This window comes from Streptomyces sp. NPDC087440, assembly GCF_044744005.1.
Lineage (GTDB): Bacteria > Actinomycetota > Actinomycetes > Streptomycetales > Streptomycetaceae > Streptomyces.
In genome coordinates this window covers 1-55,125 of the sequence record NZ_JBIUXN010000036.1, presented here as the reverse complement: position 1 = coordinate 55,125, position 55,125 = coordinate 1, and the positions used below count along the sequence as shown (strand labels likewise).

At 72.5% G+C, this 55,125-nt stretch carries 54 protein-coding genes and 1 pseudogene (1 of these 55 only partly in view); 32 read left to right on the top strand and 23 right to left on the bottom strand.

Annotated elements, in window-relative coordinates; translation table 11 throughout:
- Positions 1-216 (top strand): annotated as a pseudogene (locus tag ACIO3O_RS41195) (hypothetical protein) (its annotated part extends 966 nt beyond the left edge of the window); the annotation flags it as partial.
- A gap of 733 nt (positions 217-949) precedes the next feature.
- On the opposite strand, the gene ACIO3O_RS41190 reads toward ACIO3O_RS41195, so the two are convergent.
- From ACIO3O_RS41190 to ACIO3O_RS41180, 3 genes are all read right to left on the bottom strand, one after another.
- Complete coding sequence (locus ACIO3O_RS41190; protein ID WP_401755645.1) at positions 950-1,897, bottom strand: 3-oxoacyl-ACP reductase; 948 nt, start codon at positions 1,895-1,897, stop codon at positions 950-952.
- Between the two features lie 29 nt (positions 1,898-1,926).
- On the bottom strand, positions 1,927-3,003 hold the full coding sequence (locus ACIO3O_RS41185) for a Zn-dependent alcohol dehydrogenase (RefSeq protein ID WP_401755642.1): 1,077 nt from the start codon (positions 3,001-3,003) through the stop codon (positions 1,927-1,929).
- Between the two features lie 64 nt (positions 3,004-3,067).
- The gene (locus ACIO3O_RS41180; RefSeq protein ID WP_401755639.1) at positions 3,068-3,922 is read right to left on the bottom strand and encodes a MaoC/PaaZ C-terminal domain-containing protein; all 855 of its coding nucleotides are present in this window, start codon (positions 3,920-3,922) and stop codon (positions 3,068-3,070) included.
- Between the two features lie 779 nt (positions 3,923-4,701).
- Here ACIO3O_RS41180 and ACIO3O_RS41175 point away from each other — a divergent pair.
- From ACIO3O_RS41175 to ACIO3O_RS41165, 3 genes are read left to right on the top strand one after another with little or no spacing between them, the layout of a single operon-like run.
- Entirely contained in the window at positions 4,702-5,655 is a 954-nt protein-coding gene (locus ACIO3O_RS41175) for an ATP-binding cassette domain-containing protein (protein ID WP_401755636.1), read from the top strand.
- On the top strand, positions 5,655-6,383 hold the full coding sequence (locus ACIO3O_RS41170) for an ABC transporter permease (RefSeq protein ID WP_401755634.1): 729 nt from the start codon (positions 5,655-5,657) through the stop codon (positions 6,381-6,383). Before ACIO3O_RS41175 ends, ACIO3O_RS41170 begins: the two co-directional genes overlap by 1 nt.
- Positions 6,384-6,418: 35 nt before the next feature.
- A complete protein-coding gene (locus ACIO3O_RS41165; RefSeq protein ID WP_401755631.1) occupies positions 6,419-7,621 on the top strand; it encodes a sensor histidine kinase in 1,203 nt (400 codons plus the stop codon).
- A gap of 35 nt (positions 7,622-7,656) precedes the next feature.
- Here the strand turns inward: ACIO3O_RS41165 and ACIO3O_RS41160 are convergent, their stop codons facing one another.
- A complete protein-coding gene (locus ACIO3O_RS41160; protein WP_401755628.1) occupies positions 7,657-8,295 on the bottom strand; it encodes a helix-turn-helix domain-containing protein in 639 nt (212 codons plus the stop codon).
- A gap of 112 nt (positions 8,296-8,407) precedes the next feature.
- Here ACIO3O_RS41160 and ACIO3O_RS41155 point away from each other — a divergent pair, with 112 nt between their 5' ends.
- Complete coding sequence (locus tag ACIO3O_RS41155) at positions 8,408-9,043, top strand: response regulator (protein WP_401755625.1); 636 nt, start codon at positions 8,408-8,410, stop codon at positions 9,041-9,043.
- Positions 9,044-9,114: 71 nt separating this feature from the next.
- Here the strand turns inward: ACIO3O_RS41155 and ACIO3O_RS41150 are convergent, their stop codons facing one another.
- The 3 genes from ACIO3O_RS41150 to ACIO3O_RS41140 all read right to left on the bottom strand — a co-directional run bounded on the left by ACIO3O_RS41150 (position 9,115) and on the right by ACIO3O_RS41140 (position 14,065).
- Positions 9,115-10,629: an MFS transporter gene (locus ACIO3O_RS41150; protein WP_401755622.1), complete on the bottom strand. Its 1,515-nt coding sequence runs from the start codon at positions 10,627-10,629 to the stop codon at positions 9,115-9,117.
- A gap of 62 nt (positions 10,630-10,691) precedes the next feature.
- Positions 10,692-11,879, bottom strand: a complete 1,188-nt coding sequence (locus ACIO3O_RS41145) for a lipid-transfer protein (protein ID WP_401755619.1) — start codon at positions 11,877-11,879, stop codon at positions 10,692-10,694.
- 35 nt (positions 11,880-11,914) lie between these two features.
- Complete coding sequence (locus tag ACIO3O_RS41140) at positions 11,915-14,065, bottom strand: acyl-CoA dehydrogenase (RefSeq protein ID WP_401755617.1); 2,151 nt, start codon at positions 14,063-14,065, stop codon at positions 11,915-11,917.
- Positions 14,066-14,325: 260 nt separating this feature from the next.
- Here ACIO3O_RS41140 and ACIO3O_RS41135 point away from each other — a divergent pair, with 260 nt between their 5' ends.
- Together ACIO3O_RS41135 and ACIO3O_RS41130 are read left to right on the top strand one after the other, a co-directional pair.
- Positions 14,326-14,751 carry a DUF4259 domain-containing protein gene (locus ACIO3O_RS41135; RefSeq protein WP_401755614.1) on the top strand — a complete coding sequence of 142 codons (426 nt, stop codon included), beginning with the start codon at positions 14,326-14,328 and terminating at the stop codon, positions 14,749-14,751.
- Between the two features lie 46 nt (positions 14,752-14,797).
- Positions 14,798-15,202: a hypothetical protein gene (locus ACIO3O_RS41130; protein ID WP_401755611.1), complete on the top strand. Its 405-nt coding sequence runs from the start codon at positions 14,798-14,800 to the stop codon at positions 15,200-15,202.
- Positions 15,203-15,602: 400 nt separating this feature from the next.
- Here the strand turns inward: ACIO3O_RS41130 and ACIO3O_RS41125 are convergent, their stop codons facing one another.
- The gene (locus ACIO3O_RS41125) at positions 15,603-15,737 is read right to left on the bottom strand and encodes a hypothetical protein (protein ID WP_401755609.1); all 135 of its coding nucleotides are present in this window, start codon (positions 15,735-15,737) and stop codon (positions 15,603-15,605) included.
- 154 nt (positions 15,738-15,891) lie between these two features.
- Complete coding sequence (locus ACIO3O_RS41120; protein ID WP_401755606.1) at positions 15,892-16,113, bottom strand: hypothetical protein; 222 nt, start codon at positions 16,111-16,113, stop codon at positions 15,892-15,894.
- Positions 16,114-16,270: 157 nt separating this feature from the next.
- Between ACIO3O_RS41120 and ACIO3O_RS41115 the strand changes: the two genes are divergently transcribed.
- The 5 genes from ACIO3O_RS41115 (at position 16,271) to ACIO3O_RS41095 (ending at position 21,000) form a co-directional block, all read left to right on the top strand.
- On the top strand, positions 16,271-17,167 hold the full coding sequence (locus tag ACIO3O_RS41115; protein WP_401755603.1) for a hypothetical protein: 897 nt from the start codon (positions 16,271-16,273) through the stop codon (positions 17,165-17,167).
- Positions 17,164-17,817, top strand: a complete 654-nt coding sequence (locus tag ACIO3O_RS41110) for a class I SAM-dependent methyltransferase (protein WP_401755600.1) — start codon at positions 17,164-17,166, stop codon at positions 17,815-17,817. Before ACIO3O_RS41115 ends, ACIO3O_RS41110 begins: the two co-directional genes overlap by 4 nt.
- Positions 17,818-17,839: 22 nt before the next feature.
- A complete protein-coding gene (locus ACIO3O_RS41105) occupies positions 17,840-18,829 on the top strand; it encodes an N-acetylmuramoyl-L-alanine amidase (protein ID WP_401755597.1) in 990 nt (329 codons plus the stop codon).
- Positions 18,830-19,026: 197 nt separating this feature from the next.
- On the top strand, positions 19,027-19,863 hold the full coding sequence (locus ACIO3O_RS41100; RefSeq protein ID WP_401755594.1) for a hypothetical protein: 837 nt from the start codon (positions 19,027-19,029) through the stop codon (positions 19,861-19,863).
- A gap of 132 nt (positions 19,864-19,995) precedes the next feature.
- A complete protein-coding gene (locus ACIO3O_RS41095) occupies positions 19,996-21,000 on the top strand; it encodes an LLM class F420-dependent oxidoreductase (protein WP_401755591.1) in 1,005 nt (334 codons plus the stop codon).
- A gap of 3 nt (positions 21,001-21,003) precedes the next feature.
- Here ACIO3O_RS41095 and ACIO3O_RS41090 read toward each other — a convergent pair whose 3' ends face one another.
- On the bottom strand, positions 21,004-21,645 hold the full coding sequence (locus tag ACIO3O_RS41090) for a hypothetical protein (RefSeq protein ID WP_401755589.1): 642 nt from the start codon (positions 21,643-21,645) through the stop codon (positions 21,004-21,006).
- A gap of 125 nt (positions 21,646-21,770) precedes the next feature.
- Between ACIO3O_RS41090 and ACIO3O_RS41085 the strand changes: the two genes are divergently transcribed.
- Positions 21,771-22,061, top strand: coding sequence for a hypothetical protein (locus tag ACIO3O_RS41085; RefSeq protein WP_189821918.1), 291 nt, complete (start codon positions 21,771-21,773; stop codon positions 22,059-22,061).
- A gap of 82 nt (positions 22,062-22,143) precedes the next feature.
- Here ACIO3O_RS41085 and ACIO3O_RS41080 read toward each other — a convergent pair whose 3' ends face one another.
- The 3 genes from ACIO3O_RS41080 to ACIO3O_RS41070 form a co-directional block, all read right to left on the bottom strand.
- On the bottom strand, positions 22,144-23,217 hold the full coding sequence (locus tag ACIO3O_RS41080) for a prenyltransferase (RefSeq protein WP_401755586.1): 1,074 nt from the start codon (positions 23,215-23,217) through the stop codon (positions 22,144-22,146).
- On the bottom strand, positions 23,214-23,966 hold the full coding sequence (locus tag ACIO3O_RS41075) for a class I SAM-dependent methyltransferase (protein ID WP_401755583.1): 753 nt from the start codon (positions 23,964-23,966) through the stop codon (positions 23,214-23,216). The genes ACIO3O_RS41080 and ACIO3O_RS41075 overlap by 4 nt, the downstream gene beginning before the upstream one ends.
- A gap of 79 nt (positions 23,967-24,045) precedes the next feature.
- Positions 24,046-25,371 (bottom strand): glycosyltransferase family 4 protein, encoded by a 1,326-nt coding sequence (locus ACIO3O_RS41070; RefSeq protein ID WP_401755580.1) that lies wholly within the window; start codon positions 25,369-25,371, stop codon positions 24,046-24,048.
- A gap of 202 nt (positions 25,372-25,573) precedes the next feature.
- On the opposite strand from ACIO3O_RS41070, the gene ACIO3O_RS41065 reads away from it, so the two are divergent.
- Positions 25,574-26,254, top strand: a complete 681-nt coding sequence (locus ACIO3O_RS41065; RefSeq protein WP_401755577.1) for a TetR family transcriptional regulator — start codon at positions 25,574-25,576, stop codon at positions 26,252-26,254.
- A 21-nt stretch (positions 26,255-26,275) separates the two neighbouring features.
- On the opposite strand, the gene ACIO3O_RS41060 is transcribed toward ACIO3O_RS41065, so the two are convergent.
- Positions 26,276-26,620 carry a hypothetical protein gene (locus ACIO3O_RS41060; protein WP_401755575.1) on the bottom strand — a complete coding sequence of 115 codons (345 nt, stop codon included), beginning with the start codon at positions 26,618-26,620 and terminating at the stop codon, positions 26,276-26,278.
- Positions 26,621-26,771: 151 nt separating this feature from the next.
- Between ACIO3O_RS41060 and ACIO3O_RS41055 the strand changes: the two genes are divergently transcribed.
- On the top strand, positions 26,772-27,527 hold the full coding sequence (locus ACIO3O_RS41055; protein ID WP_401755572.1) for a GntR family transcriptional regulator: 756 nt from the start codon (positions 26,772-26,774) through the stop codon (positions 27,525-27,527).
- Between the two features lie 23 nt (positions 27,528-27,550).
- Here the strand turns inward: ACIO3O_RS41055 and ACIO3O_RS41050 are convergent, their stop codons facing one another.
- Positions 27,551-28,639 carry an MBL fold metallo-hydrolase gene (locus ACIO3O_RS41050; protein WP_401755571.1) on the bottom strand — a complete coding sequence of 363 codons (1,089 nt, stop codon included), beginning with the start codon at positions 28,637-28,639 and terminating at the stop codon, positions 27,551-27,553.
- A 173-nt stretch (positions 28,640-28,812) separates the two neighbouring features.
- Here ACIO3O_RS41050 and ACIO3O_RS41045 point away from each other — a divergent pair, with 173 nt between their 5' ends.
- The 9 genes from ACIO3O_RS41045 (at position 28,813) to ACIO3O_RS41005 (ending at position 37,789) form a co-directional block, all read left to right on the top strand.
- Positions 28,813-29,427: a hypothetical protein gene (locus tag ACIO3O_RS41045; protein ID WP_401755570.1), complete on the top strand. Its 615-nt coding sequence runs from the start codon at positions 28,813-28,815 to the stop codon at positions 29,425-29,427.
- A gap of 83 nt (positions 29,428-29,510) precedes the next feature.
- Complete coding sequence (locus ACIO3O_RS41040; RefSeq protein ID WP_401755567.1) at positions 29,511-30,980, top strand: aldehyde dehydrogenase; 1,470 nt, start codon at positions 29,511-29,513, stop codon at positions 30,978-30,980.
- Positions 30,980-31,213, top strand: coding sequence for a ferredoxin (locus tag ACIO3O_RS41035; protein WP_401755564.1), 234 nt, complete (start codon positions 30,980-30,982; stop codon positions 31,211-31,213). The genes ACIO3O_RS41040 and ACIO3O_RS41035 overlap by 1 nt, the downstream gene beginning before the upstream one ends.
- Before the next feature lie 210 nt (positions 31,214-31,423).
- Positions 31,424-32,710, top strand: coding sequence for a prenyltransferase/squalene oxidase repeat-containing protein (locus ACIO3O_RS41030; protein WP_401755561.1), 1,287 nt, complete (start codon positions 31,424-31,426; stop codon positions 32,708-32,710).
- Positions 32,707-33,441 carry an SCO2322 family protein gene (locus ACIO3O_RS41025; protein WP_401755558.1) on the top strand — a complete coding sequence of 245 codons (735 nt, stop codon included), beginning with the start codon at positions 32,707-32,709 and terminating at the stop codon, positions 33,439-33,441. Before ACIO3O_RS41030 ends, ACIO3O_RS41025 begins: the two co-directional genes overlap by 4 nt.
- Positions 33,438-34,571 carry an energy-coupling factor transporter transmembrane component T gene (locus ACIO3O_RS41020; protein ID WP_401755555.1) on the top strand — a complete coding sequence of 378 codons (1,134 nt, stop codon included), beginning with the start codon at positions 33,438-33,440 and terminating at the stop codon, positions 34,569-34,571. The genes ACIO3O_RS41025 and ACIO3O_RS41020 overlap by 4 nt, the downstream gene beginning before the upstream one ends.
- A 1-nt stretch (position 34,572) precedes the next feature.
- Positions 34,573-36,186: an ABC transporter ATP-binding protein gene (locus ACIO3O_RS41015; RefSeq protein WP_401755552.1), complete on the top strand. Its 1,614-nt coding sequence runs from the start codon at positions 34,573-34,575 to the stop codon at positions 36,184-36,186.
- Entirely contained in the window at positions 36,183-37,034 is an 852-nt protein-coding gene (locus tag ACIO3O_RS41010) for an ECF transporter S component (RefSeq protein WP_401755549.1), read from the top strand. Before ACIO3O_RS41015 ends, ACIO3O_RS41010 begins: the two co-directional genes overlap by 4 nt.
- 347 nt (positions 37,035-37,381) lie before the next feature.
- Complete coding sequence (locus ACIO3O_RS41005) at positions 37,382-37,789, top strand: transglycosylase SLT domain-containing protein (protein WP_401755546.1); 408 nt, start codon at positions 37,382-37,384, stop codon at positions 37,787-37,789.
- A 10-nt stretch (positions 37,790-37,799) separates the two neighbouring features.
- On the opposite strand, the gene ACIO3O_RS41000 is transcribed toward ACIO3O_RS41005, so the two are convergent.
- Both ACIO3O_RS41000 and ACIO3O_RS40995 read right to left on the bottom strand, forming a co-directional pair.
- Entirely contained in the window at positions 37,800-39,017 is a 1,218-nt protein-coding gene (locus ACIO3O_RS41000) for an alpha/beta hydrolase family protein (RefSeq protein ID WP_401755543.1), read from the bottom strand.
- Between the two features lie 124 nt (positions 39,018-39,141).
- Positions 39,142-40,311, bottom strand: coding sequence for a steroid 3-ketoacyl-CoA thiolase (locus ACIO3O_RS40995; RefSeq protein ID WP_401755540.1), 1,170 nt, complete (start codon positions 40,309-40,311; stop codon positions 39,142-39,144).
- A 167-nt stretch (positions 40,312-40,478) separates the two neighbouring features.
- Here ACIO3O_RS40995 and ACIO3O_RS40990 point away from each other — a divergent pair, with 167 nt between their 5' ends.
- From ACIO3O_RS40990 to proP, 3 genes are all read left to right on the top strand, one after another.
- The gene (locus tag ACIO3O_RS40990) at positions 40,479-41,744 is read left to right on the top strand and encodes a cytochrome P450 (protein ID WP_401755537.1); all 1,266 of its coding nucleotides are present in this window, start codon (positions 40,479-40,481) and stop codon (positions 41,742-41,744) included.
- Positions 41,745-41,806: 62 nt separating this feature from the next.
- Positions 41,807-42,652 carry a pyridoxamine 5'-phosphate oxidase family protein gene (locus tag ACIO3O_RS40985; RefSeq protein WP_401755534.1) on the top strand — a complete coding sequence of 282 codons (846 nt, stop codon included), beginning with the start codon at positions 41,807-41,809 and terminating at the stop codon, positions 42,650-42,652.
- Between the two features lie 210 nt (positions 42,653-42,862).
- Positions 42,863-44,344, top strand: a complete 1,482-nt coding sequence (gene proP / locus ACIO3O_RS40980; RefSeq protein ID WP_401755531.1) for a glycine betaine/L-proline transporter ProP — start codon at positions 42,863-42,865, stop codon at positions 44,342-44,344.
- Positions 44,345-44,970: 626 nt separating this feature from the next.
- On the opposite strand, the gene ACIO3O_RS40975 is transcribed toward proP, so the two are convergent.
- From ACIO3O_RS40975 to ACIO3O_RS40965, 3 genes are read right to left on the bottom strand one after another with little or no spacing between them, the layout of a single operon-like run.
- Positions 44,971-45,231, bottom strand: coding sequence for a DUF2087 domain-containing protein (locus ACIO3O_RS40975; RefSeq protein WP_401755528.1), 261 nt, complete (start codon positions 45,229-45,231; stop codon positions 44,971-44,973).
- Positions 45,232-45,272: 41 nt separating this feature from the next.
- Positions 45,273-46,382 carry a serpin family protein gene (locus ACIO3O_RS40970; protein ID WP_401755526.1) on the bottom strand — a complete coding sequence of 370 codons (1,110 nt, stop codon included), beginning with the start codon at positions 46,380-46,382 and terminating at the stop codon, positions 45,273-45,275.
- Positions 46,379-47,155, bottom strand: a complete 777-nt coding sequence (locus ACIO3O_RS40965; RefSeq protein ID WP_401755523.1) for an alpha/beta fold hydrolase — start codon at positions 47,153-47,155, stop codon at positions 46,379-46,381. The genes ACIO3O_RS40970 and ACIO3O_RS40965 overlap by 4 nt, the downstream gene beginning before the upstream one ends.
- Positions 47,156-47,288: 133 nt before the next feature.
- On the opposite strand from ACIO3O_RS40965, the gene ACIO3O_RS40960 reads away from it, so the two are divergent.
- Complete coding sequence (locus ACIO3O_RS40960; RefSeq protein ID WP_401755520.1) at positions 47,289-48,185, top strand: hypothetical protein; 897 nt, start codon at positions 47,289-47,291, stop codon at positions 48,183-48,185.
- Between the two features lie 81 nt (positions 48,186-48,266).
- The gene (locus ACIO3O_RS40955) at positions 48,267-48,593 is read left to right on the top strand and encodes an antibiotic biosynthesis monooxygenase family protein (protein WP_401755517.1); all 327 of its coding nucleotides are present in this window, start codon (positions 48,267-48,269) and stop codon (positions 48,591-48,593) included.
- Positions 48,594-48,649: 56 nt separating this feature from the next.
- Here ACIO3O_RS40955 and ACIO3O_RS40950 read toward each other — a convergent pair whose 3' ends face one another.
- Complete coding sequence (locus tag ACIO3O_RS40950; RefSeq protein ID WP_401755515.1) at positions 48,650-49,387, bottom strand: hypothetical protein; 738 nt, start codon at positions 49,385-49,387, stop codon at positions 48,650-48,652.
- 1 nt (position 49,388) lies between these two features.
- Entirely contained in the window at positions 49,389-50,042 is a 654-nt protein-coding gene (locus tag ACIO3O_RS40945) for a hypothetical protein (protein ID WP_401755512.1), read from the bottom strand.
- Positions 50,043-50,156: 114 nt separating this feature from the next.
- Between ACIO3O_RS40945 and ACIO3O_RS40940 the strand changes: the two genes are divergently transcribed.
- Positions 50,157-50,645: a GNAT family N-acetyltransferase gene (locus ACIO3O_RS40940; RefSeq protein WP_401755510.1), complete on the top strand. Its 489-nt coding sequence runs from the start codon at positions 50,157-50,159 to the stop codon at positions 50,643-50,645.
- 52 nt (positions 50,646-50,697) lie between these two features.
- On the opposite strand, the gene ACIO3O_RS40935 is transcribed toward ACIO3O_RS40940, so the two are convergent.
- A complete protein-coding gene (locus ACIO3O_RS40935) occupies positions 50,698-52,773 on the bottom strand; it encodes an MDR family MFS transporter (protein ID WP_401755507.1) in 2,076 nt (691 codons plus the stop codon).
- Between the two features lie 531 nt (positions 52,774-53,304).
- Between ACIO3O_RS40935 and ACIO3O_RS40930 the strand changes: the two genes are divergently transcribed.
- Positions 53,305-54,087 carry a peptidoglycan-binding protein gene (locus tag ACIO3O_RS40930; protein WP_401755504.1) on the top strand — a complete coding sequence of 261 codons (783 nt, stop codon included), beginning with the start codon at positions 53,305-53,307 and terminating at the stop codon, positions 54,085-54,087.
- A gap of 206 nt (positions 54,088-54,293) precedes the next feature.
- Positions 54,294-54,956 carry an HAD-IA family hydrolase gene (locus tag ACIO3O_RS40925; protein ID WP_401755501.1) on the top strand — a complete coding sequence of 221 codons (663 nt, stop codon included), beginning with the start codon at positions 54,294-54,296 and terminating at the stop codon, positions 54,954-54,956.
- Positions 54,957-55,125 lie beyond the last annotated feature (169 nt).

The window sequence follows — 55,125 nt, the reverse complement described above, 5'->3', positions numbered from 1 at the left end:
ACCCGGGAGGGGGTGCTGCGGCTGCCGTTCGCGACGGGGGCGGTGCCGTGCGGGGTGGCGGAGGTGGGGGTGCCGGTGGAGGCTCCCGCGGACGCTTCGGCCGAGGCTTCGGCCGAGGGGGACTCCGCTGCGGCGGATGCCCCGCCGGGGGAGGCTCCGGCGGCGGCGCCGTGGCGGCCGGTGCCGTTGCAGCAGGCGTCGCTGACGGGGCGGATGCATCGGGTGGGGGTGCGGATGAAGCGGGAGGCGCCGGTGGAGGTGGCTGCTCCTTCTCCTCCCGAGGACGCCGTGCCGCCGTCGGTGCTGGGGCCGATCACGCAGGTGGTGCCTCCGCTGGGGGTGGCCGGTGGGGGGTCGGCGGCGGAGCCGGTGGATCCGCTGGCGGTGCGGGCGGCGGTGCCGGAGGCGGTGCATGCGGCGGCGCCGGCGATGGTGCGGGCTGCGACGCAGGTCAGGGTGCCGGTGGCGGTGGCCGCACCGCTGATCTCGGTGGCGAACGGGGGGCCGGTCAGCCCGGTGGGCGGGGTGGCGGGGGCGGAGGCGGGCTAGGCGCGCGGGCCGGGATCTGTGCCCTCGCCCGGCACCGGGGCTGTTTTCGCCCCAGCCCCACCCCTTCACCTAAAGCGCTCGCCGCGCGGCTTGCGGGTGGCTGGCGTTTCGCGCAGTTCCCCGCGCCCCTTAAAGGGGCGCGGGGCTGCGTCGATGTGCGGCTCCGCCGCGTGGGCGCGAGCAACCACGACGCACCCGCACGGAACCGTTCACAGCCCCGCAGGGTTACGGGAAGGGGCGGGGAGGGGAGTAATCCACCCCGGCACCGGGCGCCGACCCGACCCCGGCCCCCGCAGCGACCCACCGCGCACCGGGCGCCGACACCCCACCGGCCCCGCGCAGCAACCCCACCCCGCACCGGGCGCCGACACCCCACCGGCCCCGCGCAGCGACCCCGCCCTCACCCCCGCTTCAGGCCCAAGACCTCCCCCGCCCCGAACGTCTCCCCCTCCGGCCTCTCCGCGAAGTACCCCGACAGCGCCTCGTCCAGTTCCTCGTACGAGAACACCCCCTTCGCCGTGTCGAACTTCGCCGCCACCTTCGGCCGCTCCACCACCGCCACCATCCCCCCGTGCACCACGAGCACCTGCCCGTTCACCCGCCCCGCGGCAGGCGACGCCAGATAGCCGACCAGGGGGGCCACGTGCTCAGGGGCGAGGGAGTCCAGCCCGCCCTCGGTCGCCGCCTCGCCGAAGCCCGCGAACACGTCCTCCGTCATCCGCGTCCGGGCCCGCGGGCAGATCGCGTTCGCCGTCACCCCGTACTTCCGCAGCGCCAGCGCCGTCGACGTCGTCAGCCCGACCACGCCGCCCTTCGCCGCCGCGTAGTTCGGCTGGCCCGCCGACCCGGCGAGGAAGGCCTCCGACGAGGTGTTGACGATCCGCCCGTACACCGGTCCGCCCGCCGCCTTCGACCTCTCGCGCCAGTGGACGGACGCGAAGTGGGTGGTGTTGAAGTGGCCCTTGAGGTGGACCCGGATCACCGAGTCCCACTCCTCCTCGCTCATCGAGAAGATCATCCGGTCGCGGAGGATGCCCGCGTTGTTGACCAGGACGTCCAGCTTCCCGAACTCGCGCACCGCCAACTCCACCAGCCCTCGGGCCTGTTCGAAGTCGGCGACGTCGCCGAGGTGGGCGACGGCCGTGCCGCCCGCCGCCCGGATCTCCGCCACGACCTCCTCCGCAGGACCCGCGGACGCGGCGCCCGAGCCGTCCCTGCCCGGCTGGCCGAAGTCGTTGACGACGACGCTCGCGCCGAGGCGGGCGAGTTCGAGGGCCTCGGCGCGGCCGAGGCCCCGGCCCGCGCCGGTGACGATCGCGGACAGCCCTTCGAGGGGCAGAGCAGGCATGCCACAACTCCCTTGCTTGGAAAGGTGGTTCAGAGGGTGATGGAGGTGCGCAGGGCCGTTCCCGTCCGCATCTGGTCCAGCGCCTCGTTGATCTCGGCCAGCTGCACCCGGTGCGTGATCATGCTCTCCAGGTCGATGCGGCCCGCCCGCCACAGCGCGATGGCCCGCTCGTACGAACGCAGGACGTCCCCGCCTCCGTACATCGACGGCAGGATGCGCTTCTCGTCGAAGAACAGCTCGAACATGTTGACCTGGAAGAAGTCGTCCATCGCGCCCGCGCCCACGATGCAGAGGGTGCCGCCGCGCCGGGTCGTCTCGTACGCGGTGCGGGTGGTGGCGGACTTGCCGACGACCTCGAAGACGTAGTCGAAGCCCTCGCCGGAGGTGATGCGCTGTTTCGCGTCGGCGAACGCGTCCGGGGACACCGCCTCCGTCGCCCCGAACCGCAGCGCGGCCTCGCGACGCGATGCGACCGGGTCGACGGCGACGATCTGCGCCGCGCCCTGCACCCGGGCGCCCTGGATCGCGGAGATCCCCACGCCTCCGCAGCCGATCACGGCGACGGACGAACCCGCCTGCACCTGCGCCGTGTTGATGGCCGCACCGAGGCCGGTCGTGACGCCGCAGCCGATCAGGGCGGCGATCTCGAAGGGGACGTCGTCCGGGATCGGGACCGCGCAGCGGGCGTCGACCACGACCTCCTCCGTGAAGGTGCCGGTTCCGGCGAAGCCGAAGACGTCGCCGCCGGGGCGCTTGAAGTTGGGGGTGCCCGCGTTCATGAAACCGGCGAGGCAGAGGTGGGTCTGGCCGCGTTTGCAGGAGGGACAGGTGCCGCAGGCGGGGAGCCAGCAGACCAGGACCCGGTCGCCCGCGGTCAGGCCCTCGACGCCGTCGCCGACGGCCACGATCTCGCCCGCGCCCTCGTGGCCGGGGATGAACGGGGCGGGCTGCGGCAGCACGCCGTTCATCGCGGACACGTCGGAGTGGCACAGCCCGGTGGCCCGGACCCGGATCCTGACCTTGCCGGGGCCGAAGCCCACCGCTTCGACGTCGTCGAGGACGTCGAGCTTGTCCTGGCCTGTCTCGTGCAGTACGGCTGCGCGCATGGTGCGACTCCCGTGGGTGGGTGGTCAGTTCGATCCGTTCGGGTGGTCCGTTGCGGTGGTCCGTTCAGGAGTGTTCGACGAGGGTGTCGGCCAGGACGGGTGCGTCGTCGCGGTCCGCCGCCGTCACCGTCACCTGGGTGCGGCCGTCGCCGGTCCACATCCGGATGCGCAGGGTCTCGCCGGGGAAGACCACCCCGGCGAAGCGGGTGGCGTACGAGGCCACCCGGGTCACGTCACCGCCGAGGACCGTGTCCACGACGGCCTTCAGGGTCATGCCGTACGTGCACAGGCCGTGCAGGATCGGCCGGTCGAAGCCCGCCAGCTTCGCGAAGTCGGGGTCGGCGTGGAGGGGGTTCCAGTCGCCGGACAGGCGGTAGAGGAGGGCCTGGTCCTCGCGGATGGGGCGGGTGACGGTGAACTCGGGTTCGCGGTAGGGGACTTCGAGGCGGGCGGAGGGGCCCCGGTCGCCGCCGAAGCCGCCCTCGCCGCGGACGAAGATGGAGGAGTCGTTCGTCCACAGGGGGCCGTCGGCGTCGGAGGCCTCGGAGCGCAGGACGATGACCGCCGCCTTGCCCTTGTCGTACACCGCCTCGACGGTGGAGGTGAGCGTGGCGTCGCCCTCGGTGGGGATCGGGCGGTGGAGGGTGACGGTCTGACCGCCGTGCAGGACGGAGGCGAGGTCGACCTCGATGCCCGGGGCGGCGAGACCGCCCATCATCGCCATGCCCGCGCCCGCGACGGTGGCGAAGCTGGGGAGGACGTGGAGCTTGCTCTCCAGGGTGTAGCGGAGTTCGGCGGGGTCGGTGGCGGGGACGCCTGCGCCGAGGCCCAGGTGGTAGAGCTGGACGTCCTTGTGGCCCCAGAGGGCCTTTCCGGTCCGGGGGTCGGCGGCGAGGGCCTTCGCTGCGTCGATCGGCATGGGAGGCGGGGCTCCTTTGCGGGGCTTGGGGCTTGGGGCTCGGGGGCTCGGGGCTTGGGGCTCGGGGTGGGTTCCGGGAGGCCCCGACGTGGCCGTCCGCACCGTCGGACACGCCGGGGCCGTGCGGGGTCGGCCGGGTGGGTGCGCTCCACTTCTAGAACGCGTTCTAGGCCGATGGCCCCATGTATAACGCAGGGGGCGGCACTTGTGAACCCATGAAGTGACGTTCCGTCAGATTGGGGGTTGTGCGTGCCGGGTGGCTTGGGCTGCTGCGGTGGGGGCCTGTCCGTGCACGGTGGCTTGGGCTGCTGCGGTGGGGGCCTGTTTGTGCCGCACCCGGCACCCCCCTTGCCTGCGGCGCTTGCCCCAGCCCCGCCCCTTCACCTAAACCCGCGGGGCTGAGTGGTGGCCGTGCGGGGGTGGGGGTGGTCTCGGTTCCGTGCGGGTGCGTCGTGGCTGGTCGCGCAGTTCCCCGCGCCCCTGGATGGATGCCCTCCGGGCACCATCCCCCTCCCTTCCCCCGCCCCCTTGGGCGGCGGGGCCGCCCCCCGGGGGCGGGACGGGCGGGCAAGGGGGCGGCCCGCCCGACACCGGCCCACCCCCGTTCCGGCCCTCTCGCCGCCGGGCCGCCCCGACACCGCCCCCGGCCAAGCCACTCGCCGGACGCCCGTCCGCAGAACCCCCGGCCCACCCCCCACCGCCCCCCGTGACATTTGTCCCGCCCAAGTCCGTACAACCGGCGCTACAGCCCAATCCCCCACCCCCGTAGCGTCATCGGCATGAGGACAACCACCCTGAGCAGCCCCGCCGAACCAGGCCCGCCCGCCGTCCACTTCGGCTCCGTCACCAAAGCCTTCGGCGCCGTCCGGGCCGTCGACGGGCTCGATCTCGACCTCGCCCCCGGCCAGACCACCGCCCTCCTCGGCCGCAACGGCGCCGGCAAGTCCACCACCATCGGACTCCTCCTCGGGCTGGACCGGCCCGACGCGGGCGTCGTCCAGCTCTTCGGCGGGGACCCGGCGCAGGCCGTCCAGGCGGGACGGGTCGGCGCCATGCTGCAGGACGGGCGGCCCATTCCCCGGGTCACCGTGCGGGAGTTGGTCGGGTTCGTGGCGAAGACGTATCCCCGGTCGATGGGGGTCGACGAGGCCCTCGACCTCGCCGGAATGCGCGAGTTCGGCGCGCGTCGCGCCGACCGGCTGTCCGGGGGGCAGATCCAGCGGGTGCGGTTCGCGATCGCGCTGGTCGGCGACCCGGACCTGGTGGTGCTGGACGAGCCGACGGCCGCGCTCGACGTCGAGGCCCGGCGTGCGCTGTGGGACTCGATGCGGCGGTTCGCCGCGCGCGGCAAGACCGTGCTGTTCTCGACCCATTACCTCACCGAGGCCGACGAGAACGCCTCCCGCATCGTCGTCATCGACCGCGGCCGCATCGTCGCCGACGGCAGCGGGGACCAGTTGCGCCGCGCGGCGGGCGGGAATCTGGTGTCGTTCGACCTGGCGGGCCGGGCGAGCGAGGGGCTGTCCGTGCTGCCCGGCGTCACCGAGGTCGAGATCCGCGGGGACCGCGCCCGGCTCCGTACCGACGACTCGGACGCCACCGTCGTCGCGCTGGCGGAGATCGGCGCGATACGGGGGCTCGAAGTCGCCCCCGCCACCCTGGAGGACGCCTTCCTCCGGCTCACCGACCCCGAGACCCGCCCCGCCCGTACTGCATTCAAGGAGAGCGTCTGATGGCACTCGTACTCGACTATGTGGCGCTGGAGACCCGTCGCACGCTGCGCGACACCGGGTTCGTGATCTTCGGCATCGGGATGCCCGTGCTGATGTATCTGCTGTTCACCAACATCGGGGGTCAGGCCGACAGCGGGTGGAAGGCCGCCTCCATGATCGGCATGGCGGCGTACGGCGCGCTCGGTGCCGCGCTCTCCGCCGGTACGGGCGTCGCCGAGGACAAGGCCCTCGGCTGGCTGCGGCAGCTGCGGATCACGCCGATGACCCCGGCGCAGGTCGTCCTCGGGCGGGCGCTGACCGCCTCCGTCGTCGTCCTGCCCGCGATCCTCGCGGTCCTGGCGGTGGGCGCGGTGGTCAACGGGGTGAGCATGGCCGTGTGGCAGTGGGCGCTGGTCGTGCTGCTGCTGTGGTTCGGTTCGCTGCCCTTCACCCTGCTCGGGATCGGGAACGGGTACCGGCTGTCCGCGCAGAGCACCGGGGTGGTGAATGTGGGGTGCAATCTGGGGTTCTCGATTCTGGGCGGGTTGTGGTTCCCGATGCAGTTCTTCCCGGGGTGGTTGCAGGGGATCGGTACGTACACGCCGACGCGGGCGATCTCCCAGATCGGCACGTCCCTCGGGCGGGGCGAGGCGCCCGGTGTGCTCGCGGTCGTGGTGCTGCTCGGGTGGCTGGCGATCTTCGGCTCGTACGCTGTCGTCTCGTACCGGAAGGCCGCGCGCACCGCGTAGCGGGAGTCCGCAGAGTCCTTGAGGAGGGTACGACCGTGCCGCTGATCGACAAGAGCTGGAAGGCCGACTGGCCGGCCCGGCGCGCCGAGTGGCGGGCCGCGAAGAGGGCGAGCGGGCCGGAGCAGCTGGGGCCGCCCAACGGATTCGCCCTGCTGCCCTGGCTGCTGATGGGAATGGGCGCGTTCTCGCACCTCTTCCAGGGCAAGACCGACAACCCCTGGATCGGCGGCGCCTCCCTCCTGGCCTTCAACTCCCTGTACATCTACGTGTCGTTCCGGGCCTTCGACAAGCGGTCGCGGGAATCGCGCAGCACCCGGTACGCCCTGGCCGGACTCGGCTTGATCACCGGCTTCATGTCCGTCATGTACGGCGGGCCGTGGCTGCTGTTCTGGATGCTGCTGGGGCTGGCGACCGGGGCGGTGCTCCGGGGTCCGAGGGTCGGGCCGGTTCTGCTGGTGCTGGCCGTGTGCGCGGGCGCGATCGCCGCCTGGAAGGACGGTTGGAGCGCCGTCAACATCGCGTACGGCACGCTGATCTCCGGTCTCGTCACCTCCGCCATCCTCACTCTCTCCGAGACCGTCAAGGAACTCCGCTCCACCCGGCAGGAGTTGGCCCGTACCGCCGTCGAGAAGGAGCGGCTGCGCTTCTCCCGCGACCTGCACGACCTGCTCGGGCACACTCTGTCGGTGATCGTCGTGAAGTCCGAGGCGGCCCGGCGGCTCGCCCCCCGCGACATGGACGCCGCGCTCGCCCAGGTCTCCGACATCGAGTCCGTGGGCCGCCAGGCGCTCACCGAGATCCGCGAGGCCGTCACCGGCTACCGCGAGGGCAGCCTGACGACCGAACTGGACGGCGCGCGCTCGGCGTTGGCCGCCGCCGGGATCGAACCGGTGGTCCGGCAGTCGGGTCCGCCGTTGGAGCCGCAGGCCGAGGCGCTGCTGGGGTGGGTGGTGCGGGAGGCCGTCACCAATGTCGTACGGCACGGCCAGGGCGCGGCCCGCTGCACGATCGCGGTCGAGGGCACCGCGGAACGGGTCCGGCTGAAGGTCTCCGACGACGGGCGCGGGGCGGCCGGGGTGACGCCGGGCGGCAACGGCCTGAAGGGGCTCACGGAACGCCTCGCCACGGCGGGCGGGAGCCTCACGGCGGGGCCGGGCCCGCGCGGCGGCTTTGTGGTGCGGGCGGAACTGCCGGTGGAGGCACGGGAGTTGACCGCCTCGCCGGGGAGCCCGTCCTAGCGGGCCCTCAGCGGGGAGCCCGTCCTGGCGGGCCCTCACCGGGGAGCCCGTCCTGGCGGGCCCTCACCGGGGAGCCCGTCCTGGCGGGTCTCCTTCTCGCGGGGCTTCGCCCGTACGTGCATGCGCTCACCCTGGCGGCCGAACAGGCTGAGCACCTCGACGGACGCCTTGCCGGTACTGCCGAACCAGTGCGGCAGCCGGGTGTCGAACTCGGCCGCCTCGCCGGGCTCCAGCACCAGGTCCCGGTCGCCCAGGACGAGCCGCAGACGGCCGGAGAGGACGTACAGCCACTCGTACCCCTCGTGGGTGCGGGCCTCCGGGGTGCTGCGGGTGGTCGGCAGGATCATCTTGTACGCCTGGATGGGGCCGGTGCCGTGGGTCAGCGGCAGCACGGTCGAGCCGTACACCTGGCGCGGCTTGATGCGGACCCGGGGGTCCCCGACCTCGGGGGCGCCGACGAGGTCGTCCAGGGGGACCTGGTGGGCCTGCGAGATGGGCAGCAGCAGTTCCAGGCTCGGGCGGCGCTGACCGGACTCCAGGCGGGAGAGGGTGCTGGTCGAGATCCCGGTGGCCTCGGAGAGCGCGGCGAGGGTCATCCCGCGGGCCGTCCGCAGCCGGTGCAACCGGGGGCCGACCTCGGAAAGCGCCTGGGCGATGACGGGCGAGTGCTCCATCCCCCCATTCCACCCCGCCGCCCCACCCCCGGCAAACCCCCTTGCCGTTCCGGCAAGTCCCCCGGCCCCCTCGGGCGACGGGGCCGCGACGGGGTCGCTCTACCCTGTCCCCGTGACCGACACCCACCACCGCCCCGCAAAATCCATCCGCATCCTCCTCGCCGAAGACCAGGGCATGATGCGCGGCGCCCTCGCCCTCCTCCTCGGGCTGGAGGAGGACATGGAGGTCGTCGCCCAAGTGGCCACCGGCGACCGCATCGTCAGCACCGCCCTTGAGGCCCGCCCCGACGTCGCCCTCCTCGACATCGAGCTGCCCGGCATGAGCGGTCTCGACGCCGCCGCCCTCCTGCGCGAGGAGGTCCCGGACTGCCGGGTGCTGATCCTGACCACCTTCGGGCGGCCCGGTTATCTGCGCCGCGCGATGGAGGCGGGGGCCTGCGGGTTCCTGGTCAAGGACGGCCCCGTGGAGGAGCTGGCGGAGGCGATCCGCCGCATCCTCACCGGTGAGACGGTCATCGACCCGGCCCTCGCCGCGGCCGCCCTCAGCTCCGGGCCCAGCCCCCTCACCCCGCGTGAGCGCGACGTCCTCAACGCCGCCGTCGACGGCGCGACCGTCGCCGACATCGCCGCGAAGGTGCACCTGTCGGAGTCGACCGTACGGAACTACCTCTCCGCGGCCATCGGCAAGACCGGCACCCGCAACCGCATGGAGGCCGTCCGCGCCGCCCGGCAGCAGGGCTGGCTGTAGGGCACGGGGAGGTGCTCGGCACGAAGGCTCAGGCGCTCGGCACGAAGGCTCAGACGCTCACCCCAAAGGCTTCAGCCCGACTTCGCCGTACTCGCCGCCTCCTCCGCCACCGAGGACACCACCCGCTCCCCGGTCACCCTCTTCGGCCCCCTCGGCAGCCACACCAGCATCAGCACCACCCCCACCAGCAGCACCCCCGTCCCCGTCCGGAACGCCAGCGCGTACCCGGCGGTCAGCGCCTCGGGGCTCGTGCCGCCCCCGGTCCGCGACGCGGCGACCGTGGACAGGACCGCGAGGCCGAGCGCCCCGCCCATGGTCCGGGAGGTGTTGATCAGACCGGAGACCAGGCCCGCGTCCCCGGGCGCCGCGCCGGAGGTGGCCAGTGCGGCCAGCGGCGTGGAGGCCAGGCCCGCACCGAGCATCATCAGGATGCCGGGGCCGAGGATGGCCGTCGCGTACGAGCCGTGCGCGCCCATCGTCGACTGCCAGCCGAACCCGGTGGCGGCGATGAGCGTGCCGAGCGCCGCCAGGTTCCGCGCCCCGACGCGCGGCATCAGGCGCGGGGCCAGCTTGGAGCCGGTGACGATGGCCAGGGAGCTGGGGACCAGGGCGAGACCGGCCCCGAGCGGGGTGTAGCCCAGCACGTTCTGGGCGTACAGGGTCATGAAGAACCACATGCAGAACATGGCCGACCCGTTGACGAACATCGCCGCGTTCGCCGCCGACACCGACCGCACCCGGAACAGCTTCAGCGGCATCAGCGGGGCCTTCGCCCGCGCCTCCACCAGCAGGAACGCCCCGATCAGCAGCAGGCCCCCGGCCAGCGGGACCAGGGTGGCGGCGGCCGTCCAGCCCTCGGCCTCCGTCTGCACGATGCCGTACGCGAGGGTGGCGAGCCCCGCCGTGACCAGCACCGCTCCCGGCAGGTCGAGGCGGCGGCCGGCTCGCGAGTGGCTCTCGGTGAGCCAGAAGAAGGCCCCGACCAGGACGAGCGCGCCGATCGGCACGTTGATCAGCAGCACCCAGCGCCAGGAGAGGGAGTCCGTCAGCAGTCCGCCGACGAAGCCGCCCGCCGCGCCGCCGCCCGCGCCCACCGCCGACCAGGTGCCGATCGCCCGGGTGCGGGCCGCGCCCTCGGGCACCGCGGAGGTCAGGATGGTCAGCGTGGCCGGGGCCAGCACCGCGGCCCCCAGTCCCTGCACCGCCCGCGCGGCCAGCAGCTGCCAGCCCTCCTGGGCGAGCCCGCCCGCCAGCGAGGCGGCGGTGAACACCCCGAGCCCGATGAGGAAGGTCAGCTTCCGCCCGAAGATGTCGGCGGCCCGCCCGCCCAGCAGCATGAACCCGGCGAAGGCGATCGAGTACGCGTTGACGACCCACTGGAGGCCCCCGGCGGTCATGCCGAGGTCGGCGCGCATGGACGGCAGCGCCACGTTCACGACGGACACGTCGAGGACGACCAGGAACTGTCCGGCACAGGCCGCCAGCACGACCGCCCAGGTGCGGACGGGGCGCGGCGGGGTCTGGGGTATTCGGGGAGCTGCGGGGTCGGCGGACGCGCCGGAGGAACGGTGGACCATGCCTGTCATGGTCGCAGGTAGTACGTGCCCCGTACATCCGCGATCCGGAGCACGCCCGCCGACCGCAGGTCCTAGGACTTCCGGAGCAGGGTGACCACGGCCGCCCCGCCGAGCCCGATGTTGTGGGCGAGCCCCACCCGTGCGCCCTCCACCTGCCGCGCCCCCGCCTGCCCGCGAAGCTGCCAGGTCAGCTCGGCGGCCTGGGCGAGGCCGGTCGCGCCGAGCGGGTGGCCCTTGGAGATCAGCCCGCCGGACGGGTTCACCACCCAGCGCCCCCCGTACGTCGTCGCGCCGGACTCGACGAGCTTGCCGGAGGCTCCGTCGGGGCACATGCCCAGCGCTTCGTAGGTCAGCAGCTCGTTCACGGAGAAGCAGTCGTGCAGTTCGATCACGTCGACGTCCTCGATGCCGAGCCCTGCGCTCTCGTACGCCTGCTGGGCGGCGGCCCGAGACATGGGCTTGCCGACGACGTCGATGCAGGACCCCGAGGCGAAGGACTCCTCGGTGTCGGTGGTCATGGCCTGCCCGGCGATCTCGACGGCCTTGTCGTGCAGCCCGTGCTGGACGACGAAGCGTTCGGAGACGACGACGGCCGCCGCCGCCCCGTCCGACGTCGGGGAGCACTGGAGCTTGGTGAGCGGGCGGTGGATGGTCTTCGCAGCGAGGATCTCCTCGACGGTGTACGGGTCCTGGAACTGGGCGTACGGGTTGTTCACCGAGTGCCGGTGGTTCTTCGCCCCGACCGCCGCGAGCTGCGCCTCCGTGGTCCCGTACCGCTCCATGTGCTCGCGGGCGGCGTTGCCGAAGATCTGGGCGGTGGGCGGGGTCATCTCGAAGCCGTGCCGGGCGGCCATGACGCCGTAGTGGCGGGCGACGGGGGACATGCTGAAGTCCCCGCCGCCCTCGCTTCCCAGCGCGCCCCGCTTCATCTTCTCGAAGCCGAGTGCGAGCACGCAGTCCGCGAGGCCGCCCTCAACGAACTGCCTGGCCATCATCAGGGCGGTCGAGCCGGTGGCGCAGTTGTTGTTGACGTTGTAGACGGGGACGCCGGTCAACCCCAGCTCGTACGCCGCCCGTTGACCGGCCGTGGAGGCCTGGAAGCAGTACCCGACGGGGACCTGCTGCACCTGCCCGTACCCGACCCCGGCGTCCGCGAGCGCCGCCGTGCCCGCCTCCTTGGCCATGTCCCAGTACTGCCAGTCCTTCGACTCGGGCTTCTCGAACTTCGTCATTCCGACACCGACGATGTACGCCTTCATGGCTGTCCTCTTCCTCGTCTCGTTCCTCGTCGTTCCTAGTCCCGGGGCAGGCCGAGGATGCGCTCGGCGACGACGTTGAGCTGGACCTGGGTGGTGCCGCCCGCGATGGTCAGGCACCGCGACATCAGGAATCCGTGCACGGCCCGCTCCCCCGCGCCCTCCCGCAACGCCCCGCCGGGGCCGAGGAGTTCGAGGCCCAGCTCGGCGATCTTCTGCTGGTGCGGGGTCTGCACGAGCTTGCGCACGCTCGCCCCGGCTCCCGCCTCCAGCCCGTCGACCTGCTGGAGGGTGGTGCGCAGCCCGATGCAGGCGAGGGCGTGCGCCTCGGCGGCGAGGGCCCCGACGCGGGCCCGCAGCGCGCCGTCGAGGTCGGCGGCGCGGGCGATGAGGGCTTCGAGCCCGGTGTCAAAGGCGACCTGGTCGGCCATGTGGACGCGTTCGTTGCCGAGGGTGTTGCGGGCGACCTTCCAGCCGCCGGTCTCCTCCCCCACCAGGGCGTTCGCGGGGAGGATCACGTCGTCGAAGTACACCTCGTTGAAGAGGGAGTCCCCGGTGATCTCCTTCAGCGGGCGGATGTCGATCCCGTCGGTGTTCTTCATGTCGACCACGAAGTACCCGAGGCCCTGGTGCTTGGTCGGGGCGTCGGGGTCGGTCCGGGCGAGGAGAATCCCGTAGTCGGCCCACTGGGCGGCGGACGTCCACACCTTCTGCCCGTTGATCCGCCAGCCCGCCCCGTCCTCGGTGCGTTCGGCGCGGGTGCGGAGGGAGGCGAGGTCGGACCCGGCCTCGGGCTCGGAGAAGAGCTGACACCACATCAACTCACCGCGCAGTGTGGGCAGCACGAACCTCTCCTGCTGCTCGTCGGTCCCGTACGCGATGAGCGAGGGCACCACCCACGTCGAGATCCCGAGCCCACTGAGGGTGACCCCGGCGTCCTGCAACTCCCGCTGCACAACCAGCTGTTGGACCGGCCCCGCGCCGAGTCCGTACGGTGCGGGGAGGTGCGGGGCGGCGTACCCGGTCGGCGCCAGCGCCCGGCGGGCCGCACCCGGATCGAGCCCGCGCGCCCCCGCGATCACCTCCCTCGCCTGCTCCTTGTACGTCTCGGCCTCGTCCGGCAGCTCCATGCGCAGCTCGCGGCGGGCCCCGGCGGCGGCCAGGCGCACCGCCCGCAACCGGTGCCCGTCGCCCGCGCCGAGCAACTGCCGGGCCACCAGGGCGCGGCGCAGGTAGAGGTGCGCGTCGTGTTCCCAGGTGAAGCCGATGCCGCCGAGGATCTGGATGCAGTCCTTGGCGCAGGAGAAGGCGGCGTCGAGGGCGGTCGCCGCCGCCAGCGCGGCGGTGAGCCCCCGCACGTCCGCCGTCTCGTCCACGGCATTGGCCGCGTCCCACACCAGTGCCCGCGCCTGTTCGACCCGTACCAGCATGTCGGCGCACAGGTGCTTGACCGCCTGGAACTGCCCGATGGGCCGCCCGAACTGCTCGCGCACCTTGGCGTGGGCGGTGGCGGTGTCGAGGGCCCATCCGGCGGTGCCGCAGGCGTCGGCGGCGTACAGGACGGCGGCGAGGTCGCCCACCAGGGCGCTGGTCAGGCCGAGTTGACGGTCTGCCGGCACGAATGCGTTGCGCGCGAGGACTTCCCCGGTGGGGCGGGTCGGGTCGGCGGAGGCGTGGACGCGTATCTCCAGCTCCCCGCCATCGACGGCCAGCCACACGGTCCCGTGGGCGGCCTCGGCGGCGAGCAGCACGAGATCCGCTCCCGGCCCGGCCCCGAGGACGGGCGGCGCGGCCCCGTCCAGCAGGAACCCGCCCTCCACCGCGACGGCGGTGAGACTCCCGGGCCCGGTCGCGACGGCGGCCACGGGATGCCCGGCGGCGAGCTCCGCCCTCCCGCCCCTGACCAGCAGATCCGCCGCGAGCACGCTCGACAGGAACGGGCCGGGGAGCGCACCCCGCCCGGTCTCCTCCAGCACGACGGCGAGATCAAGAAGGCTCCCACCCCCACCGTCCGGCAGATGCACGTCGAGCAGCCCCATGGCGGCGGCCCCGTCCCAGTACGAGGGCCGCCCGCCACCCCCCTCCCCGTCGAGGATCTTCCGTACGTCCTGCGGCGACGCCACCCGTCCGACCCAGCCGCGTACCGCTTCGGCCAACTCGCGGTGCTCGCGCGTGATTCCGATGCCCATGGCGGTGCAGAGTAGAACACGTTCCATTCTGACGGAAGGTCAGACGAGGGGTCGGATGAGAGTCAGGGTCGGATGAAGTCGGGGCCGGATGGACGCCGGTGTTGTCCTGTGCGGGTAGACCGTGCACCCTCCCGGCCGAAGCCGTTGGTGACGTTGCGCCGGACTGCGTGACCGTGCATCAGGACCATCCGCCCGGAGTGCGGCCGATGTCAGTGGCACCTGTCACGATGCCCGGACCTCGTCACGATCAGGAGAGACACATGGGCACCTGGGACATCGGCCCCTTCGACAACGACACCGCGGCAGACTGGTGCGGCGACCTCGACGACGCCTCCCCCGAAGCGCGCCAGGGCTTGGTTCGAGACACACTCGCCCGAGCAGCCGACACCACCGACTACCTCGACGCGGACTTCGCCGACGAAGCCATCGCCGCAGCCGCCCTGGTCGCCGCGCAATGCCCTGGCGGCGAGCCCGCCCACCCCCACTACGGACCGGACGAGCCCCTCCCCGACCTCACCGGTCTACGCGCTCTCGCCCTCCGGGCCCTCGATCGCGTGATGACCGAGCCGTCCGAACTCCTGGAACTCTGGGCCGAAGCGGGCGGCGGCCCCTGGCAGGCAACCGTCAACCGGATCCGCGGCACACTCTCACCCCGGCCACCAGCAGAACAACTCCGCCCGAGCTGACTCGCGGCCGCCGTTCAACTGTCCGTTCCCCACCTGGAAGGTCCACATGAGCTGGGACGTTCTTCTCCTCCGCCTGCCCGACGGCATCGCCTCAGTGCAGGACATACCCGATGACTGCGCCCCGCCGCCACTCGGCCGACAGCAAGAAGTCCTCGCGGCCGTGAGGCGGGCCACCCCCGAAGCCGACCTCTCGGACCCCACCTGGGGCGAACTCCTCGGCCCCACCTGGTCCATCGAACTCAACATCGGCGAGGAGGACCCCGTGGACTCGATCATGCTCCACATCCGCGGCTCCGGCGACGACGTGCTCACGCCCGTCTTCCGCCTCGCAGGCGCCCTCGGATGCAGGGTGCTGGACTGCTCCACAGGAGACCTGATCACTCCACAGGAACTCTCGGGATGGCACGCCTTCCAGGAGCTCCGCGACCGCGCGATCGACCCGTCTCACTGACCTGCGGCGCCCCTGGCTGCGGCCCGAAGATGCAAAGTCAACCTGCACAGTTGCGGGCCCGCCAGACCGACTCTTCCTTGTCCCGCAGCTCAACGTCCGGTCACGATGCACCAGCCAACGCGACCGGGCAGCCGGACCGGACGGGCGTCGCGCCGCATGAGGGCCATGGACGCGGCGAGGCCCCGCGCCCCCTGTCGTACGGGGAACGCAGAGCCGCCCGAAGCGGGGCCGAAGCCCGGGCACGTCCACCAGGCCGTCGCCGGGCTCACTCCCCACTCCGTCTCCGGCGCCACGCCGCCCACCCGAGCAGGATGACGCCGGCGAAGAAGAGCGTCGCGGCGAGCGACTTCCCTGCCCTCCCCTCGGCCCACGAGTTCCCCGTCCACCGGCCCACCGCTTCTCACTTGCCCCGCCCCCGCAGCCAGCTGATCGCGAAGAACACGAGCACGACGGCCACCACCACCGCGAAGACCGTCCCGAGCCACGGCGGCCCGTCCGGTCCGCCTCCGGGAGCCGCCCATGGCGTTGCACGCATCTCACCGTCACCCCTTCCCCAGTACACCGTCAGCGCCGCTTCCTGGCCTGGAACCACCAGACCGCCCCCAGCGCCAGAAAGAAGAACACGCCCAGCACGACGTCCCACGCCACGCTGCCCGTACTGCCCCCACCGGCCGCCACGACCACCGCCCTCAACCCCGCCCCGGCGGCATCAGCGCGATCCAGATTCCGCCCGCGCACAGGAGCGCTCCGCTGCCGACGAGAAGGGCCACGTAGAAGCGCTGTTTGGCGCGGCTCGTCTCCTCGTTGCGCCACTTCCGGGCCATCCTGACTTCCGCTCGCGTGATGCGCGTCGAGAACAGCACGAACCCCGCCCCCATCACCGCGAAGAACACCCCCAGCCCCACCCTCATGAGCTCCTCCTCCCGGACACCGTGCCCTTCCCGTGCCCCCGCCTCCCCCCTTGAATCCCGCCCCCGAAAACCCCGAGCACACGCACCCCACCCCCTCCTACCGTGAGGGCCTCCCGGTGGCGCAACGCCCGCCCCAGGCCTCGGAGAGGTTCCGACGATGGACGCCCGCCCCCTACCACCCCGCCTCACCCACGCCCTCGATCAACTCGCCCTCGTCTTCCGGGGGATGACCGCCCCGGACCACGCCGACCAGTGCACCTGCCACTGGGGCAGCGAGGAGGAGCTGGCCCTCCTCAAGGTGCCCGACGTCGAACTCGATCCGGATCTCCTGCGCCGCACCTGGCAGACCGTGGGCTGGCTCGACGCCCACGACGGCGTGCTGCGCCGGATACTCCCCCAGCTCTGCCGCGCCCTCGCCGAGGGCACCGTCGAGACCTTCCTCGACTCGTACGACGAGGTCGGCCGCTGCTTCGCCGTCAGCACCTGGCAGCAGTGGCCCGCCGCGCAGCGCGACGCGATACGGGAGTTCCTGCATGCCTGGTGGGAGCAGGCCCTCACCGCCCCCGAAACCGACTCCGAAACCGACTCCGAAGCCGCCCACGGGCCCCCCGCCCACGCGGTCCTGGTCGGGTGCGTCGAGGCCACCGGCACCCTCACCCCCTGGCTCGCGGCCTGGGAGGACCGCGACGACGACATCTCCGCGCGGCACCTCGCCCGCGCCGTCGAGCACTGGGCGTACGACCTCCTCTGCGACGTCCTGCCCTGGCCCACCTGGGCCGAGGACGAGGAGGCGGAAGCGCTACGGGCCGAGTTGACCGGCTGGCTCCTGCGCTGCGCACCCCCGCGCCTGCGCCGCGTCCACGCACCGGACACGTTGCTGCACCAGGTCCGGCTCATGGGGCTCACCGGCCTCGCCCGCTGGGAGGACCCGCACTGGCCGTACACCCCGAGCCCGGACCCGTCCCAGGGGCCGCTCCCCGCACGCCCGGGCCCGTACGGCACCATGACCCCCAGTCCCACCGACCCAGCAGCCCGCCCCGCAGGAGAGCCATGACCGTCGCCGTCACCCCCCAGCCCGACACCCTCGCCGCCTTCGAGGCGGCCAAGGGGTTCATGCCGGTCGGGGAAGGGCTCGCCCTGTACGCGGCGGCGGCCGAGGCGGCGCACCGGCTGAGGCTGCCGCTCCTCGAAGTCGGGACGTACTGCGGGCGCTCGACCCTCCTCCTCGCCGACGCCGCCCGCGAGGCCGGTGTCACGGCCGTCACCGTCGACCACCACCGGGGCAGCGAGGAGCAGCAGCCGGGGTGGGAGTACCACGACCCGACGGTCGTCGACCCGGAGGTGGGTGTGATGGACACGCTGCCCACCTTCCGCCGCACCCTCCACAAGGCGGGGCTGGAGGAGCATGTCGTCGCGCTCGTCGGGAAGTCCCCCCGGGCCGCCCGGCTCTGGGGCACCCCGCTCTCCCTGGTCTTCATCGACGGCGGGCACACCGACGAGCACGCAGGCGGCGACTACGAGGGGTGGGCCCCGCACGTCGCGCCTGAGGGGCTGCTCGTCATCCACGACGTCTTCCCGGACCCGGCCGACGGCGGCCAGGCCCCGTACCGCGTGCACCAGCGGGCCCTCGCGTCCGGTGCGTTCACCGAGGTCTCGGTGACCGACTCCCTGCGCGTCCTGCGGCGTACCGGCACGGGGATCTGAGCCTCCCGCATAGCATCGCCCTGTGTCGTACGACGGTCAGTTCCCCCACGCAGACCCGCCCGAGCCCGAATACCGGGAGCCCCCGCGCCGAGGGCGCGGCACCGCGCTCATCGTGGCCGCCGCCCTCGTGCCCACCGCGCTGGCGGGGTGGCTCGTCTGGCAGGCCATGAGCGGCCCCGGGGACGAGCCGCCCCCGAAGGTGCTTCCCCTGCCGAGCCAGAGCACCCAGAGCACGGCGGCCCCGGAGGAGCCGAGCAGCCCCACGCCGCCCTCCCCCACCTCCCCCGCGGCCCCGGCGAAGACCACCGCGCCCGCCCCCGACCCCAAACCCGGCACCGGTCCCCTCGCCGGTCGTACCGTCGTCGTCGACCCCGGACACAACCCCGGGAATTTCCGGCACACCCGCGAAATCAATCGCCAGGTGAACATCGGAACGAACAGCAAGGAATGCGACACCACGGGTACGGCGAGCAATGCCGGATACACCGAGGCGGAATTCACACTCGATGTTTCGCGCCGTCTGAAAACACTTCTCGAAAAGCAGGGCGCAACCGTAAAATTCACCCAGAACGCCGACCGTCCGTACGGTCCCTGCGTGGACGAGCGCGCCCGCATCGGCAACACCGCGAAGGCCGACGCCGTGCTGTCCATCCACGCGGACGGGTCCTCGTCCGGTAACCGCGGCTTCCATGTGATCCTGCCCGCACGGGTGAAATCCGGGGCCGCGGACACCTCCGCGATCGTCGGCCCCTCGCGCACGCTCGGCGAGGCCATCGTCGGCAACTTCGTCCGGGAGACCGGCGACGCACCCGCCAACTACCTTGACGCACCGAACGGGTTGGTGGTCCGCCGGGACCTCGGCGGGCTCAACCTGTCGACCGTGCCGAAGGTCTTCATCGAGTGCGGGAACATGCGCGACCGCAAGGACATCGCCCTGATGACCGATCCCGCCTGGCGGCAGAAGGCCGCCCGGGGCATGGCCGAGGGCATCAGCGCCTTCCTGCGGGGGTAGGGCTCCGCAGCGCGCCGGTGCAGGTTACCGACCGGCAACGAAGGGGACCACCCCATCGGCCGGACGCTACATTCATCCGTACGATGGGGAACCGCCTGCGAGCCGCCCCGAGCCGCTCAGGGCCGCACACACGCTGCACACACCGAGAGACCCCGCCCCGATAAGCCCCGAAGAAGACGACTGACAAAGGACTTTAAGTGAACATCCGCTCTCTCACACGAGGCGATGGGGTGGTGATCGCAGCAGCGGTGGTGCTGTTCATCGCCTCGTTCCTCAACCAGTACTCCGTCGAGACCCGATGCGTCGGCACCTACTGCCCGCCGTCCGTCAGCGTCAACGCCTGGGAACTGCTCGCCACGCTGATGAGCATCTACATCGCGGGCATCATCGCCGCGGCGCTGATCGTCGTCGCCCGCGGCCTGCCGGGGCAGCGCAAGGTCGCCGGGATCGAGCTCGGCCAGTTCGGCGTCGCGCTGGCGATCTTCGCGGCGTGGACGGCGTTCTGGACGATCGTCGACGGCGGCCGCAGCGGTGCGGGCATGATCATCGGCCTGATCGGCGCCCTGGTGCTGGCGGCGGGCGCGGTCGCCTCCCCGCTGGTCCCGGCGCTCAAGGCCCCCCTGATGAACGCCCCAAAGCCGGCCGTCGCGGGCCAGCCGTACGGCGCGCAGCCGGGTGCCGGCTACGGCTACCCGGGCGGTCAGCAGCAGTCGTACGGCGGCCAGCCCGCCACCGGCGGCTACGGCTACCCGGCCGGCGCCCAGGACCCGCAGGCCGCCGCCGCGCAGCCGCAGCCCTCGCAGGGCGGGCAGGCTCCGGCCGCCGCGGACGCGTCGGGCTTCGCGCCGTTCTGGTTCGCGGTTCCGGTGGCTCGCCCGCTGTACCCGGAGGACGGCTCGCCGACGCCGATCGCGGAACTGGCGCCCGGCACCTGGTACTTGGCCGTGGACCAGCGCGGTCCCGGTCTGGTCGCCCAGACCCAGGACGGCCGTCGCGGCCTGCTCCAGGACACCACGGGCATCCAGCGCGGCTGACGCCCCGCGCCCCCTTCAGTGGCCCCCGTCTCGACACCGAGGCGGGGGCCACTGCCTTGTCCGGGCCCGCCCCGCGACCGTAGAGTCTGCGCATCTGACTGAGTGTCAGTTACGTCAACGGGAGGTCCCGCCATGCGACTTGGCCTTGCGCTCGGCTACTGGGGGCGCGGCCCCGACCCCGGCCACCTCGCCCTCGTACAGGAGGCGGAGCGGCTCGGATACGACTCGGTGTGGACCTCCGAGGCCTGGGGCTCGGACGCCTTCACCCCGCTGACCTGGTACGCGGCGCACACCTCCCGCATCCGGCTGGGCACCGCGATCGTGCAGATGGCGGCCCGCACCCCGACCGCGACGGCGATGCACGCACTCACCCTGGACCACCTCTCCGGCGGCCGGATGATGCTCGGCCTCGGCCTCTCCGGCCCCCAGGTGGTGGAGGGCTGGTACGGCCGCCCCTTCCCCCGCAGCCCCCTCACGGCCACCCGCGAGTACGTCGACGTGGTCCGCCAGGTGCTGCGCCGCGAGGCCCCGGTGGAACTTGCCGGGCGTTTCCACGCCCACCCCTACCGGGGCCCGGACGCCACCGGCATCGGCAAGCCGCTGAAGCCGATCGTGCACCCGCTGCGCGCCGACCTGCCGATCCTGCTCGGCGCGGAGGGCCCCAAGAACATCGAGCAGACCACCCGCATCGCGGACGGCTGGCTGCCGCTGTACTGGTCGCCGATGCGCCCCGACGTCTACCGACTGCCGCGCCTGGCCGGGGACTTCATGGTCGCCCCGATGGCCCGCGCCCACGTCTGCGACGACGTCGCCGAGGGCCTGCTGCCGGTGAAGGCGATGCTCGGCTTCTACATCGGCGGCATGGGCCACGCCGCGAAGAACTTCCACGCCGACCTGATGGCCCGCATGGGGTACGCGGAGGAGGCCCGCCGCATCCAGGAACTCTTCCTCGCGGGCCGCAAGGAGGAAGCGGTGCTGGCCGTCCCGGACGCCTTCGCCGACGAGATCTCGCTGATCGGCCCGCGCGCCAGGATCGCGGAGCGCCTGGAGCTGTGGCGCAAGGGCCCGGTGACAGACCTGCTGGTCACGTCCCCGGACCCGCACACGCTGAGGGTGCTGGCGGAGCTGAACGGCTGAGGGCTAGCGGGCGGGCAGTTCCTCGGGCCGACCGGGAAGCTGCCCCGGAAGGTGCGCCGGGGCGCCGCCCTTGGCCAGTTCACCGGCCGAGGGCACCTTGTCCGTGACCTCCGCGCCCGCGCTCTTGCCCGCGTCCTTCACGCCACCGATGACCTTCTCGAAGAGCCCGATCTCGCCCGCCCCGACGCTGCCCGCCGCCAGCTTGGAGCCGAGGCCCTTGAGGGACTCGATGCCGTCGGAGAGCGGGGCGACCGCCTTGGACAGCAGCGGGTCGCCCTTCGCGTTGTTCACCGCCGCCTTCAGCCTGTTGTACGTGAAGGCTCCCGCGAGCCCCGCCTTGACCAGCGCGAACTTCCGTCCGTCCGCGCCGCTCTGGAACTTGCCCGCCTTGAAGGGCTTCACGATCCACTGGTACGCGGCCCCGGCGGCCAGCGACGCGTTCGCCACGAACCGGGTCTTGGACAGCTTCTGCTTCTCGAACTCGGTGGTCGGCGAAGCGGTGGCGTTGGCGGTCGACGTCGCGTTCGCCGCACTGCCGTTGTCCTTGTCGTTGCAGGCCGCCAACGGCATGACCAGGGCGCAGGTCAGCGGCACCGCGACGAGCGCACGGCGGACAGGAGTGGCGGTGAGGACGTTACGGGGCACGGCGGGCCTCCCGGGGCCTGGTACGACGACAGCACTTCCCCGCAGCGTCACCCGCCCCCCGTGCGCCCACCACCAGGACAGGGCCATCCGGGTTTGACACGTTCCTTATAGGCAACATGTTCGGCATGCCGACACGCACGCGCACCGGAAATCCAGCCGCGACGCTCATAGCCGTCGTCGCGGACATCGCCGCCCTGATCCTGGGCCTGTGGATTCTGTTCTACCTACTGGACGCCAACCAGGGGAACGCGCTGGTCGGCTTCATCAAGGACGCCGCGCACTTCCTGGCGGGCTGGTCCTACGACCTGTTCACGTTCGACGAGGAGTGGGCGCGTGTGGTGGCGGGCTACGGTCTGCCCGCCGTCGTCTACCTCTTCGTGGGCCACGCGATCGCGGGCGCGGTACGCCGCAGCTGAGCCGCTGACGTAGCGCCGCCCGGGGGTCGCCGTACGGGCTGCCCCCGGGGACCGTACAGGCGCACCCGGGGACCGTACGGGCTCAGCAGCAGTCCGGGTCCAGGCCCAGCGGCAGCCGTTCGCCGCCGAAGACCGCGCAGGTGGCCTCGTCGCCGCCGAGCGCGGCCACGGCGAGCAGCAGGGAGCCCGCCGTCCACGTGGTGAGCTCGCGGGGCCAGACCGCCTTGTCCTCGAAGACGTATCCCGTCCAGTACAGGCCGCTGCCGTCGTCGGCGCGCAGGTGCTGGACGGACTGGAGGATCTCCAGCGCCCGGTCCGACTCCCCCATCGCCCACAGGGCCAGGGCGAGTTCGCAGCTCTCGCCGCCGGTCACCCACGGGTTGGGCAGCACGCAGCGCACGCCGAGGCCCGGTACGACGAAGTCGTCCCACTGCGCCTCGATGCGCTCCTTGGCGGCGGGGCCGGTGAGGGCTCCGGCGAGGACCGGGTAGTACCAGTCCATCGAGTAGCGGTTCTTGTCGAGGAAGCGTTCGGGGTGGCTCTGGATGGCGTGCCGCAGCGCGCCGAGCGCCAACTCCCAGTCGGGCTGGGGCTCTTCGCGCTGTTCGGCGAGGGCGAGCGCGCAGCGCAGTGCCTGGTGGATGGACGAACTCCCGGTCAGGAGTGCGTCGTTGACCGCCGTCCCGTCCTCCTCGCGCTTCCAGCCGATCTCGCCGCCGGGCTGCTGGAGGGCGAGGACGAACTCGATCGCCGCGTAGACGGCCGGCCACATCCGGTCGGCAAAGGCGTCGTCGCCGGTGGCGAGGTAGTGGTGCCAGACGCCGACCGCGATGTACGCGCAGAAGTTGGTCTCGCGGGAGCGGTCGGTGACCTGCGTGGGGTCGCCGTCGTGGTACGCCGCGTACCAGGAGCCGTCCGGGTTCTGGTGGCGGGCCAGCCATGCGTACGCGCGGGCCGCCGCCTCGTGCTCGCCCGCCGCGTCGAGCGCCATGGCGGCCTCGGTGTGGTCCCACGGGTCGAGGTGGTGGCCGCGGAACCACGGTATGGCGCCGTCCTCGCGCTGCGCGGCGAGTATTCCGGCGACCGTCTCGGCGACCTGAGGGGCCGTCAGGACGCCGTCCAGGACGAGGTGTTCGGTGTACCCGGGGCTCGTCACTTGGTGTCCGTACCGGCTGCGGCGGCGTTCGCGGGCAGGTGCGGCTTGGTGGCGTAGGCGACGAAGCTCTTGCCGATGACCGGGTTGAGGGCCTGCTCCGCGACCTTCGTGAGCAGCGGCTTCTTCATGATGTCCCAGACCAGGAGCTTGTGGTACGCCTTGACCGGCAGCGCCTTGTCGTTGTCGACGCCGAAGGCGCACTTGAGCCACCAGTAGGGCGAGTGCAGGGCGTGCGCGTGGTGCTGCCCGTACGGCTTGAGCCCGGCCTCCCGCATCTTGCCGAGCAGCTCGTCGGCCTTGTAGATGCGGATGTGCCCGCCCTCGACCTCGTGGTACGCGTCGGAGAGCGCCCAGCAGACCTTCTCAGGACCGTAGCGCGGCACGGTAACGGCGATGCGCCCGCCGGGCTTGAGCACGCGCACCATCTCGGCGAGCACACCCTTGTCGTCCGGGATGTGCTCCATGACCTCGGAGATGATCACGACGTCGAAGGAGGCGTCCGGGAAGGGCAGGTTGAGCGCGTCGCCCTCCATGGCGGTGGCGGTCGCGCCCTCCGGCGCCTCCCCCGCCTCCTTCATGGCGGCGAACCACTTGGCGACCTCGCGGATTTCCTCGCCGTTCTGGTCGAGGGCCACCACCTGGGCGCCGCGCCGGTAGCACTCGAAGGCGTGCCGCCCGGCGCCGCAGCCCAGGTCGAGGACGCGGTCGCCCGGGGCGAGCGGGAAGCGGGAGAAGTCCACGGTCAGCACGGGTGCTCAGCTTTCGTCCGGCGGCAGGTAGAACGGTCTTGCATACGTCAAGTGGCTTGCGGGGCCCATGCGTTGAGGCCTACGACGTGGGCGTGCGGGCCTGGGCGGCGATGGCGGCGCGGTAGCGCTCGGCGGTGCCGATGGCGGCCTGGGTCCAGGTGAACTTCTCCAGCACGCGGGCGCGCCCGGCGGCCCCGAGCCGGATGCGGAGGTCGTCGTCCCCGAGCAGCCGGGACAGCTGCCCGGCGAGGGCGTCCGGGTCGCCCGGCGGCACGGCGAGGCAGGTCTCCCCGTCGGGCCCGGCGACCTCGGGGATGGCCCCGCCGGTGGTGGCGACGAGGGGGGTCCCGGTGGCCATGGCCTCGGCCGCCGGAAGCGAGAACCCTTCGTACAGCGAGGGAACGCAGGCCACCTGCGCACTCCGTACGAGATCGACCAGCTCCGCGTCGCTGATCCCCTTGACGAACTCGACGGCGCTCCCGAGCCCGTACCGCTCGATGGCCTGGGCGACGGGACCGTCCTCGGCCCGCTTGCCGACGACGACGAGGTGGGCGTCGGGCCGCTCCGAGCGCAGCTTCGCGAGCGCTTCCACCAGATACACGAGCCCCTTGAGCGGGACGTCCGCGCTGGACGTGGTCACGATCCGCCCGGGAACCTCCGGGACGGTCGCGTCCGGCGACCACAGCTCGGTGTCGGCCCCGATGTGCACCACGTGGATACGGTCGCGGCGCACCCCGAGGTGCTCCACGATCTCCGCCTGCGAGGACCCGGAGACGGTCAGCACGGACGGCAGCCGCCGGGCGACCCGCTTCTGCATCCGGGTGAACCCGTACCAGCGCCGCACCGACGCCCGCTTCAGCCGGCTCTCGGCGGCATCCAGATCAAGCTGCCGGTCCACGGTGATCGGGTGGTGAATCGTCGTCACGAGCGGCGCACCGAGGTCGCCGAGCAGCCCGTACCCGAGCGTCTGATTGTCGTGCACCACATCGAACTCCCCCTTCCTGCCCGCCAGATGACGCTTGGCACGCAGCGAGAAGGTGAGCGGCTCGGGGAATCCCCCGGTGCGCATGGTGGCGAACTCGACCGCGTCCACCCAGTCCCGGAACTCGTCCCGCTTGGGCGTCCGGAAGGGGTCAGGGCTGCGGTACAGATCGAGACTCGGCAGCTCCGTCAGCGGCACGCCGCCGTCGAGCACCGGATACGGCTGGGCCCCCAGCACTTCCACGGTGTGCCCGAGCCGCGCCAGCTCGCGCGACAGGTGGCGCACGTACACGCCCTGACCGCCGCAGAACGGGTTCCCCTTGTACGAGAGCAGAGCGATCCGCAGCGGCCGGTCACCCCCGGCGCTCACGGCACTGGTGTCGACCCCGGCACGGGGGCCCGCCTGCACAGCCTCAGCGGTCACTCTCGGCCCCCTTCTTGACGCACTTCCGCCGGAGCGTAGCCGCTGGCGCTAATCTAGAACAAGTTCCAGTGTTGATCGAACACGGAGCTTTGAATCTACCGGCAGGACGGAGCGGCGTAAGGTCCGGATCAGGTGATTCGCGCCACGACGCGCAGCACGGCACAGCACGGGCACTGGGTACGACACGGGGACACGGGGTCAGATGAAAGCGGAAGCCAGAGCAACGACCGCAGCGGGAACCGGTTCCCGCACCGGCACCACCCGGGGCGCGGCCCCGGGCACCCCTCCCCTCACGGAGCGCCAGGAGGCCCGGCGGCGCCGCATCCTGCACGCGAGCGCGCAGCTGGCGAGCCGGGGCGGTTTCGACGCGGTCCAGATGCGCGAGGTCGCCGAAGCCGCCGAAGTGGCCCTGGGCACCCTCTACCGCTACTTCCCCTCCAAGATCCACCTCCTGGTCGCCACGATGCAGGACCAGCTGGACCACCTCCACACCACCCTCCGCAAGCGCCCCCCGGCGACGTCCTCCCCCTCCGAACGCGTCGCCGAGACCCTGATGCGCGCCTTCCGCGCCCTGCAACGCGAGCCGAACCTCGCCGACGCGATGGTCCGCGCCCTGACCTTCGCCGACCGCTCGGTCAGCCCGGAGGTCGACACGGTCTCGCGCCAGACCACGGCGATCATCCTCGACGCAATGGGCCTGAACGCGCCCACGGACCGCCCCACCCCCGAACAACTCTCCGCGGTCCGCGTGATCGAACACACCTGGCACTCGGCCCTGATCACGTGGCTCTCGGGCCGGGCCTCGATCGCCCAGGTCAAGATCGACATCGAAACGGTCTGCCGCCTGATCGACCTGACGTCGGAGGACCCGAAGACCCCCTGACGCCCTGGGCCGGAGGTGCGCTCACTGCCGGGGCTCCGCCCCACCCGGCGGCAACGCCAGCCCGCCCCCTCCCTCGTCCCCCGCACCAGCACCGAGCCGCCGCCCCCTGCTCTCCGCCACCCGCAGCGCGTCCGACAGGCACTCCGCCAGCCGCGTCGCCGTGAACCGAAGCACCTCGGCCGGTACGGACGCCCCTCCCAGCACGTCCCGCGCATGCCCCAACACCTCACCCCCGGTGTCGAGTTGGAGCGCCTCCATCCGATCCGCGAGGCGGGCGACGTAGCCCGTGCCATCGGTACTGAGATAGCAGGGTCGCCCGTCGGGCGTGGACCAGGGCAGGAGGCGGAGGGGGTGCGTGTCTTCCACGGTGGGGACGTCCTTCCCGTCGAACTTTCTCTATACAACCCCTATTGAAGGGGGCTTTCTCTATACATCGCAATCGAACACGGGAATTCGATACGGACAGCCCCGTCACGCCACGACCTAATGTGGCCGCAGGACGACAGAGGGGGCAGGTGTGCCACGGCAGAGCAAGGGGACACAGCTCAAGTACCAGCGGATCGCCGACGCCTTGAAGGCGGACGTGGAGTCAGGCCGCTACGGTCCGGGCGACCGCTTGCCCGGCGAGAACGAGCTGATGGAACAGCACGGCGTGGCACGCATGACGGCACGGCACGCACTCGGGGTGCTGCGCAGCGAGGGCATCGTGGAGGCACGCAAAGGGGCCGGGGTCTTCGTCCGGAGCTTCCGCCCGTTGCGCCGCAGCGGAATCCGCCGCCTGGCGGGGGAACAGTGGGCGGCGGGACGGTCGGTGTGGTCGGCCGACCTCGGCGATCAGCGCGTGCTGACGGTTGACCGGGTGGTGGTCGAGGAGGCCCCGGCGAGCGCCCGGGTCGCCGGACTGCTGGGCGTCCCCGCCGGGCAACCGGTCTGGGAACGCCGCCGAAGGTACGTACTGGACGGAAAGCCCGTCTTGCTCGCCGGGTCCCGCTTCCCGGCGGAACTCGTGCGGGACACGGCCGTCGTCCGCCCCGACCCGGGTCCGGGCGGCGTGTACGCCCGACTGGGCGAACTCGGCCACGCCCCGACCCGTTTCCGCGAGGAGATCACGGCCCGCACCCCCACCGCCGCCGAGGCCGCCGAACTGAGCCGCCCCAGCACCGTCATCCTCATCACCCGCACCGCCTTCACCGCCACCGGCACCGTCGTCGAGGTCAACGACATGGTGCTGGACGCGGCCTCGTACATCCTGGAGTACGAGTTCGACGCCTGAGGCAGGCATCAGCAGCGCTCGCCTCACACCGCCACATACGTCACCGGATCCGTGCCCTGCACCGGCTCCGCGTGGCCCAGTTTGACCAGGCGGCGCAGGTGCGCCTCCGCCTCCGAGACGGCGATGTTGCGGGAGCCGTAGGGGATCTGGGCCCAGGGGCGGTTCCACTCCATGCGTTCGGCCAGTTGCCAGGGGGTGAGGGGGGTGGCCAGGAGCGTGCGGAGGTCGGTGAGGCGGGCTTCGTGGTGGGCGAGGAGTTCGGTGACGCGGGCGGCCGGGGTGGTGAAGGCGTGCTGGTGGGCGGGGAGGACCTCGGCGGCGTCCAGGGTCGCGATGCGTTCGAGGGAGGAGAGGTAGTCGCCGAGGGGATCGGTGGGGGTCGTGTCGTCGGGGTCTTCGTAGAGGCCGATGTGCGGGGAGATGCCGGGGAGCAGGTGGTCGCCCGAGAAGAGGCGGCCCCGGCCGGGGAGGTTGGCCGGGTGGGTCTCCTCCAGGTGGAGGCAGACGTGGCCCGGGGTGTGGCCGGGGGTCCAGATCGCGCGCAGGGTGCGGCCGGGGAGGGGGAGCAGGTCGCCGGGGGTGATCTCGCGGTCGGGGAGGGCGGCGTCGAGGCCGGGCAGCGTGCGCATGCGGCCCGCGTCGCGGGCGGCGAGGAGCGGGGCGAGGTGGTCGGGCGGGGCGCCGGCGGAGGCGAGTTTGGCAGTCAAGTAGTCGAGCCAGACGCCCGGTTCGGCGCTGCGGGTGCGGCGGACGACCTCCGCGTCGGCGGCGTGCATCGCGATCCACGCGCCGGACGCCTCCCGGACCTGGCCGGAGAGCCCGTGGTGGTCGGGGTGGTGGTGGGTGATGAGGACGCCGTGGATGTCCTCGATGCGTACGTCGAGGGAGGCGAGGCCCGTGGTGAGGGCCTCCCAGGAGGCGGGGTCGTCCCAGCCGGTGTCGATCAGGACCGGGCCCCGGTCGGTGTCCAGGAGGTGGACGAGGGTGTGGCCCAGGGGGTTGTCGGGGATCGGGACCTTGATGCTCCAGACACCGCCGCCGTGGTCGATGGTGGCGGGCGTGGCCGCGCCGTCGTCCCTGCCCTCGTCCGGGCCGGATGCGTGCTCTGTCATGGCTCCCCCAACTGTCCTGTGCGGTGCGGGACGTGCCTCGGCGTCACTATAACTAGAACCAGTTCCAGTGGGGGGTGAGGGTTCAACCCTGAGGCGGGCAGGGGGCGTTGTGGGGGTCGGGCCCTGGTTCTCCCCGATGGGCCGGGTGACCGTACACCGACAGGATTCGGGGCATGACGAACACGACGCACCACACCTCCCCCTCCCCCACTCCCCTCACCAGGGCCGCCCTCGTCGCCGGGCCCGTCGCCCTCGGCGCGTACGGCGTCATCCGGCTGCTCAGCGAGCGCGGCACCCCGAGCGCGGGGTGGACGGCCGGGCATCTGGCCATGCTGGTGGGGGTGTTGCTCTTTGTGCCCGTGATGGTGTGGCTGCGGGGGCTGGCTCCGGAGGGGCGGCGGCTTCCGGCCGCGATCGCCCTCGGGGTCGGGCTGGTGGGGGCGTTCGTCACCGCCGTGCAGGCGGTCATCGACCTCGTGGCCGGGCTCGTGGCGGACGACCGGGCCGGGATGGTCGAGATCTTCCAGCAGGTGAAGGCGGTGCCGGGGGTCGAGCCCGTCGTGTACGGGGTGGTGCCGCCACTGTTCTTCGTGGGGGTCATCGCGCTGGCCGCCCTCACCTCGCTGCCCGCCCGGACGCGCGTGGTCATGGCCGGTGCGCTCACCCTCGGCACCGTCCTGATGGCCCTCGACCTCAACTTCCTCGCCCTGGGCGGCCTGTGCTTCCTCCTCGCCCTCGCCCCGCTCGCCCCGGGCAGCCGGGTCGCACCCCTTCCCCGTACGAACTAGAACTGGTATCAGTTCGGGGAAGAAAGCTGACAGTGCGTCAGTGACATGGCGCGCGCCGGGCCCAACTCGCGGGAGGCAGCAGCATGACCGAACTCGTGGAACACCAACAGCTCTTCATCGCAGGGCAGTTGACCGACCCCCACGGCGACGACGTCATCGAAGTGGTCTCCCCGCACACCGAGCAGGTGATCGGCCGCGTCCCGCACGCCGACCGCACCGACGTGGACCGCGCGGTCGCCGCCGCCCGCAAGGCCTTCGACACCGGCGAGTGGCCCCGGACGTCCCTGGAAGAGCGGATCGCGGTCGTCACCCGCATCAAGGACGCCATCGCGGTACGGCACGAGGAGATCGCCCGCGTCATCTCCACCGAGAACGGCACCCCGTACACCGCGAGCGTGATGATGCAGGCCCTCGCCGCGATGATGGTGTGGGACGCGGCGATCAAGGTCGCCCAGGAGGTGCCGTTCGAGACGGGACGGACGGGCGTGCTGGGGAATCTCCTCATACGCCGCGAGCCCGTCGGCGTCGTCGCGGCGGTCGTGCCGTGGAACGTCCCGCAGTTCACGGCCGCCGCCAAGCTGGCCCCCGCGCTGCTCGCCGGGTGCACGGTCGTCCTGAAGGTGTCGCCGGAGACCCCCCTCGACTCGTACCTCCTGGCGGAGATCTGCACGGAGGCCGGACTGCCCGAGGGTGTGCTGTCGATCATCCCGGCGGACCGCGAGGTCAGCGAGTACCTGGTCGGGCACCCGGACGTCGACAAGGTGTCCTTCACCGGCTCGGTCGCGGCGGGCAAGCGCGTGATGGAGGTCGCCTCCCGCAACCTCACCCGGGTGACGCTCGAACTGGGCGGCAAGTCGGCCGCCGTGATCCTCGAAGACGCCGACCTCGCCACGACGGTCGCGGGCCTCGCCCCCTTCTCCTGGATGCTCAACGGGCAGGCGTGCGTGGCCCAGACCCGCATCCTGGCCCCCGCCTCCCGCTACGACGAGTTCGCCGAGGCCTTCGCGGCGGCGGCGAACGCCCTCAAGGTCGGCGACCCGATGGACCCCGCCACCGAGGTCGGCCCGCTCGTCGCCCGCCGCCAGCAGCAGCGCTCCCTGGACTACATCCGCATCGGCCAGGAGGAGGGCGCGAAGATCCTCGCGGGCGGCGGCCGCCCCGCCTCCCAGGAGCACGGCTGGTACGTCGAGCCGACCCTCTTCGGCTCGGTCGACAACTCGATGCGGATCGCCCGCGAGGAGATCTTCGGACCCGTCATCTGCCTCCTCCCCTACGAGGACGAGGCGGACGCGGTACGCATCGCCAACGACTCCGAGTACGGGCTGAGCGGCAGCGTCTGGACGGCGGACGTCGAGCGCGGCATCGAGGTCGCGCGGTCGGTGCGCACCGGAACGTACTCCGTGAACACCTTCAGCATGGACATGATGGGCCCGTTCGGCGGCTACAAGAACTCCGGCCTGGGCCGGGAGTTCGGCCCCGAGGGCTACGGCGAGTACCTGGAGCACAAGATGATCCACCTCCCGCAGGGTTTCGAGAGCGGGGCGGGCGCCTGATGGGCGACCGCTGGCAGGTGGAGGTGGACCGGGGGGTGTGCATCGGCTCCGGCCTGTGCGTGAACACGGCCCCGTCCGCCTTCCGCCTGGACACGGCCCGCCAGTCCCACCCGGTCGCCTCCGCCGTGGACGCCGACGAGGACGTCCTGGCGGCGGCGGAGGGCTGCCCGGTGGAGGCCATCGCCATCGCCCTGCGGGACTCGGGGGAGCCGGTGTTCCCCCCGGAGGACTAGCGCCCCGTCAGGGGCGCGGGGAACTGCGCGAGCAACCACGACGGATCTGCACGGAACCGTGCACTTGCCCCGCGGGTTGAGGTGAAGGGGCGGGGCTGGGGACCCCCTGCCCGGGCCGGAAGGGGCCGCACATCGGATACCGGCCGGCCCCACCCGCCCCCACCCCCTCGCCCCGCGCCGCGCCCAGTACCCGCCGGTAGAATGCCCCGCATGATCCCCCTTCACCTGCGTCGTGGCGCAGCCGCGCTCGCCGTCAGTGCCGTGATCGGCGCGGTGACCGCCCCTGCCGCCCTCGCCGCGCCGAACGCCCCGGTCGCCCCGACCCCGTCGTCGCCCCCCACCGTTCCCTCCGGGCTGTACGGCACGGGCGACCCCACGTACGACGGTGTCTTCCGGCAGTCACTGGCGCTCACCGCGCAGCGCGAGAACGGGGTGCAGCCCGCCGCCAAGGCCGTCGACTGGCTCGTCGGGCAGCAGTGCGGCGACGGCGGCTTCGCGTCGTTCCGCGCCGAGACCGGCAAGGACAAGGACTGCGACGCGAAGCTCGTGCGGGACACCAACGCGACCGCCACCGCCCTCCAGGCGCTGAAGGCCGTCGGCGGGCAGGACGCTGCCGTGAAGAAGGCCGTGGGATGGCTGAAGTCGGTGCAGAACGCCGACGGCGGCTGGCCGTACAACCCCGGGATGCCGAGCGACGCCAACTCCACCGCCCTCGTCACCGGTGCGCTCGTCGACGCCGGGGAGAAGCAGGACGCGCTGAAGGGGAAGGACGGCAAGACGCCGTTCCAGACGCTGCTGGGCTTCCAGGTCACCTGTGACGGGAAGACCGAGAACCAGGGCTCCTTCGCCTTCCAGCCCGACAAGGCCGGAAAGCTCTACCCCAGCGCCGACGCCACCGCCGCCGTGGTGACCGCCCTCGCCGGGCGGGGCGGGCCGGTCATCGACGTACCGAAGGAGAAGGACAAGCCGGTCGAGGCCGCGCCGGGCTGCAAGGAGGGGATGGCCGACCCGCAGGCCGGTGCCGCCGGTGGGTCCGACTACCTCGCCCGGTCGCTGGACAAGAACGGCGGGTACCTGAAGTCCGCCATGCCCGGCGCCGAGGCCAAGCCCGACTTCGGCAACACCGCCGACGCCGTGGTGGCGCTGGCCGCCGACGGGCACCAGGCCGCAGCCAAGAAGTCCGTCGACTGGCTCGCCAAGAACTCCGCCGACTGGGCGAAGCAGAACGGCCCGGCCGCCTACGCCCAGCTCCTCTTCGCCGCCCACGCCACCGGCATGGACCCGCAGAACTTCGGCGGCGCCGACCTCGTCAAGCAGCTGAACGCGACCGGGCCCGCCCCCGAGACGAAGAAGGACGCCGCCGACGCCGCGAAGAAGAGCGACGACGACGGCGGGTCCTCCACGACGACCTGGCTGATCGTCGGTGTCGCGTTCGTCGCCAGCATGGGCGCGGGCTTCCTGATCAGCGGGCGCAACAAGAACAAGCAGAACCTGTGAGCCGCCGGTCCCGGTCCGCGCGCACCGCCCGGCACACCGCCCGGCGCTCCGCCCTGCTGGCGGTCGTCGTCGCCGTGCTCGGGGTGTTCGCCGCCCCGGCCGCGCAGGCCGCCGACGGCACCGGGTACCGGTACTGGTCGTTCTGGGAGCGCGACGGCGCGCAGTGGGTGTACGCCCAGCAGGGTTCCGCCACCACGCACCCGGCCGACGGGGCGGTCCAGGGATTCCGCTTCTCCGTGAGCCAGGACTCCCAGAACGCCGCCAAGCCGCGCGGCGACGCCGACTTCCGGGCCGCCTGCGCCGCCACCCCGGCCAAGGAGGGCAGCAAGCGGATCGCCCTCGTCCTGGACTTCGGGACGCCCCAGGACGCGCCGAAGGGCGAGACGCCACCCGCGACCAGGACCGTATGCGCGCAGGTGGCGGCCGATGCGACCACCGCGGACGCGCTGGCGGAGGTCGCCAAGCCGCTGCGGTACAACAGCGCCGCGCTGCTGTGCGCCATCGGCGGGTACCCGAAGACCGGGTGCGCCGACCAGGTGTCGGGTTCGGGCGAGCAGACCACGGCTCCCGCTCCCGCCGCCTCGGATTCCGTTTCCGAGCAGGAGGCGGGCGGCGGCTCCGAGCAGGAAGCGGGCGGCGGCGGTCCGTCCGCCGGGCTGGTCGTCGGGGCCGTCGCCGTCCTGCTGCTCGGCGGGGCCGCCGTGTGGCAGGCCCGCCGCCGCCGGGGATGAGCACGATCGCAGGCAGCAGGTCCCTGCGCGCCCCCGCCGCCGGCCGCAGCAACGCCCTGCACGCCGGGGCCTGGTGGCTGTGGGCCCTCGGGCTCGCCGCCGCCGCGTCCCGCACCACCAATCCGCTGCTGCTCGGGCTGCTGGTGGGGGTCGCCGGGTACGTCGTCGCCGCGCGCCGCACCGATGCGCCGTGGGCGCGGTCGTACGGGGCGTTCGTGAAGCTGGGGCTCGCGGTGCTGGTGATCCGGCTGGTGTTCTCGGTGTTCCTGGGCTCGCCGATCCCGGGGCAGCACGTGCTGTTCACCCTGCCGGAGGTGCCGCTTCCGGACTGGGCGAAGGGGGTGCGCCTGGGCGGGAAGGTCACCGCCGAGCAGCTCGTCTTCGCGCTGTACGACGGGCTGAAGCTGGCCACGCTGCTGATCTGCGTGGGCGCGGCGAACGCCCTCGCCAACCCGGCCCGCCTGCTGAAGTCCCTGCCGGGCGCGCTCTACGAGGCGGGGGTGGCCGTCGTCGTCGCGATGACCTTCGCACCGAACATGGTCTCCGACGTCGTCCGTCTGCGGACCGCCCGACGGCTGCGCGGCCGTCCCACGGGCGGGGTGAAGGCGATCGTGCAGATCGGGCTGCCCGTGCTGGAGGGCGCGCTGGAGCGGTCCGTCGCGCTGGCCGCCTCGATGGACGCGCGGGGGTACGGACGCACCGCCCAAGTCCCCGCACCGGTAAGGCATGTGACCACTGCCCTCACCCTCGGCGGCCTGCTCGGCGTGTGCGCCGGAACGTACGGACTGCTCGCGGCCGAGGGCGCCGGATACGGGCTGCCGGTGCTGGCGATCGGTCTCGCCGCCGCGATGGCCGGGCTGCGGCTCGGCGGGCGGCGCAGTGTCCGCACCCGCTACCGCCCCGACCGGTGGGGCGTCCGCGCCTGGCTGGTCGCCGGATCGGGCGCGGCGGTCGCGGGGCTGATGATCTGGGCCGGTTCGTACGATGCCCAGGCCCTGCACCCGGGAGTGCTGCCGCTGGTGGCCCCGCAGTTCCCGGTCTGGCCCGCCCTGTCGATCCTGATCGGCCTGCTGCCCGCGTTCGTGGCCCCCGTACCCGCCCCGCCGTCGCACCCCCGCAAGGAAGCGTGAAGTGATCCGGTTCGAGAACGTCTCCGTCCGGTACGACGAGGCCCAGACACCCACCCTGGACGGCATCGACCTGACCGTCCCCGAGGGCGAGCTGGTCCTCCTCGTCGGGCCGTCCGGTGTCGGCAAGTCGACCCTGCTGGGGGCCGTGTCCGGGCTCGTCCCGCACTTCACCGGCGGCACCCTGACCGGCCGGGTCACCGTCGACGGCCGCGACACCCGCACGCACAAGCCGCGCGAGCTGGCCGACGTGGTCGGCACGGTCGGGCAGGACCCGCTGTCGCACTTCGTGACCGACACCGTCGAGGACGAACTCGCGTACGGGATGGAGTCGCTCGGCGTGGCCCCCGACGTCATGCGGCGGCGCGTCGAGGAGACCCTCGACCTGCTGGGCCTGGCCGATCTGCGGGACCGGGCGATCTCCACCCTGTCCGGCGGGCAGCAGCAGCGGGTGGCGATCGGGTCCGTGCTCACCACGCACCCGAAGGTGCTCGTGCTGGACGAGCCGACGTCCGCACTGGACCCGGCCGCAGCCGAGGAGGTCCTGGCCGTGCTCCAGCGGCTGGTGCACGACCTGGGGACGACCGTGCTGATGGCCGAACACCGGCTGGAGCGGGTCGTGCAGTACGCGGACCAGGTGCTGCTGCTGCCCGGTCCCGGGCAGGCCCCGGTACTGGGCGAGCCCGCCGACGTGATGGCGGAGTCGCCCGTGCACCCGCCGGTGGTGGGCCTCGGGCGGCTGGCCGGGTGGTCACCGCTGCCGTTGTCGGTGCGGGACGCGCGCCGCCGGGCCGCGGGGCTGCGGGTCGAGCTGGCGGACCGTACGCCGGAAGAACCGGCAGCGCCTGCGGCCGCCGCGCCCGTCGCCGAGGCCGAGCACCTCTCGCTGCGCCGGGGGCGCGTCGAGGCGCTGCGGGACGTGTCCCTGACGGTGCGGCCCGGCGAGACGGTCGCGCTGATGGGCCGCAACGGCGCCGGAAAGTCGACACTGCTGAACGCCCTGGTCGGCATGCACACCCCCTCCGGCGGCCGGGTCACCGTCGGCGGGAAGACCCCGGCGAAGACCTCCCCGCGCGAGATGGTGCGGCGCGTGGGACTCGTACCACAGGAACCGAGGGACCTGCTGTACGCCGACACGGTCGCCGCCGAGTGCGCGGCCGCCGACCACGACGCGGGCGCCGAGCCCGGGACCTGCCGGGCGCTGGTGAGCGCGCTGCTGCCCGGGGTGCCGGACGACACCCACCCCCGGGACCTGTCGGAGGGGCAGCGGCTCGCGCTGGCGCTGGCGCTCGTCCTGACCGGCAGGCCGCCGCTGCTGCTGCTCGACGAGCCGACGCGCGGGCTGGACTACGCGGCCAAGGCCCGGCTCGTGGGGATTCTGCGGGACCTGGCGGCCGACGGGCACGCGCTGGTGCTGGCCACGCACGACGTGGAGCTGGCCGCCGAGCTGGCGCACCGGGTGGTGATCCTCGCCGACGGAGAGGTGGTGGCGGACGGGCCGACGCCCGAGGTCGTCGTGTCCTCGCCGTCCTTCGCACCGCAGGTGGCGAAGATCCTGGCCCCGCAGAAGTGGCTGACCGTGGCACAGGTGCGGGACGCGCTGGAGTCCGTACGGTGAGCGCCGCACCCTCTGCTGCGATCCCCGGCGCGCGTCCGGTGCGCCTGGGGCCGAAGTCCGTGGTCGCGCTGATCCTGGTCAGCCTGGTGGGGGTGATCGCCTTCGGGTGGCCGCTGCTCGCCGACTCGGCGGCCGGGCTCGCGCACTCCAAGGACGCGCCCTGGCTGTTCGCGGCGCTGCTGCCGCTGCTGGTCGGGGTGGTGGTGGCGACGATCTCCGACTCCGGGATGGACGCGAAGGCCGTCGCGATGCTCGGGGTGCTGGCCGCCGTCGGGGCGGCGCTGCGGCCGCTGGGGGCGGGGACGGCGGGCCTGGAGCCGATGTTCTTCCTGATGGTGCTGAGCGGGCGGGTGCTCGGTCCCGGCTTCGGGTTCGTGCTCGGCTCGGTGACGATCTTCGCGTCGGCGCTGCTCACGGGCGGGGTCGGGCCGTGGATGCCGTTCCAGATGCTGGCGATGGGCTGGTTCACGATGGGCGCGGGGCTGCTGCCGGGGTGGCGGCGGCTGCGCGGGGCGGGCGAGGTGGTGATGCTCGCGGCGTACGGGGCGGTGGCCGCCTTCTTCTACGGCACGGTGATGAACCTCCAGGGGTGGACGTACATCGGCGGGCTCTCCACCGGTGTCTCCTTCGTGCCGGGCGATCCCGTGCACGAGAACCTGGTGCGCTTCCTCGCGTACTGCCTGGCCACCTCGGTCGGCTGGGACCTGGGGCGGGCGGTGCTGACCGTGGTGCTGACCCTGGTGGTGGGGCCGACGCTGCTGAAGGCGCTGCGCCGGGCGACGCGGCGGGCGGCGTTCGAGGCGCCGGTCGCGTTCGAGGACGTACGAGAAGACCGCTCCACGCCGTGACGAGGTGGCGACCCTGGGTCTGCTCCGGGGTCCTTCCGGTGTGAAGCGGCCCATAGGACTTTGGTCCTCCACTATCGGGACTCGTAGTCCTCGCGGGGTGCTCACCGACCCCTGCACGCCTGCGCTGAGCTGGTCATTCCTCGCCGGAGCGGAGGGGGGCAGTTCTGCCCGACGCACCGCTTCCACTAGTACCCGGGGTGTTTGCCAGCCCCGTCGGCGGCTGCTTCATTGGTGGAGCCGCAGGACGCCGGACGGCTTCAGCACCACCGCCGCCGGTCCCGGCGCCCCCGTTTCGGACCTTCGGGTCCTTGAGCGCGGCCCCCTGTTCCCGATCGTTAGGTCCCTTCGTGTCGTTCGCCTTCATCAGCCGCTTCTCCGCCCGCCAGAAGTCCGCCGTCGTCGGCGCCACCGCCCTGCTGGGCGCTGCGGGCGCGGTCCTCGGCTCGGCTTCCGGAGCAGCGGCTGCGCCGTCGTCCGCCCAGGACACGGCCCGGCAGATGATGCCCGCCAACCAGTTCCAGTGCTTCAGCAACATCGTGGCCCACGAGTCCGGCTGGAACCACCACGCGACCAACACCTCCTCCGGCGCCTACGGCCTGGTCCAGGCGCTGCCCGCGTCGAAGATGTCCTCCGCGGGCGCGGACTGGAAGGAAAACCCGAAGACCCAGATCAAGTGGGGTCTCGACTACATGAACTCCCGTTACGGCAGCCCGTGCGGCGCCTGGAACTTCTGGCAGCAGAACCACTGGTACTGAGCCCCCGGCTCTAGTCCAGCGTGTTGAACCACCGCGCGATCTGCGGCGCGGACTTCTTGAAGGCCCCGAAGTGGTCGACCTCCCCCTGGTCGAGCACCGGGGCCTTCAGGCCGTTCGCGGCCAGGTCGGCGGCGCACGTGCGGGCGTTGCCGATGGGTACGTCGGTGTCGCCGGAGGACGTGTAGAGCCGGGTGGGGACGCGGGGCTTCCAGTCGCAGGTGCCGTCGTTGCCCTTGATCACCTGGAGGAGCTTCCCGCTGGGGTGGCGCATCTTCTCGTAGAACGCGGGGGTGAGGAGCTCCTTGACGCTGCCCGGGAGGGCCTTGGCGACGTCCTCCTCGGTGTGCTGCGAGTCGAAGAGACCGTCGACGACCTGGGCGTACGGCTGGCGGAAGACCTCGGCGGGGTCCTGGTAGAGGTGGTGGATCTTGTTCTGTGCGGTGAGGAAGTACGAGGTGTAGAAGAGGCCGCTCATGGGGTTGACCCGGCCGTCGTACAGGGCGGGGATCTCGGTGCCGGACAGGTCGTAGGGGCCCGCGACGGGGGCCAGCGCCTTGAGGTCGCCGGTCTTCGAGAGCTCGCGGCCGACCGCCATGGCGACCTGGCCGCCCTGGGAGAACCCGGTCGCGTACACCCCGCGTGCGAGCTGCTTGCCGAGACGTCCGGCGGCCTGGCGGGAGGCGGCGATCATGTCGACGGTCGCGGTGACGGCGGACTTCGTGTCCATGTACGGGTGGCTGCCGGGCCCCTTGCCGAGGCCCAGGTAGTCGGGGGCGGCGACGGCCCGGCCCGTACTGGCGTAGAAGTACGGCGAGAGCTTGCCGAAGTCCTCGGCGACGGACGGCGCGTAGTCGCGGTGGACCATGGTGCCGTGGGTGTCGGAGACGAGGGAGAGCCTCTTGCCGGTGTTCTTGGGGAGGACGAGGAGGCCACTGGCCGTGGTGGGGGCGCCCTGCGGGGTGACCGTGCGGTAGATCAGGCGGTACGCGGTGATGCCGTGCCGGACCGGCTCGGCGACGAGCCCGCCCTGGGTGACGAAGGCCCGCACCTGGTCACGGGTGAGGTCGGCGACGGGGGTGACGGAGATCAGGGTGCCCCGGGCGGTGTGCGGGGCCTGCTGGGCCTGCTCGGCCGGGGCGGGGGCGGTGACCGCGAGGGCCGGGGCGGCGGTGAGGCCGATGAGGGCGGCGACGGTGAGGGCGGCTGCGACGGTGCGTGTCTGCTTCATGGCTCGACGGTAGGTTCGCGGGGCATGGTCCCACCATGCGACTGACCCCCCGTCCCCGGGGTGTACTTGACGACACCTCGGGGTGGGGGGAACTGCCGTGTGGGCCGGTGGACATGACGTGGCGTCACAGTCGCTGGATGATCGTCCCAGTGGCCAGCGCGCCGCCCGCGCACATCGTGATGAGGGCGAACTCCTTGTCCCGGCGCTCCAGTTCGTGCAGGGCGGTGGTGATCAGGCGGGCCCCGGTGGCGCCGACGGGGTGACCCAGCGCGATGGCCCCGCCGTTGACGTTGACCTTCTCCAGGTCCTGCTCGAAGACCTGGCCCCAGCTCAACACCACCGAGGCGAAGGCCTCGTTGATCTCGACCAGGTCGATGTCCCTGAGTGACATACCGGCCTTGCCGAGGACCGCGCGGGTCGCATCGATGGGGCCGTCGAGGTGGTAGTGCGGGTCGGAGCCGACCAGCGCCTGGGCGACGATACGGGCGCGGGCCTTCAGCTTGAGGGCGCGGGCCATCCGCTTGGACGCCCACATGACCGCGCAGGCGCCGTCGGATATCTGGGAGGAGTTCCCGGCGGTGTGCACGGCGGTCGGCATCACGGGCTTGAGGCGGGACAGGGCCTCCATGGAGGTGTCGCGCAGGCCCTCGTCGCGGTCCACGAGCCGCCACATGCCCTGCCCGGCGGCCTGCTCCTCCTCGTTCGTCGGCACCTGTACGGCGAAGGTCTCCCGCTTGAAGCGCTCCTCCGCCCAGGCGGTGGCGGCCCGCTCCTGGGAGAGCAGGCCCAGGGAGTCGACGCGCTCGCGGGTCAGGCCCCGGTTGCGGGCGATCCGCTCGGCGGCCTCGAACTGGTTGGGCAGGTCCACGTTCCACTCGTCGGGGAAGGGCTTGCCGGGGCCGTGCTTGGAGCCGCTGCCGAGGGGGACGCGGCTCATGGCCTCGACGCCGCAGCCGATGCCGATGTCGATGACTCCGGCGGCGATCATGTTGGCGACCATGTGGTTGGCCTGCTGGGAGGAGCCGCACTGGCAGTCGACGGTGGTCGCGGCCGTCTCGTACGGCAGCCCCATGGCGAGCCAGGCGTTGCGCGCAGGGTTCATGGACTGCTCGCCCGCGTGGGTGACGGTGCCGCCGACGACCTGCTCGACGCAGTCGGCGTGGATGCCGGTGCGGGCCAGGAGCTCGCGGTAGGTCTCGCCCAGGAGGTAGGCGGGGTGCAGATTGGCGAGCGCTCCCCCGCGTTTGCCGATGGGGGTGCGTACGGCTTCGACGATGACGGGTTCCGCGGCCATGAGCTCGTCCTCTTCTCACCAGAATTAGTACGCGTTCTAGTTCTGGGGCAAGTCTCATGAACAACGACCCGACTGCGCAAGGGTCTTGCCACTTGTAGAACTCGTTACTACCTTGCGGGCAACTTCTGATGGGCCGTCAGGTGCGTGTGAGCGAGAGGGAGTTGCCGATGACTTGCCCCGTACTTCCCGGAGGGTCCGACCTGCCCGAAGGGTTCGACTTCACCGATCCCGACGTCCTCCAGTCCGGTGTGCCGCTCCCCGAGTTCGCGGCGATGCGCCGGACCTCGCCCGTGTGGTGGTGCGCGCAGCGGCACGGCATCTCGGGGTTCGACGACGCGGGGTACTGGGCGGTGACGCGGCACGAGGACGTCAAGTACGTCTCCACGCATCCCGAGCTGTTCTCCTCCAACACCAACACCGCCGTGGTCCGCTTCAACGAGCACATCCCGCGGGACGCGATCGAGGCCCAGAAGCTGATCATGCTGAACATGGACCCGCCGGAGCACACCCGGGTCCGGCAGATCGTCCAGCGCGGCTTCACCCCGCGCGCCATCCGCTCGCTGGAGAACACCCTCCGGGACCGCGCGCTGAAGATCGTCGAGGCGGCGGTGGCGCAGGCGCAGAAGGGCGACGGCACCTTCGACTTCGTCACGGACGTCGCCGTGGAGCTCCCCCTCCAGGCGATCGCCGAACTGATCGGCGTACCCCAGGAGGACCGCAGCAGGATCTTCGACTGGTCGAACAAGATGGTGGCGTACGACGACCCCGAGTACGCGATCACCGAGGAGGTCGGCGCGGACTCGGCGATGGAGCTGATCTCGTACGCGATGAACCTGGCGGTGGCGCGCAAGGAGTGCCCGGCGAAGGACATCGTCTCGCAGCTGGTCGCGGCGGAGGACGAGGGCAACCTCGCCTCGGACGAGTTCGGCTTCTTCGTGATCCTGCTGGCCGTGGCGGGCAACGAGACCACCCGCAACGCGATCAGCCACGGGATGCACGCCTTCCTCACCCACCCCGAACAGTGGGAGCTGTACAAGCGGGAGCGCCCGAAGACGGCCGCCGAGGAGATCGTGCGCTGGGCGACGCCGGTGGTGTCCTTCCAGCGGACGGCCACCCAGGACCTGGAGTTGGGCGGGCAGCGGATCAAGAAGGGCGACCGGGTCGGCATCTTCTACTCCTCCGCCAACCACGACCCGGAGGTCTTCGAGAACCCCGGCGACTTCGACATCACCCGCGACCCCAACCCCCACCTGGGTTTCGGCGGCGGCGGCCCGCACTTCTGCCTCGGCAAGTCCCTCGCCGTGATGGAGATCGACCTGATCTTCAACGCCCTCGCGGACGCGCTGCCCGACCTGCGGCTGGCGGGCGACCCGAGGCGGCTGCGCTCGGCGTGGATCAACGGGATCAAGGAGCTGCGGGTCGTGGCCTCTTGAAGTCGCTCGTTCCCACTGATTCAGTCGGAGTGATCGTCTGCTTCGACTGAATCAGTGGGGACATGGGCACCGAAGAACAGAATCAGCACTCCGGCGGCGAGCTGGAAGAACAGAGTCAGCACTCAGACGGTGATCTGGAAGAACAGAGTCGGCACCCTGACGGCAAGCTGACGGTCACCGAGCGCACCCGGCACCCTGGCGGCGAGCTGAGGGTCACCGACCGCACCCGGCACCGCCGCCTGCGCGAGCAGGGCAGCACCTCCGTCGCCGACCTCGACGCGGTCCTGCGCGCCGGCTTCGTCTGCCACCTCGCCGTGGTCGTCGACGGCGCCCCGATGGCGGTGCCCACGGTGTACGGGGTCGACGTCGCGGCCCGCACCCTCTACGTGCACGGCTCGGTGGCCGGCCGGAGCCTGGTCCGGGCCCCGGACGCCACCGTCTGCGTCACCGTCACGCACGTCGACGGCCTCGTCCTGGCCCGCTCCGTCTTCGAGCACGGGCTGAACTACCGCTCCGCGATGGTCTACGGCACCCCGCGCCTGATCACCCACCGCTCGGACCCCGAGGCCCTCCTGCACGGGCTGCGCGTGCTCTCCGAGCAGAGCGCCCCCGGCCAGTGGGACTACGCCCGCCGCCCCAGCCCCAAGGAACTCGCGGCCACCTGCCTGCTCGCCCTCCCGCTGGACGAGGCGTCGGTCAAGGTCGCCGCCGGGCCCCCGGAGGACGGCGACGGGCCGGACGCGGAACTCGGCCTGTGGGCCGGGGTGATCCCGATGCGGACCGCGTACGGCACCCCGGAACCGGACCCCGCGCTGCCCGGTGACGTACCCCTGCCAGGGCACATCGAGGCGATGAGTTCCGTTCATTCCGCGCATTCCCTGCGACTTACGTCACATCACGCCAACTGACTCAGAACCCATGAAAGGGGCGTTTAACCAGGTGAGAGCGGGTACAAGCGGCCTCGGGTGATCAACTCTGCACTAAGTGCAAAGGGCAACTAAACGTTTATGGTCTGGTTTGGGTCGCCTCGCACCATGAGGCGGCCCCTGTCCATTCCCACGTCACTTGTCCGGGAATGCGGCTGCTTCCGTCCCCAGAGAGAGCAGGCGAGCGAGCACGTGTCGACGTCCGTCCCCGTCGCACCCCGGTCCGGGGCCCCGTCCCAGGGCAAGGCCTCCGAGACTCCCGTCACCGTCACCGACCCGGCGCAGGTGAAGCGGGCCGTGAAGGCCGCCGCCCTCGGCAACGCCATGGAGTGGTTCGACTTCGGCGTCTACAGCTACATCGCGGTGACCCTCGGCAAGGTCTTCTTCCCGAGCGACAACCCCACCGCGCAGACGCTGTCGACCTTCGGCGCGTTCGCCGCGGCCTTCCTGGTCCGGCCCATCGGCGGCATGGTCTTCGGGCCGCTCGGCGACCGCATCGGCCGCCAGAAGATCCTCGCCATCACCATGATCATGATGGCGACGGCGACCTTCTGCATCGGTCTGATCCCGTCCTTCGCGACGATCGGCATGTGGGCGCCCGCGCTGCTCTTCCTGGCCCGTCTGGTGCAGGGCTTCTCGACCGGCGGCGAGTACGGCGGCGCGTCCACCTTCATCGCCGAGTACTCCCCCGACAAGAAGCGCGGCTTCCTCGGCAGCTGGCTGGAGTTCGGCACGCTGGTGGGCTACATCTGCGGCGCCGGTCTGGTCACCCTCATGACCGCCCTGCTCTCCACCCCGGACCTGGAGTCCTGGGGCTGGCGCATCCCGTTCCTGGTCGCGGGCCCGATGGGCATCATCGGCCTGTACCTGCGGATGAAGCTGGAGGAGACCCCGGCCTTCGCCGCGCAGGCTGCCGAGGACAAGAAGCTGGCCAAGCAGGCCGCGAAGCTGGCGACGCGGGAGAAGAAGGCGGCGCCCAAGCCCGCGAAGCCGTCGCTGAAGGAGACCGTCGTCGGCCAGTGGCGGACGATGCTGCTCTGCATCGGCCTGGTGCTCGTCTTCAACGTCACCAACTACATGCTGCTCTCCTACATGCCGACGTACCTCACCGAGCAGCTCAAGTACGACCCCACGCACGGTCTGCTGGTCATCCTGTGCGTGATGGCGTTCATGATGTGCGTCCAGCCGTTCGCGGGTCTGCTCAGCGACCGCTTCGGCCGCCGCCCGATCATCGCCATCGGCTGCGCGGGCTTCCTGGTGCTGTCCGTCCCGGCGCTGCTGCTGATCCGCCAGGGCAGCCTGCTGGCGATCATCCCCGGTCTGCTGGTGCTCGGCCTGCTCCAGGTCTGCTTCACCGCCGCGATGCCGTCGACGCTGCCGGCCCTCTTCCCGACGAAGACCCGGTACGGGTCGCTGTCGATCGGCTTCAACGTCTCGGTGTCGCTGTTCGGCGGGACGACCCCGCTGTTCGTGGCCGCGCTGATCGGGTGGACCGGGAACCTGATGATGCCCGCGTACTACATGATGGCGGCGGCCGTCATCGGCGGCATCGCGGTGTTCTTCATGTCCGAGAGCGCGCGACGCCCGCTTCCGGGATCGCCGCCCGCCGTGGAGACCGAGGAGGAGGCGGAACAGCTCCGCGCCGCCGCCTCCGCCGCCGCCACATCCGCCTGACCCTCCGGCTTCCGCTTCCGCGCGAGGTCCATGGGTACGGCTGTGGCCCCCACCGTCCGCTCGGTGGGGGCCACAGCCGTACCCCTTTGCCACCCCGCCCCCTTGGGCTGCGGGGCCACCCTCCCCGCCTCTTCCCCCTAGCCCCCGTGAACGGCGGAGCCGCCCTTCCCCCCGCTTCCCCCCTAGCCCCCTTGGGCGGCGGGGCCACCCTCCCCGCCTCTTCCCCCTAGCCGCCTTGGGCGGCGGGGCCGCCCCCCGGGGGCGGGACGGGCGGGCAAGGGGGCGGCCCCTCCCGCTCCCGGCCCACCCGGGTGCCGCCCCTTGGCCCAGCACCTGTGCCGGACGCGCGTCACCGCAGGGGCCCCGGGGTCGCCTCCCGGTGCCGGGCATGCGCAGCCCCGCCCCGCCGGGGCAAGGGGTCCCCAGCCCCGCCCCTTCACCTAAACCCGCGGGGCCATTGCACGGTTCCGTGCGGGTGAGTGGGTGGCTGGTCGCGCAGTTCCCCGCGCCCCTGACGGGGCGCCCAGCGCGGCGGAGCCGCACGTGCAACACAGCCCCGCGCCCCTGAAGGGGCGCGTCTGAGCGGTAGGTCGAGTGCAGCCCCGCGGCCCTGAAGGGGCGCCCGCTCAGCGCTGCACGCGCTGGTACGTGCTGCCGTCCTTCGTCCGGGTCAGGAAGCCGCCCTCCACCAAGTACCGGCGCAGCGCCGAGCAGTCCTCGTGGACGGTCCGGATCGTGTCGTTGACCTCGCGTTCCGAGTACGCGCGCCCCTCCTCGAAGAGCGTCCGCGTCAGATGCGCGAGCAACTCCTCCCGCCGCCCCGGCTTGCGCGGCACGGAGGTGAGTCGCCCGTCCCTGAAGAACGCCTCAACACCTTGACCAGCCACGTGTCCACTCCTGCCGTACGACATCCGAAGAAGCCCCCGTTCTATCCCTTCGGCACCCCCTCCTGCCACGCAATAAACAGCGGCAGCGCCCCGGCCCCGTCCAGCACCACCACCCCGAAGGGCCGGTCGAACCGGACGACCTCCACGCGTCGCGGGGACGGCGGCGGCGCCCCCGCGGGCGCCATCAGCACCGCGCTGACGGCCGCCGCCTCCACCCCCTCCTCGGACACCTTCAGCACCGACTCCTGCACCACCCGCGACACGGCGAGCGGTTCCGGGGACATGGCCGAGAAGTCGGCGTCGTCGCTCGTGGCCCGGTGCACCCCGAGCACCGCCAGCCGCTCGGTGACCTCGTCGGTCGTCCGCAGCTCCATGCGGGGCAGCGCGATGCTGACGGCGTCCGCGTCGAACGGGACGCGCGCCTGCTGCCCGGCCCAGCCGGCGGGCAGCACGTCCCGGGGCCCGGCCCCCTCCTCCCCGAGCAGGAACCGCACCCGCACCGGGGCCCCGCACCGCTCGGCCCGGGTGCGCAGTTCGACCACCCGGGTCCCGCCGACCGTCCAGACGTCGGCCAGGGACACCTGCTGGTGCATGGTCATCACCCGGTGCCGTGTCCCGGCCGCGTCCGTGAAGTCGCGGTCGTCGGTGTCCGACTCCTCGAAGGGGTACCGCCACGGGGCCTTCAGGGCGAGGGCGTTGACGACGGCGAGCAGGATGTCCTCCCCGATCCGCACCGGCAGCTTCTCGACGAGTCCCCCGGTCGCCTCCCGCACCCACGCGTCGATCGCCACCGGGTCGAGGTGCCCCAGCGCCACCCCGGGCATCGCCTCCTGGAACGCCCGGTACACCGGCACCCGGCTCCAGACGCAGGTGGCCACCCCGAGGGCGTCCGTCCCGCCCAGCGTCCGGGACACCGCCTCGACCGCCTCGGCGGCCTCCTTCCCCGACACCCCGAGCAGCGCCCCGAGTTCCTCGGCCGTCTCCCCCCGCGCCCCGGCGGCGACCGCCCCCAGCGCCAGCCACAGCCCGACGGGCGACCGTACGAAGTCCCCGTCGCCGAAGCCGCCGCCGGGCCCGCCCGCGACCACCTCCAGCCAGCGCGCCGCGAAGCGCCCGACGTCCGTGCTCAGGGCCGTACCGCTGCCGGTCATCGGGCCTCCCCCGCCAGCACGGCTGCGGTCGCCCGCGCGAAGCCGTCCACGTTGTCGGTCATGACGTTGTGCCCGCAGTCCGGCACGGCGACGACCGCGACCCCGGCCGCCGTCAGCCCCGCCCCGCCCCGGAAGTGCGGGTCGCCCTCCGGCAGCAGGTAGCCGCGCGGGATCTTCAGGCCGAGCAGCAGGTCCCGCATGACGGGGTCGCTCCCCCGCGTCAGCCCCACCGCGCTGCGGTACACCGCCCGCGCCCCGCCGGTCTTCATCGTCGACCACCAGGTCTCCCCGGCGATCTCCCGCATGGCGTCCCACCCCGTGGCGAGGAACTCCTCCTCGCTGCCCCACCCGGCGATGCCCCCGCTGCCCGGAGCCCCCTTCGCCGGGGTGATCGCGTCCAGGTTGGCGTCCACCAGCACCAGCTTCGCCACCAGTTCCGGCCACCGCTCGGCCAGCACCAGCGCCACCGACCCGCCCATGCTGTGCGCGACGACCTCGGCCCCCGACACCCCGGCCGCCCCCAACAGCGCCGCCAGCGCCCCCGCGTGGGCCTCCAGGCTGTAGTCGAAGTCGTCCGGCCGGTCACTCACCCCGAACCCCAGCAGGTCCACCAGCAGCGAGCGCCGCCCGGCCAGCGCGGGGTGCGAGGCCGCCTCGACGAACATCCCCGAGACACCGCCCAGCCCGTGCACGTACACCCGGCACGGCTCCTCGCCCGGCAGCTCCACCCATCGCATCCGGGCCCCGCCGGACGTCACGACCGCTTCCCGCACACTCCCCACCCCCGTAAAGACCACTTGCCCCGACGGTAGCGCCCGCCACTGACAACGCCCCGGGGAACCCGATCCGCCCGCCCGGCGTCCCAGCCCACACCGCACGACCCTGCATCGAGCCCCGGAGGCTGCCATGCGTACGTCGAGCACCCCGAGATCACGTCAACTGTCCCTGCTCTGCGGCCTGTTGATCCTCGCCCTCACCGCGTGCGGCGTCGACGGAACCGAAGCCGAGGGGCGCGAAGAGCGCGGGACCCGGATGCGGGAGGTCGCCGACGCCTGGCAGGGGGCGAAGGCCCTGGAGACCTGGCACCGGGGTTTCTATCCGCTGCACCCGCTCACCACCGAACTCCCCGAGGGCGCCTTCCGTTCCGGGACGGACAAGGACGCCCACCTCTCCGGCCGCTACGTCGCCACCGTCCCCCTGCCCACCCGCCTTCCCCGCACCGAAGTGCGCTGGCCGGACGGCACCACCGGGCACGTCAGCACGCTCACCGCCCGGCAGACGCTGGACCTGCTCGGCGAGAAGGCCGAGCAGGTCCCGCCCGCGGAGGGCACCCTGCGGGTGACGGGCGTCCGGCTCGCCGCGTCGAAGGTCGCCACCAGCCGGGGCACCGCCCGCGTACCGGCCTGGGAGTTCACGGTCGCGGGCTACGACAGGCCGTTCCGCCGCCCCGCCGTGACCGCGTCCGTGATCCCGAAGTCCCCGATCGCACCGGTGGAGCGGGAGACGTACGCGCAGATGCCCGTGGAGACCCTCAAGTCCGTGTCCGACGACGGGCGTTCGGTGACCGTGCTCGTCCCGCACGGGGCCTGCGACGGCGGCGGCACGGCCGACGTGCTGGAGACCGGTGCGGCCGTCGTGCTGGCGGGGTTCGTCCTCCCCCGGAAGGACGGCGGCTCCCTCGACGGCCCGTGCACCGCCAACCGCCTCCTCGCCACGGTCACCGTGCGCCTCAAGCGCCCCTTGGGCGAGCGCGTCCTGCTCGACTCCCTGCGGGGCGTGCCCGTGCAGCAGTCCCTGTACTGAGGCCCGCCGGGGTCCTGAGGTCCACCCGGGTACGGAGGTCCGCCGGGCCCGCTGTCGTACCCGTACGGCAGGATGGAACGCATGAGCATCGTGAAGATCAACGCACTGACCGTGCCCGCCGAGCAGCGGGAGGTCCTGGAGAAGCGGTTCTCGTCGCGGGCCGGGACCGTGGAGAGCTCCGACGGGTTCGAGTGGTTCGAGCTGCTGCGGCCGGTGGAGGGCACCGACCAGTACCTCGTGTACACGCGGTGGCGCGACGAGGAGGCCTTCAAGGCGTGGATGGAGGGGCCCATGAAGCAGGCGCACCAGGGCGGCGGAGAAGGCGGCGAGCGTCCCAGGCCCGCCGCCTCCGGTTCCACGGTGTGGTCGTTCGAGGTGGTTCAGCAGACCGGCCCGAAGGCCGGCTGACCCGCCGTACGGGTCAGACCCGTACGGATCAGACCGTACGGGTCAGACCGTACGGGTCAGATCTGGAGCAGCCGCTCCGTCACCTCGCGGTACTTGCGCAGGGCGACCCGCAGTTCCTCGGTCTCCGTGCCCTGGTCCCGGGACTCCCAGCCGCCGCGCAGTGAACGGCGGTGCTCGGCGAGGGTCTCGGTGAGGTGCCGGACGGTCTCCTCCAGGACGTGGTCGGCCTCCTCGACCGCGCGGCGCGGCTCGTCCACGAACTGGTTGACCGCCTGCTGGAGGCGCAGCCCCAGCTTGTCGCGCTCCCCGTGCGGGAGGAGCTGGGCGCCCGCGCCCGGCTGGTGGGCGCCGCCCGGCTGGTGCAGACCGCCCGGCTGGTGGGCGTCGCCCGGCTGATGCAGACCGGGCTGGTGGGTCTCGCCGCCGAGGTGGCCGCCGGTGTCCCGGCCGCCCGTCAGGTGCTCCGCCTCGGGCCGGTGCCCGGTGCCCGTCGGCGGTGCCGACGGCGGGGTCAGGTGCTGGTCCTGGCCCGGTACGTGCCCCGCGCCCGCCGCCTCGCGGCTCTCGCCCGGCGGCCTGCGCAGCGGGCCGACGTCCGAGGACGCGCCCGCGCCCGTCACGCCGAAGTCCCGTGCGGTGCGCTGCTGCTGCTCCGCCTGCACCGGGTCGTGCAGCGCGTCCGGTTCGGCGTCGATGCCGCGTGCGGAGGGGGTCGACCTGCCGTGGGCGGAGGGGTCCTTGCCCCGGCCCTGCGGTGCGTCGACGGGCCTGTCGTTTCCGGGTTCGTACGTCATGTCAGACTCCACTCCCCTTGGCCTTGGTGGGCCGGCCCAGCAGGCCCGGCTTGTGCGTTCCGTGCTCGTCCTTGCGGGTCCCGTGGTGACCGTGGTCGCCGCCGTGCGCCGAACCGTGGCCGACGTGGTCGGTGACCAGGGCCTCGAACAGCTCCCGGGCCTCGACCAGCGCCTCGCGCATCTCTTCGGTGCCGCCCTCGCCGCGTGCCGCCCGGCCCACCCGGCGGAAGCCGTCGAGGTGCTTGGCGTGGTGCACGGACAGGGCGTCCATCTGCTCCTGCTCCCCCTGCGGGTAGCCGCGTTCCAGGGCGACCTTGGAGACCAGGCCGTGGGCCTCGGCGACCGCCTTCGGCGGCGAGTCGACGAACTGCTCCTGGACACCGGCCCACAGGGCCACGTAACTCTCGTGCCGTTCCCGGCTCAGCTCGCGCGGCCGGAAGTCGCCGTACCGCTTGACGCGCTCGCCGAGCTCCTGCTCGGCGGCCTTGGTGTCGCCCTGGTGGCGGGCCAGTACACGGTCGTACTCGGGGCCGAAACGGCTCTTCAGGGACTTGCCGCCGCCGACACGGCCCCGCCCGGGACCGAGGAAGACGACTGCCGCCGCGACGGCGATCACGACCACCACGATCAGCACAATGATCAGGACTGTGGACATGCTCTGCCTTTCCGGTGCTTGTTGCTCTCGGGGCGCGTTGTGTCGGGCCTCTCGCCCACCGGGTAGCCCGTAATCCGTTGGCCAAACGGTCACCGGCTCCGGTACAGAGACGGGATGACCTGGATCATCACCACCGAGCACCCGCGCACCCCGGACGCCACCACGCTGCGCCGCGACTACTACGACGAGGTCGCCAGCCGCTACTGGGACCGGCCCGCGACGCAGTCGGAGATCGACGAGGGGCTGACCGACGACGGCACGGAGCTGCTGGTCCCGCCGACGGGCACGTTCGTCGTCGGCCGGTACGACGGAAAGCCGTCGGCGTGCGCCGGAATGGTCCTCCTGGAGCCCGAAGTGGGCGAGCTGACACGGGTGTTCGTGCGTCCCGAGGCGCGCGGCACCGGCGCGGGCGGCCTGCTGCTCGCGGCGGTCGAGCGGACGGCGCGCGCCTACGGCGTCCGGCGTATCCAGCTCGACACGCGCAACGACCTGGTGGAGGCGCGCGGCCTGTACGCCAAGCACGGCTACCGGGAGGTCGGGGCGCTCAACTCCAAGCAGTACGCCGAGCATTGGTTCGTGAAGGACCTCACCCCCGAGGTCTGAACGGCCGAGGTCTGAACGCCCTGGGCCTGAACCCCCGGGGCCCGACCCGTCGTCAGTCGCCCGTGCGGAGCTGCGCCAGCCCGGTCGGCTGTTCCGCGTCCGAGCCGCACAGCTCGCCGCTCAACTCCTCGACGATGTCGCTGAGTTCGTCGCGCCGCTCGGGCACCCACCAGTCGCCGAGGAGTTCCGCGAGGGACTCCTCGCGGGCCACGGCCAGCCGGTCGGCGGCCTCCGCGCCCTTCTCGGTGAGCAGCAGCGCCATACCCTCGCGCCGGGCCAGCCCGCGCTCCTCGACCTGCCGCGCCCCTTCCCGTACGACCTCGGGCGGTACGGTTCCGCGCTCGGCCAGCAGCGCGGGCTGGACCAGGCCGTTCCGGCGCATCCGCAGCAGCAGCCAGCTCGCCACCGGCAGGTGGTCGTACCCGGCGCGCACCGTGATGCGTTCGTACGCGGCCCGGCGGCCGTCCCGGGTGCCCAGCACGGACAGCGCCCGCGCCACCTCGTCCCGCGAGGTGCGCTCGACGGGGTTGGGGGCCAGCGTCTGGGAGGCCTCGGGCGCGGTGACGGAGCCGCGCAGCCGGTCCTCCTTGAGGAACCAGGCCAGCACGAAGGCCAGCAGGCCGACCGGGGCCGCGTACAGGAAGACGTCGGTGATGGCGGAGGAGTACGCGTTCAGCGCCTCGGGGCGCAGGGCGGCGGGGAGTTGGGAGATGGCGCGCGGGTCGGACTCCAGCCGGGCGGCGTCGAGCCCGGGCGGGAGCTGCTGTCCGGCGAGCGCGCTGCGCAGCTTGTCGTCGAGCCGCCCGGTGAAGATCGTGCCGAAGATCGCGACGCCGAAGGACGCGCCGATCGAGCGGAAGAAGGTGGCGCCCGAGGTGGCGACGCCCAGGTCCTCGTACGGCACGGCGTTCTGCACGATCAGGACCAGCACCTGCATGACCAGGCCGAGTCCCGCGCCGAAGACGAAGAAGCACAGGCTCATCCGCCAGGTGCTGCTGGTGGGCGTGAGCTGGTGCAGCAGCACCAGGCCGATCGTGGTGACGGCGGTGCCGACCACCGGGAACACCTTCCACCGGCCGGTGCGGCTGACGATCTGCCCGGAGCCGGTGGTGGAGATCAGCATGCCGAGCACCATCGGCAGCATGTACACGCCGGACATGGTCGGGGTGACGCCCCGCACGACCTGGAGGAAGGTCGGCAGGTAGGTCATCGCGCCGAACATCGCGAAGCCCACGACGAAGCTGATGACGGAGCTGAGCACGAAGGTCCGCACGGTGAACAGCCGCGGCGGAAGCACCGGCTCCGCCGCCCTCTTCTCGACCGCCACGAACGCGACGAGCAGCAGCACGCCCAGCACCGCGAGCCCGATGATCTGCGCCGAACCCCACGCCCAGGTGGTGCCGCCGAGCGAGGCGATGAGGACCAGGCAGGTGGCGAGGGAGGCGATGAGGAAGGTGCCGAGGTAGTCGATGCGGTGCTTGGTGGTGCGGACGGGGATGTGCAGTGCGGCGGAGATGACGAGCAGCGCGACGATGCCGACGGGGAGGTTGATGTAGAAGACCCAGCGCCAGCTCAGGTGCTCGGTGAAGACGCCGCCCAGCAGTGGCCCCAGCACGCTCGTCGTGCCGAAGACGGCCCCGAAGAGGCCCTGGTACTTGCCGCGTTCGCGCGGCGCGACGATGTCGCCGACGATCGCCATGGCCAGCACCATCAGCCCGCCGCCGCCGAGGCCCTGGAGGGCGCGGAAGGCGATCAGCTCGGGCATGTTCTGCGCGATGCCGCACAGCGCGGACCCGACCAGGAAGATCACGATGGCGGTCTGGAACAGCTTCTTGCGCCCGTACTGGTCGCCCAGCTTGCCCCAGAGCGGCGTCGCGGCCGTCGCCGCCAGCATGTACGCGGTGACGACCCATGACAGGTGGTCCATCCCGCCGAGGTCGCTGACGATCGTGGGCAGCGCGGTGGACACGATGGTCTGGTCGAGGGCGGCGAGCAGCATGCCGAGCAGCAGCGCGCCGATCGACACAAGCACGGCCCGCTGGGACAGCTCCGCACCGGGCAGCGCTGCGCTCCCGTCCGGCCGGGTCGACACGGGCCCCTCGCTCCCCTGCTGATTCTCCTGAGCCATACCCCCCATCCTGGTCGTTTTGTACGGAATCGGCCTGCCGAGAGGGGGCCGCGCCGGGCCCTGGCCATGGGGCCGGGCGGCGGGGGTCTGCATAATCTCTGACAGTTCGAGGGAGGGGACCTCATGGAAAACGGACACCTATGTCCTGAATGCGGTACGGAACGGGCAGCACCGGACGACATCGGACCCGGCGGATCCGGCGGATCCGGCGGACCTGACGGATCTGGCGGACCCGACAGACCCGGCACGGGCGCCGCGTCCTGCGACTGCGCCCGCCGCGCCGCCGAGGCCCACCACGCGGAACGCTCGGCCGAGGTCGCGGACGCGGAGGACTTCAACCCGCTCCGCATCCGCCCCTACGTCAACCTCTCGGAACCCTCCGACCCCCGCCCCGATCCCGCCGGGAACCCCGGCCGGCCCGCCGAGCCAGCCGGGAACCCCACCGAGCCAGCCGGGAACCCCACCGGAACCGCCGCGCGACCTGCCGGGAGCTCCGCCCCGCCGCCGCCCCTCGCACCGGCCGAGCAGACCATGTCGCTGCGGCCGATACCCCCGGCCGAGCCCCTCACGCAGCCCCTCCCTCCCCACCTCTCCGAGCCCTTCACCGAGCCGTCCGCCCGAACCCGGCCCTTCACCGAGCCGCCCGCCGCCACTGAGCCCTTCGCCGAGCCCTCCGCCGGAACCGCGCCCTTCGCCGAAGCCGAGCCCCCCGCCAAAACCCGCAGCCGCCGGGGCCCCCTCCTCATCACGGCCGCCGCCACCCTCGCCGTCCTGGCCGGTACCGCCTTCGCCGTGGGCGCCTTCGACTCCGCCCCCGAGGACACCCGCGCCTTCCCCGGCATCACCACCGCCCCGACCTCGGTGGCCGAGGCGACCCCCTCCCCCACGCCGTCCCGGACCACCTCGCCCACCGCCACCGCCACCGCGACCGCCTCCCGCAAGACCCTCCCCGCCCCGACCCGCAGCGCCACCCGCCCGGCCACGCCGTCCCGGAAGGCGACCACCGCGCCGCCGACGACGCCCCAGCCGCCGCCGAGCACACCCCCGCAGCACACCCCGGACCCGAAGCCCCCCAAGGACCAGGTCCCCCCGGGCTCCCTCGCCCAGGGGTCGAGCGGCCCCGACGTACGGGAGCTCCAGGACCGGCTGCAGCAGCTGGGGCTGTACGACGGCCCGCCCGACGGCCGCTACACGCAGGACGTGACGGACTCGGTCGCCCGGTTCCAGGCGTACATGAGCATCGACGACGAGCCGGAGGGCGTGTACGGCCCCCAGACCCGAGAGCGCCTGGAGTCGTGGACGAACGAGCCGTGACCGGGCCCCTGCCGTAACCCTGACGAACCCCCCGGCCGAGCCGCGACCGGGCCCCGGCGTGACAGAACCGCCCACGGTTTTGTACCGTGGAAGAACAAAGTGGTTCCGTCCATGAACCCTGACCGGTGGACGGAACCACTTGTTCCGTTACCCGCACCCACCCGGTGCAGATCCGCGCCCCACCCGAGCGCCCCTGGAGTCACCTCATGCCGCACACCACTGTCCTGCCCTTCAAGGCCCTCCTCCTGGACATGGACGGCACCCTCGTCAACTCCGACGCCGTGGTCGAGCGCTGCTGGCGCCAGTGGGCCCTGGAGCACGGGCTCGACCCGGCCGAGGCGCTCAAGGTCGTGCACGGCCGCCAGGGGTACGCCACCATGGCGGTCCTCCTCCCGGACCGCCCGATGGAGCAGAACCACGCCGACAACAAGGTCATGCTGGCCAAGGAGACCGCCGACACCGACGGCGTCGTCCCGGTCGGCGGCGCTCCCGCGTTCATGGCCGCGATCGCCGAGGTGCCGCACGCCCTGGTGACCTCCGCCGACGAGAAGCTGGCGCAGGCCCGCATGGGCGCGGCCGCCCTGCCGATGCCGACGACCCGGGTCACCGCCGAGCTGGTCGGGGCGAGCAAGCCGGACCCGGAGGGCTTCCTCAAGGGCGCGGCCGAGCTGGGCTTCGACCCCGCCGACTGCATCGTCTTCGAGGACTCGGGCGCGGGCATCCAGGCGGGCCGGGCCGCCGGAATGCGTGTGCTGGGCGTCGGCCCGCGCGCGGCCGAGCACGCCCCGACCGCCGTGGTCGCCGACCTGACCCAGGTCCGCGTGGTGACCGAGCCGGACGGCTCGACGTCCCTGCACATCACGGTCTGAGAGACCGCCGCTGCACGAGCTGCTGTACGGGGAAGGGGGGGGGGCGCCCCACCGCGGGGCCCCCCCCCCCCCCCAACCCCCCCCCCGCCCCCCCCCCCCGCCCCCCCCGGCCCCGGGGGGGCCCCCCGGCCGCCCCCGCCCGGCGGCGGGGGCCCGGGGGGTGTGGCCG

Bases quoted from the DNA above. Each gene is read 5' to 3' on its own strand.
- ACIO3O_RS41190 (WP_401755645.1), bottom strand. From the start codon at position 1,897: ATGCCTGCTCTGCCCCTCGAAGGGCTGTCCGCGATCGTCACCGGCGCG.
- ACIO3O_RS41185 (WP_401755642.1), bottom strand. From the start codon at position 3,003: ATGCGCGCAGCCGTACTGCACGAGACAGGCCAGGACAAGCTCGACGTC.
- ACIO3O_RS41180 (WP_401755639.1), bottom strand. From the start codon at position 3,922: ATGCCGATCGACGCAGCGAAGGCCCTCGCCGCCGACCCCCGGACCGGA.
- ACIO3O_RS41175 (WP_401755636.1), top strand. From the start codon at position 4,702: ATGAGGACAACCACCCTGAGCAGCCCCGCCGAACCAGGCCCGCCCGCC.
- ACIO3O_RS41170 (WP_401755634.1), top strand. From the start codon at position 5,655: ATGGCACTCGTACTCGACTATGTGGCGCTGGAGACCCGTCGCACGCTG.
- ACIO3O_RS41160 (WP_401755628.1), bottom strand. From the start codon at position 8,295: ATGGAGCACTCGCCCGTCATCGCCCAGGCGCTTTCCGAGGTCGGCCCC.
- ACIO3O_RS41150 (WP_401755622.1), bottom strand. From the start codon at position 10,629: ATGACAGGCATGGTCCACCGTTCCTCCGGCGCGTCCGCCGACCCCGCA.
- ACIO3O_RS41145 (WP_401755619.1), bottom strand. From the start codon at position 11,879: ATGAAGGCGTACATCGTCGGTGTCGGAATGACGAAGTTCGAGAAGCCC.
- ACIO3O_RS41140 (WP_401755617.1), bottom strand. From the start codon at position 14,065: ATGGGCATCGGAATCACGCGCGAGCACCGCGAGTTGGCCGAAGCGGTA.
- ACIO3O_RS41135 (WP_401755614.1), top strand. From the start codon at position 14,326: ATGGGCACCTGGGACATCGGCCCCTTCGACAACGACACCGCGGCAGAC.
- ACIO3O_RS41130 (WP_401755611.1), top strand. From the start codon at position 14,798: ATGAGCTGGGACGTTCTTCTCCTCCGCCTGCCCGACGGCATCGCCTCA.
- ACIO3O_RS41125 (WP_401755609.1), bottom strand. From the start codon at position 15,737: ATGCGTGCAACGCCATGGGCGGCTCCCGGAGGCGGACCGGACGGGCCG.
- ACIO3O_RS41120 (WP_401755606.1), bottom strand. From the start codon at position 16,113: ATGAGGGTGGGGCTGGGGGTGTTCTTCGCGGTGATGGGGGCGGGGTTC.
- ACIO3O_RS41115 (WP_401755603.1), top strand. From the start codon at position 16,271: ATGGACGCCCGCCCCCTACCACCCCGCCTCACCCACGCCCTCGATCAA.
- ACIO3O_RS41110 (WP_401755600.1), top strand. From the start codon at position 17,164: ATGACCGTCGCCGTCACCCCCCAGCCCGACACCCTCGCCGCCTTCGAG.
- ACIO3O_RS41095 (WP_401755591.1), top strand. From the start codon at position 19,996: ATGCGACTTGGCCTTGCGCTCGGCTACTGGGGGCGCGGCCCCGACCCC.
- ACIO3O_RS41085 (WP_189821918.1), top strand. From the start codon at position 21,771: ATGCCGACACGCACGCGCACCGGAAATCCAGCCGCGACGCTCATAGCC.
- ACIO3O_RS41065 (WP_401755577.1), top strand. From the start codon at position 25,574: ATGAAAGCGGAAGCCAGAGCAACGACCGCAGCGGGAACCGGTTCCCGC.
- ACIO3O_RS41050 (WP_401755571.1), bottom strand. From the start codon at position 28,639: ATGACAGAGCACGCATCCGGCCCGGACGAGGGCAGGGACGACGGCGCG.
- ACIO3O_RS41045 (WP_401755570.1), top strand. From the start codon at position 28,813: ATGACGAACACGACGCACCACACCTCCCCCTCCCCCACTCCCCTCACC.
- ACIO3O_RS41040 (WP_401755567.1), top strand. From the start codon at position 29,511: ATGACCGAACTCGTGGAACACCAACAGCTCTTCATCGCAGGGCAGTTG.
- ACIO3O_RS41035 (WP_401755564.1), top strand. From the start codon at position 30,980: ATGGGCGACCGCTGGCAGGTGGAGGTGGACCGGGGGGTGTGCATCGGC.
- ACIO3O_RS41030 (WP_401755561.1), top strand. From the start codon at position 31,424: ATGATCCCCCTTCACCTGCGTCGTGGCGCAGCCGCGCTCGCCGTCAGT.
- ACIO3O_RS41020 (WP_401755555.1), top strand. From the start codon at position 33,438: ATGAGCACGATCGCAGGCAGCAGGTCCCTGCGCGCCCCCGCCGCCGGC.
- ACIO3O_RS41000 (WP_401755543.1), bottom strand. From the start codon at position 39,017: ATGAAGCAGACACGCACCGTCGCAGCCGCCCTCACCGTCGCCGCCCTC.
- ACIO3O_RS40995 (WP_401755540.1), bottom strand. From the start codon at position 40,311: ATGGCCGCGGAACCCGTCATCGTCGAAGCCGTACGCACCCCCATCGGC.
- ACIO3O_RS40990 (WP_401755537.1), top strand. From the start codon at position 40,479: ATGACTTGCCCCGTACTTCCCGGAGGGTCCGACCTGCCCGAAGGGTTC.
- ACIO3O_RS40985 (WP_401755534.1), top strand. From the start codon at position 41,807: ATGGGCACCGAAGAACAGAATCAGCACTCCGGCGGCGAGCTGGAAGAA.
- ACIO3O_RS40970 (WP_401755526.1), bottom strand. From the start codon at position 46,382: ATGACCGGCAGCGGTACGGCCCTGAGCACGGACGTCGGGCGCTTCGCG.
- ACIO3O_RS40960 (WP_401755520.1), top strand. From the start codon at position 47,289: ATGCGTACGTCGAGCACCCCGAGATCACGTCAACTGTCCCTGCTCTGC.
- ACIO3O_RS40955 (WP_401755517.1), top strand. From the start codon at position 48,267: ATGAGCATCGTGAAGATCAACGCACTGACCGTGCCCGCCGAGCAGCGG.
- ACIO3O_RS40950 (WP_401755515.1), bottom strand. From the start codon at position 49,387: ATGACGTACGAACCCGGAAACGACAGGCCCGTCGACGCACCGCAGGGC.
- ACIO3O_RS40945 (WP_401755512.1), bottom strand. From the start codon at position 50,042: ATGTCCACAGTCCTGATCATTGTGCTGATCGTGGTGGTCGTGATCGCC.
- ACIO3O_RS40940 (WP_401755510.1), top strand. From the start codon at position 50,157: ATGACCTGGATCATCACCACCGAGCACCCGCGCACCCCGGACGCCACC.
- ACIO3O_RS40935 (WP_401755507.1), bottom strand. From the start codon at position 52,773: ATGGCTCAGGAGAATCAGCAGGGGAGCGAGGGGCCCGTGTCGACCCGG.
- ACIO3O_RS40930 (WP_401755504.1), top strand. From the start codon at position 53,305: ATGTCGCTGCGGCCGATACCCCCGGCCGAGCCCCTCACGCAGCCCCTC.
- ACIO3O_RS40925 (WP_401755501.1), top strand. From the start codon at position 54,294: ATGCCGCACACCACTGTCCTGCCCTTCAAGGCCCTCCTCCTGGACATG.